This is a genomic window from Streptococcus equinus, assembly GCF_049393735.1.
Taxonomy (GTDB): Bacteria; Bacillota; Bacilli; order Lactobacillales; family Streptococcaceae; genus Streptococcus; species Streptococcus equinus_G.
Genome location: NZ_CP185946.1, coordinates 403,701 through 461,371 on the forward strand (window position 1 = coordinate 403,701; position 57,671 = coordinate 461,371).

The following is a 57,671-nucleotide window of genomic DNA, read 5'->3' on the forward strand; positions in this document are numbered from 1 at the left end:
AAATTTACTTGTAGAACTTGGTTTAGAAGAATTACCAGCTTACGTTGTTACTCCAAGTGAAAAACAACTTGGTGACCGCATGGCAGCATTTTTGAAAGAAAAACGCTTGGCATTTGAAGGCATTCAAACTTTCTCAACTCCACGTCGTTTGGCTGTACGTGTTCTTGGTCTTGCTGATGCTCAAACTGATTTGACAGAAGATTTCAAAGGTCCTTCTAAAAAAATCGCTTTGGACGCTGATGGTAACTTTACAAAAGCTGCTCAAGGTTTTGTTCGTGGTAAAGGTCTTACAACTGATGATATCGAATTCCGTGAAGTCAAAGGTGAAGAATATGTTTACGTTACAAAACATGAAGCAGGGAAAGCTGCTAAAGAAGTTCTTGTAGACATTCCAGAAATCTTGTCATCAATGACTTTCCCAGTAAACATGCACTGGGCAAACAACACATTTGAATATATCCGTCCAGTTCACACATTGACTGTCCTTCTTGACGATGAAGCTCTTGACCTTGATTTCTTAGACATTCACTCAGGTCGTGTGAGCCGTGGTCACCGTTTCCTTGGTCATGAAACAGAAATTGCTAGCGCTGATTCGTACGAAGAAGATTTGCGTAAAGTCTTTGTTATCGCAGATGCTAAAGAACGTCAAGACATGATTGTTAACCAAATCAAAGCTATCGAAAAAGCTGAAAACGTTCGTGTTGAAATCGATGACGAATTGCTTAACGAAGTTCTTAACTTGGTTGAATACCCAACTGCTTTCATGGGTAGCTTCGATACTAAATATCTTGAAGTTCCAGAAGAAGTACTTGTTACTTCAATGAAAAACCACCAACGTTACTTCGTTGTTCGTGACCTTGATGGCAACTTGATGCCAAACTTCATCTCAGTTCGTAACGGTAACGAAAAACACATCGAAAACGTAATCAAAGGTAATGAAAAAGTTCTTGTTGCTCGTTTGGAAGATGGAGAATTCTTCTGGCGTGAAGACCAAAAACTTAAAATTGCTGACCTTGTTGCTAAACTTGACAACGTTACATTCCACGAAAAAATTGGTTCACTTTCAGAACACATGAGCCGTAGCAAAGTGATTGCTGCTTACCTTGCTGAAAAAGCTGGTGCTTCTGATGAAGAAAGCAAAGCACTTGCACGCGCTGCTGAAATCTACAAATTTGACCTATTGACTGGTATGGTTGGTGAATTTGACGAATTGCAAGGTATTATGGGTGAAAAATATGCTCTTCTTGCTGGTGAAGATGCAGCGGTAGCTACAGCTATTCGTGAACACTATCTTCCAAATTCAGCTGATGGTGACCTTCCAGAAACTAAAGTTGGTGCACTTTTGGCACTTGCTGATAAATTGGATACAATCTTGTCATTCTTCTCAGTTGGTTTGATTCCATCAGGTTCAAACGACCCATACGCTCTTCGTCGTGCGACAGCTGGTGTGGTTCGTATCATGGATGCGTTTGGATTGAAAATTCCAATGGACGAATTGATTGATAACTTGTACGCTTTGTCATTTGACAGCTTGACTTATGAACACAAAGCAGAAGTTATGGACTTCATCCGTGCTCGTGTTGAAAAAATGATGAGCAAATCTGTTTCTAAAGACATTAAAGAAGCAGTCCTTGCTGGTTCAAACTTTGTTGTTGCTGAAATGCTTGAAGCTGCTGATGCTTTAGTTGAAGCAAGCAAAGCAGATGGTTACAAAGCAGCTGTTGAAAGTCTTTCACGTGTCTTCAACCTTGCTGAAAAAGCACAAGCAGGTGTAGCAGTTGATGCAAGCTTGTTTGAAAATGACGAAGAAAAAGCTTTAGCACAAGCTGCAGCAGATTTAAACTTGGCTGGTTCTGCTAGCGATAAATTGGCACAATTATTTGCCCTAAGTTCAGTTATTGACAAATTCTTTGACAATACAATGGTTATGGTAGATAATGAAGCTGTTAAAAACAATCGCTTAGCTATCCTTGCTGAATTGACAGCAAAAGCAAGCAGCGTTGCCGCATTTAACAAATTGAATACCAAATAAGCTTAAGAAATCTACTCTTTGAGTAGATTTCTGACTTATATCAGACTTTATGAGAAGTTTTGGTAAATTATAGAAAGGAATAACGTTTCAAATATTATTTGAACGTTTGGTGAGTCTTACTCATGAATGAAAAAAAGATTCAACGTATTAACGAACTTGCACGTAAGAAAAAAACAGTTGGCTTGACTGGTGCTGAAAAAGTTGAACAAGCAAAATTGCGTAAAGAGTATATCGAAGGGTATCGTCATTCACTTCTTCACCACATCGCAGGTATTAAAATTGTCGATGAAAAAGGAAATGATGTAACTCCTGAAAAACTCCGTCAATTGCAACGCGAACGTGGTTTGCATGGTCGCAGCCTTGACGATCCAAATTCATAAAAAACATAAAGCTCAGCTATAAATGCTGGGCTTTATTGTTTAGGAAAATGTTTACAAAAAACCAAATAACAATTTAATTTAAAAAGTCAAGTATTTTATGTTATAATAGAATCCGAACAATAATACTTTAAGTCCTTAAAAACAGAAAGGTTTCACTCATGACATTTGATGCTATTGATCAATTGGCAGTTAACACTGTCCGCACGCTCTCAATTGATGCCATTCAGGCAGCCAATTCTGGTCACCCAGGTCTTCCAATGGGAGCTGCACCTATGGCTTATGTTCTTTGGAATCATGTAATGAACGTTAATCCAAAAACAAGCCGCTCTTGGTCTAACCGAGATCGTTTCGTACTATCTGCAGGTCACGGTTCTGCACTTTTATATAGTCTTCTTCACCTATCAGGTTATGATGTGGCTATTGATGATTTGAAAAACTTCCGTCAATGGGGTTCAAAAACACCAGGTCACCCAGAAGTAAACCACACAGATGGTGTTGAAGCAACAACTGGACCTCTTGGTCAAGGTATTGCTAATGCTGTTGGTATGGCAATGGCAGAAGCTCACTTAGCTGCAAAATTCAACAAACCTGGTTTCGATATTGTTGACCACTACACATACGCTTTGCATGGTGATGGATGCTTGATGGAAGGTGTCAGCCAAGAAGCAGCTAGTCTTGCTGGTCACTTAAAACTTGGTAAATTGGTTCTTCTTTATGATTCAAATGACATCTCACTTGATGGTCCAACATCAAAAGCTTTCACAGAAGATATCAAAGGTAAATTTGAAGCTTACGGTTGGCAACATATTCTAGTTAAAGATGGTAACGACCTTGAAGCAATTGCTAAAGCTATCGAAGAAGCAAAAGCTGAAACAGAAAAACCATCTATCATTGAAGTTAAAACAATCATTGGTTTTGGTGCCGAAAAACAAGGTACATCAGCTGTTCACGGTGCACCTCTTGGTGTTGACGGAATTGCTTACGCTAAAAAATCTTATGGTTGGGGATATCCAGAATTCACAGTTCCAGAAGAAGTTGCAAAACGCTTCGAAGTTGGTATTAAATTCCGCGGTGAAGCTGCTCAAAACGCATGGGAAACTAAATTCCGTGAATACGAAGCTGCTTACCCAGAACTAGCTGCTGAATATAAAGCTGCATTTGCTAACAAACCAGTTGACGTAAAACTTGAAGACTTTGAAATCGGAACTAGCCTTGCTAGCCGTTCATCAAGCCAACAAGCTATCCAACAAATCTCAGCACAAGTTCCATCATTCTGGGGTGGTTCAGCTGACCTTTCTGCATCAAATAATACAATGGTCAAAGTAGAATCTGATTTCCAACCAGATAACTACCTTGGTCGTAACATCTGGTTTGGTGTACGTGAATTTGCTATGGCAGCTGCTATGAATGGTATTGCACTTCATGGTGGTACTCGTGTTTATGGTGGTACATTCTTCGTATTCTCTAACTACCTACTTCCAGCTGTTCGTATGGCTGCTCTTCAACAATTACCAACTGTTTATGTCATGACTCACGACTCAATCGCTGTTGGTGAAGATGGTCCAACTCACGAACCAGTTGAACAATTAGCTAGCGTTCGTTCTATGCCAAATCTTAACGTTATTCGTCCAGCTGATGGTAACGAAACAAACGCTGCATGGAAACGTGCTCTTGCTGAAACAAACCGTCCAACAATGCTTGTCTTGACTCGTCAAAATCTTCCTGTTCTTGAAGGAACAAAAGAATTGGCAGAAGATGGTGTAAATAAAGGTGCTTACATCCTTTCAGAAGCTAAAGGTGACCTTGACGGTATCCTTATCGCTACAGGTTCTGAAGTGAAATTGGCTCTTGATACTCAAGCTGCTTTGGAAGCTAAAGGTGTTCACGTTCGCGTGGTTTCAATGCCAGCACAAAACATCTTTGATGAACAAGATGCAGCTTATAAAGAAAGCATCCTTCCTGCTAACGTTACAAAACGTTTGGCAATTGAAGCTGGTTCAAGCTTTGGTTGGGGCAAATACGTTGGTCTCCAAGGTAAAACTCTTACAATCGATACTTGGGGAGCTTCTGCACCAGGCGCTAAAATCTTTGAAGAATATGGATTCACAGTTGACAATGCTGTTGAACTTTTTGAATCTTTGTAATCAATTATAAATAATCTTAAAAAGTCCTTGCTAAGCAAGGGCTTTTTAGTTATCAGTTGACAAAAATTGTGAGAAACGGTAAGATATTGTAAAAAAGTGCTTGTGTTAATTTAATAGTACAAATAATTTGGGAGAAGGTGAGATTTAGTGGAAGAGCGATGTAGCAAATTGTATGAGGCAATAAAAGTTGCTTATGAAGACATGAGTGTACGACAGAATGTTGAATTGTCGAGAATTTTATTGTCTGCTTCTAATGAAATCATTAAAAGTAATGATGCTGGATTGTCTGCCATGCATTTAGAGCATGAACTAAATCTTTTTTATGCTCACAATGATTTCCAATTGCCTCGAGGTGTTTTAAATTTAAAAGATTTGACTCACAAATGGGCAGCGGACTATTATGAAAAAAAGGAAGTTTCAAAGTGGATAAAGCCACTTTGAGGATATTTAGGGGGAAATAAGATGATTCGTTTTGAACATGTTTCAAAATTATATGGAGATAAGGAAGCACTTAGTGACCTTAATGTGACTATCGAAAACGGTGAGATTTTCGGTCTTATTGGTCACAATGGTGCTGGGAAAACAACGACTATTAGTATTTTAACCTCAATTATTGAGGCTACTTACGGTGAGGTTTTTGTAGATGATTTGGCTTTGTCAGAACATCGTGATGAGATTAAAAAACGTATTGGCTATGTTCCTGACTCACCAGATTTATTTTTGAATTTGACGGCGAGTGAGTACTGGCATTTCTTAGCAAAAATTTATGGTGTGGATGAAGCAAAAGTTGAAGAACGTATTGACCGTCTGTCACACTTATTTGATATTTCTGAGCATGTTGATGAATTGATTGAAAGTTTTTCACATGGTATGCGTCAAAAAGTGATTGTCATCGGAGCTTTGATCTCAAATCCAGATATTTGGATTTTGGATGAACCGTTGACAGGACTTGATCCACAAGCAGCTTTTGATTTAAAAGAGATGATGAAAGAGCATGCGCGTGGTGGCAATACAGTGCTTTTCTCAACACACGTTTTGGCAGTTGCTGAACAATTATGTGACCGCATTGGCATCTTGAAAGAAGGAAAATTGATTTTTGTTGGCTCACTAGAAGAGTTGAAAGCAAATCATCCTGATAAAGATTTAGAAACGATTTACCTTGAACTTGCAGGACGTAAGGCAGAAGAGGTGTGAGCGTATGAACTGGTCAATTATTTGGGAACTTGTTAAGATTAATATTCTTTATTCAAATCCACAAAATGTTACTGCAGTTAAACGAAAACAGGAGAAAAATCCTCAGAAGAAAATTTCGGCATATAAGAGTGTTATTCACCAGCAAATTTTTCTAGTTCTTTTGTTTGCTGTGATTTACATTTTTATGTTTGCTAGTCTGAATTTCAAATACTATCCTGGATATTTCACATTTTATACTGCTGTCTTCTTTATCATGGCTACACTGAATGCTTTTTCAGCTATATATAGCATTTTTTATGAAAGTGATGATGTGAAGCTTTATGCACATTTACCGATAAAATCTAGTGAACTTTATTTGGCAAAAGTGATTTCAAGTTTTGGGATGGGATTGACTTTTTTAACGCCACTTTTATCTTTATTTTTCATAGCTTATTGTCAATTGGGCGGACTCATAGTTGCAATTCCAATGACAGTAGTTGCATTTCTGGTTTTATTTGCAACGTCAACTGTCCTTGCACTTTATGCCAATAGTTGTCTTGGTGGGATTATTGTTCGAAGTCAGCATCGTAAGCTTATTTCTACTGTCTTGATGTCTTTTTCAACAATTGGTGCAGTAGCTGCTATTTTGTATATGAATGTCATCAACAGTAAAAATATTGGTGATGAGCAAGTGACGCTTGTTGATCGTCCGATTATTCCATACTTCAGAGGATTTTATGACATTGTCAACGCACCGTTTAGTTTGGCAACTATTCTAAATTTTTACTTGCCATTAGCTCTTCTTATTGGTTTGATTATTGGAATTGTAAAATGGGCGATGCCAAATTATTATCAAAATACGCTGTACGCAAGACCTAATAAACAAAAAGCTAAAAAGAAAGTTAAGACTCGTTCGAGAAAATCATCTTCTTTGAATAGCATGATGATTCGTCACCACGTGTCAACATTGCAAAATGCAACCTTGATCAGTCAGACTTATCTCATGTCGCTGATTTATGTGGTGATTTTCTTAACACCAGTGTTGGTAAATGGTATCAATCTTTCGAATGTATCAAGCGATTATTTCGGAATTACTATGCTTGTTGGGGTTATTTTGGGAAGTAACTGCGCTACCCCATCAACATTTCTTGGTGTGGGGATTTCACTTGAAAAAGAAAATTATGATTTTATAAAATCACTTCCTTATCCTTTCAAGAAGTTTTTAACTCAGAAATTTTTTGTTTTGGCAGCTCTACAAGCCTTTGTTCCTACGATGGTTTATCTGATTGTTGGCATCTTTCTTTTGAAACTTAAACCACTTTTGATACTTGGCTTTTTACTTGGTTTTCTTATGATGATTAGTATTCAAGGGCAGTTGATTTACTGGCGTGATTATAAAAATCTTAATTTGCTTTGGCAAGATGTGACACAACTCTTTAGTCGTAATTCTGGCCAATGGCTAACGTTTGGAATGATGATGGGCTCTTATATCATCGGCGGTGGGCTTGCTCTAAGCTTGGTCATTATTGGTAATGCTCTTCAACAAGTGCAATTGATTAATATGACTTTAACGCTTGTTCTTGTTTTGCTCACAGCAGCAATGCAAGTACTGATTAGCCTGAAGTTTTGGAAGAAACTTTCTCATTAATTTCTAAAATCTCCTGAAATTAAGACAAGGATTAAGCAGGGTTGAAAAACACATTTTTCTTGACTAAAAGCTGATAAAAAACAGTTCCTCGGACTGTTTTTTTAGTGTATAATAAGCGTATGAAACGTAATTTTGAATCAGTAAAACGTATAGTTATAAAAATCGGGACAAGTTCGCTTGTCATGCCAAATGGCAAAATTAATCTTGAAAAAATCGATCAACTAGCTTTTGTCATCTCTAGTTTGATGAACAAGGGGTTAGAAGTGGTTTTGGTATCATCTGGTGCCATGGGATTTGGTCTTAATGTCTTAAATATGGATAAACGTCCGACAGAAATTGCACGTCAACAAGCAGTTTCAAGTGTTGGGCAGGTTGCTATGATGAGTCTTTATTCACAAATCTTCTCACACTATCAGACAGAAGTTAGTCAGCTTTTGATTACACGCGATGTTATCGAATATCCTGAAAGCTTGACAAATTTCACTAACGCTTTTGAGACTCTTCTTTCAATGGGAATTGTGCCAATCGTTAATGAAAATGATGCTATCAGTGTTGATGAAATGGATCACACGACAAAATTCGGAGATAACGACCGTTTATCAGCTATTGTTGCTAAAGTGACTAAAGCAGATTTGTTAATCATGTTGTCAGATATTGATGGCCTTTATGATAAGAATCCAAATGTCTATGATGATGCTAAACTTCGTGAACATGTCAGCGAAATCACTGATGAAATCATCAAGTCAGCTGGTGGTGCAGGAAGTCGATTTGGTACAGGTGGCATGCTGAGCAAGATTAAGAGTGCCCAGATGGTTTTTGACAACAATAGTCAAATGATTTTGATGAACGGCGCTAACCCACGTGACATTTTACGTGCTTTAGAAGGTGCAAATATCGGAACGTGGTTTTCACAATCTAAATAATAAAGGAGGCTTGAGATGAGCTATATTGATGAACTAGGAAAAAATGCTAAAATTGCTAGTCAAAGTTTGGTAAAACTTGGAACGGCAGAAAAAAATGTAGTGCTAGGTCAAGTTGCGGAAGCGTTATTAGCAGAGACTGATTTTATCTTGCAAGAAAATGCGCGTGACGTAGAGAAAGCAAGAGAAAATGGCATTTCCCCCGTCATGGTTGACCGTTTGAAACTAGATGCTAAACGCATCGAAGGTATTGTTGAGGGAGTTCGTCAAGTAGCTGATTTACAAGATCCGATTGGTCAAGTCGTTCGTGGATACACTAATCTTGATGGTCTTAAAATTGTGCAAAAACGTGTGCCTCTTGGTGTGATTGCTATGATTTTTGAAAGTCGTCCAAATGTTTCGGTCGATGCTTTCAGCTTAGCTTTTAAAACAAGTAACGCCATTATTTTACGTGGTGGGCGCGATGCGATTCATTCAAATACAGCGCTTGTGACAGTTATTCGCAAAGCTCTTGCAAAAGCAGGTCTTGATGAAAATGTTGTTCAGCTTGTTGAGGATACAAGTCATGCGGTTGCTGAAGAATTGATGCAGGCTGTTGATTATGTTGATGTTCTTATCCCACGCGGAGGGGCTCGTCTTATTCAAACTGTCAAAGAAAAATCAAAAGTTCCTGTTATCGAGACTGGTGTTGGGAACGTCCACATTTATGTTGATGATTCGGCTGACCTAGATATGGCAACTAAGATTGTCATTAATGCCAAAACACAACGTCCAAGTGTTTGTAACGCAGCAGAGAGTTTGCTAGTTCATCAGTCAGTAGCTGAAGCCTTTTTGCCAAAATTAGATGAAGCTATTAATGCAGTTCATCCAGTTGAATTTCGAGCTGATGACAAAGCGCTAGCTATTTTCAAAAATGCTGTATCAGCAACAGCTGAAGATTATGCTACGGAATTTTTAGACTATGTCATGTCTGTTAAAGTTATTGATTCTCTTGATGAGGCCATTAGTTGGGTCAACAAATACACAACACATCACTCAGAAGCTATTATTACAAAAAATCTCGAACATGCTGAACGTTTCCAAGATGAGGTGGATGCAGCAGCGGTATATGTTAATGCTTCAACACGCTTTACCGATGGTTTCGTTTTCGGTTTAGGTGCAGAAATCGGTATTTCTACTCAGAAAATGCATGCGCGTGGACCAATGGGATTAGAAGCATTGACAAGTACGAAATTTTACATTAATGGTAAAGGACAAATCAGAGAGTAATATCTTCTAAATACAGTAAAAATCAAGTGCTATGCTAAGTAGGGCTTGGTTTTTCTTTTTATTCCCATCTTTTAAGGTAGAATCTTTCTATTTATGTTATAATGAAAGGTATGACAAAAGACTTTCATCATATAACAGTACTTCTACATGAGACCGTTGATATGCTTGATATTAAGCCAGATGGAATCTATGTAGATGCAACGCTTGGAGGAGCTGGACACAGTGAATATCTCCTTTCTAAGCTTGGGCCGAATGGTCACCTTTACGCTTTTGACCAAGACCAAACGGCTATTGATAATGCACAAATTAGATTAAAAGATTATATTGAAAAAGGACAAGTCACTTTTATCAAGGACAATTTCCGTAATCTTGCTTCAAATTTAGCTATGCATGGAGTGACTGAGATTGACGGTATTTTATACGACCTTGGGGTGTCTAGTCCGCAGTTAGATGAGCGCGAACGTGGATTTTCATATAAGAAAGACGCGCCGCTTGATATGCGTATGAATCGTGAGCAAGATTTGACAGCTTACGATGTGGTAAATACATACGACTACCATGATTTAGTGCGCATTTTTTACAAATACGGTGAGGACAAATTCTCTAAGCAAATTGCTCGAAAAATTGAGCAAGCTAGACAAGTTAAACCGATTGAAACAACAACTGAATTAGCAGAAATTATCAAATCAGCTAAGCCTGCTAAAGAACTTAAGAAGAAAGGACATCCTGCTAAGCAGATTTTCCAAGCTATTCGAATCGAAGTTAATGACGAGCTTGGGGCAGCTGATGAGTCTATCCAACAAGCTATTGATTTGTTAGCAGTAGATGGTCGCATTTCTGTGATTACTTTCCATTCTCTTGAGGATCGTTTGACAAAACAATTGTTCAAAGAAGCATCAACAGTTGAGGTTCCAAAAGGATTGCCATTTATTCCAGATGATATGCAACCAAAACTTGCTCTAGTCAACCGTAAACCAATTTTGCCAAGTCAAGAAGAATTAGAAGCCAATAATCGTTCACATTCTGCCAAGTTACGTGTGGCTAGAAAGGTTCGTAAGTAATGACTGAAAAACACCGTAATGAAGCCATTGCGAATGCTTTGAAACGTCGTATTCGAAAATTTTCGCGAGTTGAAAAAGCTTTTTATGGCTCAATTATCATAACGGCTATTACCATGGCTGTTAGTATTATTTATCTGCAAAGTCGAAATCTTCAAGTACAGCAGCAAATTACTGACTTAAACAGTCAAATTACTGAAGTGCAGACTGATTTTGATAATGCTAAGCAAGAGGTCAATGAACTTTCGAGTCGTGACCGAGTTGAGCAAATAGCACAGAATGCAGGCTTAACAAGCCAGCAAGATAATATTAAACAGGTGGAGTAGTCTATGAAAAATTTAATGAATCGTTTTTTAGACTATGTAGTAAAGGACAGACGCACACCCGATAAGAATCGCGAGCGTGTTGGTCAGAATCTTATGATTCTGGCAGTCTTCCTTTTCTTTGTGTTTATTATCAATTTTGCCATTATTGTTGGGACAGATACAAAATTTGGTCATAATTTATCAAGTGAAGCGTCTGATGTTTATCAGCAAACTGTGACTGTACAAGCAAAACGTGGAACGATTTATGACCGAAATGGAGTTGCTCTTGCTGAAGATTCAACAACATATAGTGTTTATGCGATTATTTCAAAATCATATGTTTCTTCAACAGGCGAAAAATTGTATGTCAAAAAATCTCAATACGATAAAGTTGCTGAGATTTTAAATGCTCAAATTGGCATTGATAAGGACCAAGTCTTAAAACAATTGAATCAAAGTGGGCTTTTCCAAGTCTCTTTCGGTACTGCTGGTTCAGGACTTTCATATAGTACAAAATCTTCTATCGAATCAGCTATGAAAGAAGCTGGAATCAAGGGAATTGGTTTTGAATCAACACCAGGACGTATGTATCCAAATGGTGTCTTTGCTTCTCAATTCTTAGGGCTTGCCCAATTAAAAGAAAATAAAGATGGTAAAACATCAAGTCTTGTCGGTACTTCTGGACTTGAAGCGTCATTAGATGACGTTCTTTCAGGAACTGACGGGAAAGTGACATACCAAAAAGATAAAAATGGTAATTTGCTTCTTGGTACTGAAACTACTGTCAAAAGAGCTGTTGACGGAAAAGATGTTTATACAACACTTTCTGAACCATTGCAATCTTACCTTGAGTCACAGATGGATATTTTCCAAAATGATGCCCAAGGTAAATACGCTAGCGCGACAGTTGTTAATGCTAAGACTGGTGAGATTTTAGCGACAACGCAACGTCCAACCTATAACGCTCAGACATTAGAAGGTTATAACGAAGATAATCTAAATACTTGGAATACACTTCTTTATCAAAGTTATTACGAACCAGGGTCAACTATGAAAGTAATGACACTTGCTTCAGCTATTGATGATGATGTCTTCACACCAAATGAAGTGATTTCTACCATTAATGGTATTACGGTCGCTGATACAACCATCAATGACTGGAACGTCAATGAAGGTAATACTTCTGTGCAGTATTTGACTTACGCACAAGGTTTTGCTTGGTCAAGTAACGTTGCTATGACAAGTCTTGAACAAAAAATGGGTAATGATAAATGGTTAAACTATTTGTCTAAATTTAAATTTGGTTACCCAACACGTTTTGGTATGGTTAATGAAGGTAGCGGTTTGTTGCCATCAGACAACGAAGTTACTATTGCCATGAGTTCATTTGGACAAGGTATTGGTGTGACACAGGTTCAAATGCTGCGCGCCTTTACAGCTATTTCTAATAAAGGGGTTATGCTTGAGCCGCAATTTATCAGCCAAATCTATGATCCAAATAACAATACAGCTCGTAAAGCTTCAGCAGAAATTGCTGGGAATCCTGTCTCAGAAGATGCTGCTGATCAAACCCTTGATTACATGGTAACGGTTGGTACAGATTCACAATATGGTACTTTGTATGATAGCACTGAAGGAGCACCAGTTATCCAAGTTGGTGGTTACTCAGTTGCCGTAAAATCTGGTACTGCCCAAATCGCTGCGTCTGCTGAAGAAGGTGGTGGATACTTGACAGGTGATAACGACTATATCAACTCAGTAGTTGCTATGGTGCCATCAGATGATCCTGACTTTATCATGTATGTCACTCTTCAACAACCAACGACAACTTTCAAACGTTCATTCTGGAAAGATGTTGTTAACCCAGTTCTTGAACGTGCTATGATGATTAAAGATACTTTGACAAGTACGGCTGTCACAGGTACTGATACTGAGACAAAATATCAATTGAAAGATTATATCGGAAAAGCACCTGGTGATACAGCCCAAGAGCTTCGTAATAATCTTGTTCAACCTGTAGTTGTTGGTTCAGGTAATAAAATTAAGAAAATGTCTAAAAAAGTTGGAAGTAATCTTGCTCAAAACGAACAAGTTCTTCTTTGGACAGGAAATCTAAAAACAATGCCTGATATGTACGGCTGGACAAAAGCAAATGTTAAACAATTTGCGAAGTGGACTGGTATTAAAGTGACTTTCAAAGGTTCAGGAAGTAAGGTCATCAAGCAAAGTGTCGATTCTGAAAAAGATATTGACCACGTTAAAAAAATTAAAATTACTCTAGGAGACTAAACTAAAATGTTTTTAAGTTTAATTGCAGGTATTGTTGCCTTTGTTTTGACAGTATTTGCTATGCCGCATTTTATTCGTATCTATCAATTGAAAAAAATTGGTGGACAACAAATGCATGAGGACGTCAAACAGCATTTAGCTAAAGCTGGTACACCAACAATGGGAGGAACAGTTTTCTTAACAGTTGCTCTTCTTGTTAGCCTATTTTGTAGTTTCTTTATTGAACGACAAGCAGGGACTTCAATGAGTGCTACAGTAGGAATTTTGTTAGTTGTTTTGATTTATGGAATCATCGGATTTCTTGATGATTTCTTGAAAATCTTTAAACAAGTTAATGAAGGTTTGACACCTTGGCAAAAAATGAGCCTACAAATCATTGCTGGTTTGATTTTCTACTTTGTTCATGTTCGTCCAAGTGGGACAGATGATTTGAATGTTTTTGGTATTGATATTCACCTTGGTGTGTTTTATGTTCTCTTTGTTCTGTTCTGGATTGTTGGTTTTTCAAATGCTGTTAACTTAACAGATGGTATTGATGGATTAGCTTCCATTTCAGTAGCAATTAGCTTGGCTGCTTACGGTGTGATTGCAATTGTCCAAAAACAATTTGATGTTCTTTTGATTATCGTTACTATGATTGGTGCTTTATTTGGTTTCTTTATTTTCAACCACAAGCCAGCTAAAGTTTTCATGGGTGATGTGGGCAGTTTATCACTAGGAGCCATGCTTGCAACAATCTCAATTGCTCTTCGCCAAGAATGGACACTTCTTATTATTGGTTTTGTTTATGTTTTTGAAACAGCTTCAGTAATGCTTCAAGTGTCATACTTTAAATATACGAAGAAAAAATATGGTGAAGGTCGTCGTATTTTCCGTATGACACCATTCCACCATCATCTAGAGCTTGGCGGCTTGTCAGGAAAATCAGAAAAATGGTCTGAATGGAAAGTTGATGCTTTCTTGTGGACTGTTGGAATTGTCGCAAGTGTTATCACTTTGATGATTTTATATGTCTTTTAAACTAATGAGAGTTGGAAAAATCCAGCTCTCTTTTTTTATTTAAAGCGCATAGTACTTTGCTTTAATTGCCCTTTTAATGATATAATAGGAGAGAATGAAAAAATTCGGCTAGTCGATTTAGACTAGAATGAAACGATAAGTTAATGAAGAGAATTTTCAAGTTATACTTGATGAGATAAGAAATTGAGGTAAAACATGTCTTTTAATGATTTTAATTTTAAGCCCTACATCCGTGAGGCACTCGCAGAGCTTAAATTCAAAAATCCGACAGAAGTACAACAAAAATTAATTCCAGTTGTGCGTTCAGGTCGTGATTTGGTTGGTGAATCAAAAACAGGTTCAGGGAAAACACACACTTTCTTGCTTCCTATTTTTGAAAAATTAGATGAGAATAGCGACAACGTTCAAGTTGTTATTACAGCACCAAGTCGTGAATTGGCAACACAAATTTATCAAGCAACAAAACAAATTGCTGAAAAATCTGAAACAGAAATTCGTGTAGCAAACTATGTTGGTGGTACTGACAAACTTCGTCAAATTGAAAAGCTAAAATCAGCTCAACCACACATTGTCATTGGTACACCTGGTCGTATCTATGATTTGGTAAAATCAGGCGACCTTGAAATCTACAAGGCTCATACTTTTGTTGTCGATGAAGCTGATATGACGCTTGATATGGGATTCCTTGATACGGTTGATAAAATTGCTGGTACATTGCCAAAAGATGTCCAAATTTTGGTCTTCTCAGCAACGATTCCACAAAAACTTCAACCATTCTTGAAAAAATATTTGACAAATCCAGTCATGGAAAAAATCAAGACAACGACTGTTATCGCTGATACAATCGACAACTGGTTGGTATCAACTAAAGGTCGTGATAAAAATGCCCAAATTCTGGAAATCACTAAGGCTATTAATCCATACCTTGCTATGATTTTTGTTAACACTAAGGAACGTGCTGATGAATTGCATAGCTACCTTGTTTCAAATGGTTTGAAAGTAGCTAAAATTCACGGTGGTATTCCACCACGCGAACGTAAACGTACAATGAACCAAATCAAAAAATTGTCTTACGAATATATCGTTGCAACTGATTTGGCAGCACGTGGGATTGATATTGAAGGGGTTAGTCACGTTATCAACGATGCTATTCCACAAGATTTGTCATTCTTTGTTCACCGTGTTGGGCGTACAGGTCGTAATGGATTAAATGGTATTGCCATCACACTTTACCAACCGAGTGATGATTCAGATATTCGTGAACTTGAAAAATTAGGTATTAAATTTGTACCGAAAATGCTTAAAAATGGTGAGTTCAAGGATACATACGATCGTGACCGTCGTGCTAACCGTGAAAAATCATATCAAAAACTTGATACAGAAATGATTGGTTTGGTTAAGAAGAAAAAGAAAAAAATCAAACCAGGATACAAGAAAAAAATTCAATGGAAAGTTGAAGAAAAACGCAAACGTGAACGCCGCGCAGCTAACCGTGCAAAAGGACGTGCCGAACGTAAAGCAAGAAAACAAACTTTCTAAAAAAATCCAAAAACTTGAGACATTGTCTCAGGTTTTTTTCATGTCAAGAATCCTGCTTATCACTTTGATAGTTTTTACCTATCAGCTCAATAAAAAATATGTATTAGGCAAGTTACACGAAGTTTGATAGACTGAGAAGTAATTATTAGAAAAGAGGACGATGTGATGAAATTGAAGAGATTATTGACAACTGTAGTTTTTGCCTCAGTAGCTTTTATTTTAGCTGCTTGCTCAAGTCAATCACAATCTGATGGAAAAACAGTGGTGAAAGTAGCAACAGATTCTGATACAGCACCATTTACGTTTAAGGAAAATGATAATTTTAAAGGATATGACATTGATGTTATCAATGCAATTTTTAAAGACTCAAAAGAGTATAAAGTAGAATTTGTGACAACAGCTTTTGACTCAATTTTGACTGGGGTTGATGCTGATCGTTATCAAATTGCGGCAAATGATTTTAACTACAATGAAGAGCGTGCTAAGAAGTACCTTTTTTCAGACCCGATTTCACATTCCAATTACGCCATTACAAGTGCTGAGGGAACAAGCTATGATAGCCTAGATGATCTATCTGGTAAAAAGACAGAAGTGATTTCTGGTTCAAACTACGCTCAAGTTTTGGAAAATTGGAATAAAGAAAATCCTGACAAAGAACCAATCAACATTAAATACGCGGCAAGCTCAACTGGATTGACAACTCGTATTCAACACATTGAAAATGGAACGATTGATTTTATTCTTTATGATGCCATTTCATCAAATTACCTTATTGAGGACCAAGGATTTAACTTGACCGTGACAAACGTCAAAGATTCAATTGGTGGAAAAAATGATGGCTTAGAATACCTCTTGTTTGCTAATACAGATGAAGGCAAAGACTTGCAAAAATTTGTCAACAAACGTATCAAAGAATTGAAAGCTGATGGTACTTTAACAGAATTGAGCCAAACATATTTTGGTGGTGACTTTGTTTCAGGTATTGAGTGATAGAGTTTTTTTGAATTTAAAAAGGAGCTTACATGTCTTTAAATACACTTGCGACTGGCTTATCTTGGTATGATAAGTTAGTTGAAAAAATTCCCGAAGGTCAGCTATTTAGTTGGCGAGCGGTTTTTGATGCTATACCTGATTTGATTGAACACTTGCCAACAACACTTGGCTTGACTATAGCAGGAGCTTTGTTTGGATTATTACTAGCTTTGTTATTTGCTATCGTGAAAATCAATCGAACAAAGGTTTTATATCCTATTCAAGCTGTCTTTGTCAGTTTCCTTCGTGGTACCCCAATCTTGGTTCAGCTCATGTTGACTTATTATGGAATTCCGCTTTTCTTGAAATTCCTTAAATTGAAATATGGCTTTGATTGGAATATTAATGCTATTCCAGCATCAGTCTTTGCAGTGACAGCATTTGCATTTAATGAAGCAGCCTATACGAGTGAGACTATTCGAGCAGCAATTCAAGCTGTGAATGTTGGAGAAATCGAAGCTGCTAAAAGTTTGGGTATGACTTCATTTCAAGTATATCGACGTGTCATCATTCCAAATGCAGCAGTGATTGCTACTCCGACATTGATTAATAGTTTGATTGGTTTGACTAAGGGGACATCACTTGCCTTTAATGCAGGGATTGTTGAAATGTTTGCGCAGGCGCAGATTTTAGGCGGTTCAGACTATCGTTATTTTGAGCGTTACATCTCTGTAGCAATCGTTTATTGGGTGATTAGCATTATCATTGAACAAATTGGACGCTTGATTGAAAATAAAATGTCAATTGATACACCGGAAGTAAGCCAAGAAATTGTAACGGGAGAAATTCGCTAATGATTAAAATTACAAATTTAACAAAAGCATTTTCAGGCCAGAAAGTTTTGGATGGCTTAAATGTTGATATCCAAAAAGGTGAAGTCCTTGCACTTGTCGGTGCTTCCGGAGCTGGAAAATCAACATTTTTGCGCAGCCTGAATTACTTGGAGAAAGCTGATTACGGAAGTATCTCGATTGATGATTTTAAAGTTGATTTTCAGAGTATTTCCAAGGAAGATATTTTGGCACTCCGTCGAAAATTAGCTATGGTTTTTCAGCAGTTTAATCTCTTTGAGCGCCGAACTGCCCTTGAAAATGTCAAAGAAGGGTTAAAAGTAGTTAAGAAGATTTCTGATGCTGAAGCAACTAAGATTGCTAAAGAAGAATTGGCAAAAGTTGGTTTGTCTGACCGCGAAAATCATTACCCAAAACATTTATCTGGGGGTCAAAAGCAACGTGTGGCGCTAGCGCGTGCGCTTGCTATGAAGCCTGATGTTCTCTTGCTTGATGAACCAACATCAGCACTTGATCCTGAGTTGGTTGGAGAGGTAGAAAAATCAATTGCCGATGCAGCTAAAGCAGGTCAAACGATGATTCTAGTCAGTCATGACATGAATTTTGTTTATCAAGTTGCTGACAAGGTTCTCTTTTTAGATAAAGGACGAATCCTAGAAGCAGGTAGTCCAGAGGAAATTTTTAAACACCCTAAAGAAGCAAGAACTAAAGAATTCTTTGCTAATTATTCAAAAACGTATATTTAAGTACACAGATTTGATATAATATAAGCTGAAAGTTTTTTCAGCTTTTTTAGAGTAAAAAATAATGCTTAGTACAGGGTGAGATATGTTTTTAGAAATTTTTGGTCTCTATATTGAGGGATTACTGTTATCAATCATCAGTGTTGTTTTAGCTGGTGTTATTTGGAATTTTTGGCGTGCTAATCGTAAATACGATAAAACTGTCAAGGAGCGCCAATCTTTTTTGTATGATGTTTTGATGATAGCTATTATGGTAATTCCGATTCTTTCATTTGCTTTTATGGCTGTTTTACTAATGTTCAAAGCATAATAATTGCGTTTTTGAGACTAGATTGATAGAATTGAAAAATAATCTATAAGACGAGGTAAAAGATACATGTACGATACATTAATTATTGGATCTGGTCCTGCCGGAATGACTGCAGGGCTTTATGCCGCGCGTGCCAATTTGAAAGTTGGTATTATCGAACAAGGTGCTCCAGGTGGGCAAATGAATAACACTTCAGAAATTGAAAACTACCCAGGATATGACCATATTTCTGGTCCTGAGTTATCAATGAAAATGCACGCACCACTTGAAAAATTTGGTGTTGAAAATATCTACGGTATCGTAAAAAGTATTGAGGATGCTGGCAAGATCAAACGTGTCATTACTGAAGATGCTACTTACGAAGCTAAGACAATCATCTTGGCTACTGGAGCTAAAAATCGTGCCCTCGGTGTAGCAGGTGAAGAAGAATTTACAAGCCGTGGTGTTTCATACTGTGCGGTGTGTGATGGTGCTTTCTTCCGTAATCAAGATTTGCTAGTTGTTGGTGGTGGTGACTCAGCAGTCGAAGAAGCTAGTTATTTGACACAATTTGCAAAATCAGTAACAATCATTCACCGTCGCGATGAATTACGCGCACAAAAAATCTTGCAAGACCGTGCTTTTGCTAATGAAAAAATCAAATTCATCTGGGATTCAGTGGTCAAAGAAATCAAAGGAAATGACATCAAAGTTTCTGGTGTGACTGTTGAAAATGTTAAAACTGGTGAAATCAGCGAACATGAGTTCGGAGGCATTTTCATCTATGTTGGAGTTGATCCTGTTTCTAAAATGGTTGAAAATCTAGGAATCACTGATGAAGCAGGTTGGGTTATTACTGATGACCATATGAAAACATCTATTCCTGGGATCTTTGCCGTTGGAGATGTTCGTAAGAAAGAACTTCGTCAAATCACAACAGCTGTAGGCGATGGTGCCATTGCTGGACAAGGTGTTTACCAATATATCGAAAATATGAAATAAAATAAGGTCCTGATATGATATCAGGACTTTTTATGTTTGGAAATTTTTTCTGAAAAAGAGCAACTTTTTTCAAGCCTTTGCGCAAAAACTCACAAAGTTTTAGCAAGCATTGTCTTTTTGTGCTATAATATGGGGGATAATTAATCTTTTGACAGATACTAGCAAGGGGCATTAAGCCTAGCTGATAAGACTAGTATTGAGTCAATATTCTTAAAAAGGGGATACCACATGTATCAAGATGATAGTTTAACTCTCCACACAGATTTGTATCAAATTAATATGATGCAAGTTTATTTTGATAAAGGCATTCACAACAAAAATGCCGTATTTGAAGTCTATTTCCGTAAAGAACCATTTGAAAATGGTTATGCTGTCTTTGCTGGTTTGCAACGTATGGTTGAGTACCTAAAAGACCTTCGCTTTACTGAAACAGATATTGCTTACTTGGAAGAATTAGGTTATCCAGCTGATTTTATTGCTTATTTGAAAGATTTCAAATTGGAATTGAGCATCCGTTCTGCTCAAGAAGGTGACTTGGTTTTTGCTAATGAACCAATCGTTCAAGTTGAAGGACCACTTGCTCAATGTCAATTGGTTGAAACAGCTTTGCTTAACATCGTAAACTTCCAAACATTGATTGCTACGAAAGCAGCTCGTATTCGTTCAGTCATTGACGACGAACCATTGCTTGAATTTGGTAGCCGTCGTGCCCAAGAAATGGATGCAGCAATTTGGGGTACACGTGCAGCAGTTATTGGTGGTGCCAATGCCACTTCAAATGTTCGCGCTGGTAAAATGTTTGATATTCCAGTATCAGGAACACATGCCCACGCTCTTGTTCAAGCCTATGGTGACGATTATGATGCATTTATGGCTTATGCAGGAACTCACAAAGACTGTGTCTTCTTAGTTGATACTTACGATACACTTCGTTTAGGCGTTCCTGCAGCCATTCGTGTTGCCAATGAACTTGGTGACAAGATTAACTTTCTAGGTGTTCGTATTGACTCAGGTGACATGGCTTACTTGTCTAAAAAAATCCGTGAACAATTGGATGCTGCTGGTTACCCAGATGCTAAAATCTACGCTTCAAACGATTTGGATGAAAATACTATTCTTAACCTTAAGATGCAAAAAGCTAAAATTGATGTTTGGGGTGTTGGTACAAAACTAATCACAGCTTACGATCAACCAGCTCTTGGTGCAGTTTACAAAATCGTCTCAATCGAAGACGAAAATGGTGTCATGCAAGATACTATCAAGTTGTCAAATAACGCTGAAAAAGTATCTACACCAGGTAAAAAACAAGTTTGGCGTATTACTAGTCGTGAACGCAACAAAACTGAAGGTGACTACATCACTTTCACAGATACTGATGTTAACGAACTTGATGAAGTTTACATGTTCCACCCAACATACACTTACATCAATAAAACAGTGAAAGATTTTGAAGCTGTTCCTCTTCTTGTTGATATCTTTGATAAAGGTGAATTGGTTTATAACTTACCAACACTTGCTGAAATTCAAGATTACGCTCGCAAAGAGTATGACAAACTTTGGGATGAGTACAAACGTCTTCTTAATCCTCAAGATTATCCAGTTGATTTGTCACAAGAAGTTTGGCAAAACAAAATGGATCTTATCGACCGTATTCGTAAAGAAGCACAGCAAAAAGGAGAAGTTAAGTAATGACTTTACAAGAAAAAATTATTGCAGAATTGGGTGTTAAACCAAGTATTGATCCTAAAGAAGAAATTCGTGTATCTGTTGATTTCTTAAAAGATTACATGAAAAAACATTCTTTCCTTAAAAGTTATGTTCTTGGTATTTCAGGTGGACAAGATTCAAGTTTAGCAGGTCGTTTGGCACAAATCGCTGTAGAAGAATTGCGTGCTGAAACAGGAGACGATAGCTACAAATTTATCGCTGTTCGCTTGCCATATGGCGTTCAAGCAGATGAAGATGATGCACAACGTGCTCTTCAATTCATCAAACCAGATGTTAGCATTGCTGTTAACATTAAAGAAGCAGTTGACGGACAAGTTCATGAACTTGAAAAAGCTGGAATTAAAGTTTCTGATTTTAACAAAGGAAACATTAAAGCTCGTCAACGTATGATTACACAATATGCAGTAGCAGGTGAAAATAGCGGTGCTGTTATTGGTACTGACCACGCTGCAGAAAATATCACTGGATTCTTTACAAAATTCGGTGATGGTGGTGCCGATGTTATTCCAATTTATCGTTTGAACAAACGCCAAGGAAAACAATTACTTGCTGAACTTGGTGCTGACCCAGCTATCTACGAAAAAATCCCTACTGCAGACTTGGAAGAAAACCGTCCAGGTATCGCAGATGAAGTGGCACTTGGTGTAACTTACAACGATATTGATGACTATCTTGAAGGTAAAAAAGTTTCACCAGAAGCACAAGCTAAAATTGAAAACTGGTGGAATAAAACAGGCCACAAACGTCACTTACCTATTTCAGTATTTGATGATTTCTGGAAGTAATATTTAAAAAGAGACCCGTTAGGGTCTTTTTTTGAACTAAAATCACTATCATCAAGTGTCAGATGATGTCAATTGATATTACTAGAAAGTGTCAGAAGAGTTTACGCACTTTTTGAAAATTTCAAAAAGTATTAAAAATTCTGATAAAACCCCTTGCAATCTCTTTTATAAGCGCTATAATGGATATTAGTTAAGTAGGCTTAAGTCAGAAAAAATAACATAATGTGAAGCCTACGGATGTTTAGGAGGAAATATGTCAGAATTATCATCAACATTTACTGATAAGCTATTTGCTGATTATGAAGCTAATAGCAAATTACGTGCTGTTGAAAATGCTGTAACTCACAATGGTTTGTTAAAATCTCTTGAAACTCGTCAAAGTGAAATGGATAATGACCATGCTTTTTCAATTGATTTAACAAAGGATAAAGTTGCTAACCAAAAAGCGTCAGGACGTTGCTGGATGTTTGCAGCTCTTAACACTTTCCGTCATAAAATGATTTCAGACCTTAACTTGGAAAACTTTGAGCTTTCTCAAGCACACACATTTTTCTGGGATAAATACGAAAAATCAAACTGGTTCTTAGAACAAGTGATTGCGACTGCTGACCAAGAACTTGGTAGCCGTAAAGTGAAATTCTTGCTTGATGTTCCACAACAAGACGGTGGTCAATGGGATATGGTTGTTGCACTTTTTGAAAAATATGGTGTTGTACCAAAAGCAGCTTACCCAGAATCAATTTCATCAAGCAATAGTCGTGAATTGAACCAATACCTTAACAAACTATTGCGTCAAGATGCTCAAATCTTGCGTGAAGCTATTGCAGCAGGTGCAGATGAAAAAGCGGTTCAAGCTAAAAAAGAAGAACTTCTTCAAGAAGTCTTCAATTTCTTAGCTATCAATCTAGGCTTGCCACCACGTACTTTTGATTTTGCTTACCGTGATAAAGATAACAATTTCTACTCAGATAAAAATATCACACCACAAGAATTCTTCAAAAAATATGTTGGCCTAGAACTTTCAGAATATGTTTCAGTTATCAATGCACCAACAGCTGACAAACCTTTTGGTAAATCATACACAGTTGAAATGCTTGGTAACGTTGTTGGTAGCCGTGACGTTCGTTACATTAACCTTGATATGGAACGCTTCAAAGAATTGGCTATCGCTCAAATGCAAGCTGGTGAAACTGTTTGGTTTGGTTCTGATGTTGGTCAAATTTCAGATCGTCAAAAAGGTATCATGGCAACAAATGTTTATGATTTTGATACTGCAATGGATATCAATTTCACACAAGATAAAGCTGGACGTCTTGATTACAGCGAAAGCTTGATGACACACGCTATGGTTCTTACAGGTGTTGACTTGGATGAAAACGGCAAATCTCTTAAATGGAAAGTCGAAAATTCATGGGGAGATAAAGTTGGTAATAAAGGTTACTTTGTTGCTTCTGATGCTTGGATGGATGAATTCACATACCAAATCGTGGTACGTAAAGAATTCTTGACAGCAGAAGAACGTGCAGCTTATGAAGCTGAACCAATCGTTCTTGCACCATGGGACCCAATGGGAGCACTTGCAAGTAAATAAGACAAAAAGTATCAGTAGTTTTAGCTATTGATACTTTTTTAGATATAAGAAAAACTCCTCTGAATAATCGGAGGAGTTTTTAATTTAAGTACTAGTTACTAGTTTCAGTGCTACTTGCATCAGCATTGCTTTCTGGGGTTGTTTCTGCTTCAGAAGTTTGGCTTTCTTCTGATGAAGAGCTTTCTTCACTAGATGATTGGCTAGATGAAGATTCTTCTGAAGAGCTTGAACCGTAGATGTTGCTGTAAACTGAAGTTGATGATGCTGAATAAGTGTATTTGCTTGAGCCACTTAGGTAAGCATAACCACCACTTGTGTAGACACCTTTTGGAACTTCAAAGTCTTCGCTACCACTACCATATTTTTCATTAAGGTAGCTTTGCATAGCTTTGTAGACATCAGCTGCAACATTCAAACCATTACCGTAGATTGGAGTCATGCGGTTTTTATAACCTGTCCAAACGGCCATTGAATATTGAGAAGTGTAACCAACAAACATTTCATCAGGTGCCATTGTACCAACAACGCTGTTGTAAATACCAGTTGATTCTTCGATTTCAGCGAGTTCATCGTCTGAGTAGTTTGAAGTACCAGTCTTACCAGCTTGATAAACACCTGAGATAGCAGCTTCAGTACCAGTACCGTAAGTTAGTACTGTTTTAAGCATTGATGTCATCAAGTATGCTGTTGTTTCTTTCATTGCACGGCTACCAGATGTATCAAATGTTTTGCTTGTACCGTCGTTGAATTCAACTTTGTTGACGTATTGAGGTTCGTAGTAAATTCCTCCGTTAGCAAATGCAGCATAAGCAGAAGCCATCTTTTCGCTGCTTGCTCCGTATTTCTCATCGGAATCACTTGTTGAACTTGAGATAGCATTTGAGTAGTAAAGTTGTGGGTAATAAATGCCAAGACCTTCCAAGAATGATTTAGCTTTATTTAATCCAACAGATTCGAGTGCCTTAACAGCAGGAACGTTACGTGATTGTTGGATGGCTGTTTGGATTGTCATATTACCATAGTATTGGCGGTCCCAGTTATAGATTTGAGTAGAAGTACCAGGCCAATAAGCTTTATTATCGCTAGTAATATCAGAAGTGCTTGTGTAAACACCATGTTCAATTGCTGGAGCATAATCAGTGATTGGTTTCATTGTAGAACCCCAGTCACGGTCAGTAAGGACGGCTTGGTTAGTACCAAGTGAAACGGTTGTATCTTGATTACGTGAACCAAGTTGGGCGATAACTTTACCTGTTTGAACATCAACGATTGTTGAGGCGACTTGTAAATCAGAGTCAGGATATGTTACGTAGTAGTCTGTGTTGTAGACATCCCATAGATATTTTTGAACATCTGTATCAACGTTTGTGTAAACTTTTAGACCAGCAGAGTAGATATCTTGACCTGTTTTATCACTAACTTCTTGAATGACTTCTTTGATGTAGTTATCAAGATAAGGTTCGTAGCTTGTAGACTCTGTAAGAGTTTGTAGACCATCTGTAACCGGTGTTGCAACTGCAGTGTCGTATTCTGATTTAGTGATGTTACCATCTTCGTACATTTCAGAAAGCACTGTGTCACGACGGTTTTGTGCAGCTTCTGGATTTGTGTAAGGGTCATATTGACTTGGAGCTTGAGGAATACCTGCAAGTAAAGCCAATTGAGCAATAGACAAATCTTTCAAATCTTTACCGTAGTATGACTTAGCTGCGGTTAACATACCGTAGTTACCGTTACCCATGTACACTTTATTGATGTAGAAAGTCAAAATTTCTTCCTTAGTGTACTTACGTTCCATTTGGAGTGCAAGCCAAGCTTCTTGAGCTTTACGTTTCAATGTTTGGTCTGATTCACTTGTTGAGAAGTAAGCTAATTTGATTAGCTGTTGGTCAAGTGTTGATCCACCTTGAGTGCTTGAGCTTGTAAAGTTATTTAGCGCAGCACCTAAAATACGGTAAACATCGATACCACGGTGTTTGAAGAAACGTTTATCTTCGATTGATGTAACGGCATTAACCAAATTTAGTGGAATGCTGTTTGCTGTGACACTTTCACGCTTTTCAGAACCCAAATCAGCGATTAATGAGCCATTAGTATCGTAAATCAAACTTGAGTTGGTAGATGATAGTTTGCTAGCTGTTAGCTTAGGAGTGCTGCTAACATAAAAAGCAAAAACTAACCCACCGATGACAAAACCAGCAACAACTAATGACATTATAGTGATTAAGGCGTATCTAAGTACCTTAATAGCTGTCTTGTTAGATGTGGTTTTATTTGATCGTCTGTGTTTTGTTGTTTTCTTTTTAATTGTGATCACCGCCTAAAATTTTTTGATCGATAATATCCAAATAAGGAACCTGAGGGAGTGAACTTGTCGTCACCATATATCCATTTTTTCTGATATAATCAAGTGGCATGGATTTGGTGCCGAGATTGATTTGGTAAAAGTTCACTAAAGCACTAGCAGGTAAGTAATAAGTTTCCTTAATTGTTGAAAAATGAAGTAATACAAAGCAAATCCCATCTTGCTTTAAGACATGTTCCATGTGCTCAATCTGGTGGGCATGAAAATTTTTAAGTGGCATGGATGTCTTTTGCCGAGTTTCTTTAGCTTCAAAGTCAATGTAGCGACCTTTATAAACGCCAGAATAATCGGTTGTTGATGCTTGACGAAAGTAAGCTTCTACAATTTTTGCGCGACTTCTTTTAGGATAATCAACTTTTACAATTTGAATTGGGGTTGGTTTTTTGTGAATAACAGCAATATCTCGAGATAAGTAGTAATTATTAGTTTCATTAATCGCTGCTTCAAAACTCATCCCACGGTTAGCAAAATTAATCGCTGATTTTTTAACCTTTTTAGAAGCTGGGGCTGCTTGTTTTCGAATAATATGATGTGGATAATTAACCATAAAACTCCTAACATTCATGCTTAAGTCAATATAAGCACTACTATTATAACATATTTTTAGAAAGGAAACAGAATATGACTGCAATTCTCGTTACAGGCTACAAGAGTTTTGAGCTTGGCATTTTTCAAGAAAAAGACGAGCGAGTTAAGGTTATCAAAAAAGCAATTAAGCATGATTTTATTCGATACTTTGATGAAGGTGTCGACTGGTTGATTTTTATGGGAAATCTTGGATTTGAATATTGGGCATTGCAGGTTGCAAAAGAGTTGCAAGAGGAGTATGATTTTAGTATTGCTACAATTTTTACATTTGAAAATCATGGGCATAACTGGAATGAAGCTAATCAGATGAAACTCAGCGAGTTTAAACAAGTTGATTTTGTGAAGTATTCTTATCCAGATTACGAAAATCCAAGTCAATTTAGAAATTACAACCAATTTCTGGTTGATAATACAGATGGTGCATATCTTTTTTATGATTCAGAAAATGAAACAAATTTAAAATATTTACTTCATGTGATGCAAGAAAAGTCAGATTATCCTATCCAATATCTGACTTTTGATCGCCTTAATGAATTTCTTGAAGATTGGTAATAAATTTTTAATATGAATTAAAAGTAAATGCTTGATTTTTCACTAAATTTTCTGTAACATATATCTTGATATGACGATTTTATATTCTAAGGTTAACTAGAATAGTTTTGTTTGGAGAGAGATAGAATGGCAAGTATTATTTATAGTCCAAAGGACATTTTTGAACAAGAGTTCAAAACTAGCATGCGTGGTTACGATAAAAAAGAAGTAGACGAGTTTCTTGATGATGTTATCAAAGATTATGAAAGTTATATTTCACAAGTTCAAGAACTACGTGCTGAAAATGAAAAATTGAAACAACAACTGGCTGCTAAACCTAAAGCGCCATCAGCTCCATTTGTCGCACCGCAAGCGGATCATGCGCGTGTGGCTCAAACGGCAACTAACTTTGATATTTTGAAACGTATCAGCCGTTTGGAAAAAGAAGTATTCGGTAAACAAATTACTGAATCATAATTACTATTTAAGTACTAACTTTGTATGTGTCTTATCTTCATTTGAAGGTAAGGATGATAAATTGCAATTTTTGGATAATCGCGTGGTACCTTACGTACCATGAGGAAAGTCCATGCTAGCACTGGCTGTGATGCCGGTAGTGTTTGTGCTAGGTGAATTAATAAGCCTAGGGACATCTTTTTGATGTTACGGCGAGTGAAAAAGCTAAGTCTTTTGATATGCTTGAATAGCTCTGAAAAGTGCCACAGTGACGTAGTTCTTGGGAAAACCCGAGAAGTGGAACGCGGTAAACCCCTCAAGCTAGCAACCCAAACTTTGGTAGGGGCACGGGATAGTAGGAAACGAACGATTTATCCTGACTGGAAACAGTAGACAGATGATTATCGAAGGAGATAAGACCTAGTTATCTCTGGAACAAAACATGGCTTATAGAAAATTGCATATAGGTATCTAGCTAGCTTAGGCTAGCTTTTATTTTTGCTGTATTTTAATACTAAATCATCAATTGTTTTGGTATTTTAAAATTAATTAAATTTTGCTAGCTTTAAGCTGGTAAAACGTGTTAAACTTATAGATAAGTATTTGATGAAATAGGAATGTGTGAATGAAAAAAACATTTAATTTAGTAGCGACAGCAGCCGCTGGACTTGAAGCGGTTGTTGGACGTGAAATCCGTGATTTAGGGATTGATTGTCAGGTTGAAAATGGTAAAGTACGTTTTCAAGGTGATGTTAGAACCATTGCTGTGACAAACCTTTGGTTGCGTGCCGCTGACCGTGTCAAAATTATTGTTGGAGAATTTCCAGCACGCACTTTTGAAGAACTTTTCCAAGGTGTTTATAAACTTGATTGGGAAAATTATTTGCCACTTGGAGCAAAATTTCCAATCTCAAAAGCAAAATGTGTCAAATCAAAATTGCATAATGAGCCAAGTGTTCAAGCAATTAGTAAAAAAGCAGTTGTTAAAAAACTTCAAAAGGTCTATCACCGTCCTGATGGTGTTCCATTGCAGGAAAATGGTGCTGAATTCAAAATTGAAGTCTCTATTTTAAAAGATAAAGCAACTGTCATGATTGATACAACAGGTGCTAGCCTTTTCAAACGCGGTTATCGTGTTGAAAAAGGTGGTGCTCCGATCAAAGAAAATATGGCAGCAGCTATTATTGAGTTGTCAAATTGGTATCCTGATAAACCGTTGATTGATCCAACTTGTGGCTCAGGAACATTCTGTATTGAAGCAGCTTTAATCGGGATGAATATTGCTCCAGGATTTAACCGTGATTTTGCTTTTGAAGAGTGGAATTGGGTGGATGCTGATTTGGTTCAACAAGTTCGTGATGAAGCTGAAGAAAAAGCTAATTATGACGTTGAACTTGATATTTCAGGATTTGATATTGATGGTCGCATGGTTGAAATTGCTAAGAAAAATGCTGAAGAAGCTGGGCTTTCTGATGTTGTCAAATTTAAACAAATGCGTCTTCAAGACTTGAAAACTGATAAAATCAACGGTGTTATCGTTTCTAACCCTCCTTATGGTGAACGATTGCTTGATGACAAAGCTGTCGACATCCTGTATAATGAGATGGGTCAGACATTTGCACCACTTAAAACGTGGAGTAAATTTATTCTGACTAGCGATGAACAGTTTGAACGAAAATACGGGTCACAAGCTGATAAAAAACGTAAATTGTACAATGGTACTTTGAGAGTTGATTTGTATCAATTTTACGGTGAACGTGTTAAACGCTCTGCTATCGCGCAAGCAAAAGAAAAGTAAGGAAATTTGCGCTTAACAGCTTAGTTAGGCAGTTGAGATTTTATTTAGAGAGGTGACCAAAACGTGTCAGAGAAAAAAGACATGCCGTCTTCACAAGAGCAAGACGGGCTTAACTTGCAAGATGTTAAAAATCTAACCATTGAAGAAGCTGTTCGAAAAGATTCTGAAAGGAAAGCTGGAATTACTGAGTCTGATGGCGTTTTAGATAAGTATATTAAACAGCACCGAGATGAAGTAACATCACAAAAATTTGAAACAAAGCTATCTGATTTTGAAAATTTAGATACAGAAGCTTTGGATAACTTTATTAAAAAACAACGTGAAGAACTTGTTAATAGTGGTATTGTCAGCAAAGAAGTGTTCGAAGAAGCTGAAAAAGCTCAAGCAGAACCAGTTGTTGAGGATGTAGAACCATCTGAAACATCAAGTGAAGTTGTTGAAGAAACTGTAGAACCTGCAAAAGAAGTTTCAGAACCTGAAGTTGTAGAAACAAAAGAAGCTTCTGTCGAAGAAACACCAACTGATGACAAAGAAGTTGTTGATGAGATTAAAGAAGTTGAAGCGAAAGAATCAAGCGCTGATGAACAAGTTTCTACCACAGTTGAGGAAGAAACCAAAACAGCTGATGAATCAATTGCGATTTCTTCTGATGATGACAAACCTTCATCTAAGAAAAAACGTGTGATTATTGGTGGTTTGGCTGCTTTGGTTGTAGCTATCTTTGGAGCTGGCTATGGATTACACTACGCCAAAGATTCAAGTACTACAGTTGCAAGTTCATCAACAACTTCAACTACGAAAAAAACTTCAGCAAGTTCAAGTGCTGCTAAGAAAGCAAAAGAAGCGAAAGAAGCTTTTGATGATGTTTACGCAGCGCTATTTACTGATGATACTAAAACGAAGTTGAAAAACAGTGAGTTTGATAAAATCTCAGTATTGAAAGAAAAATTAGATGCCTTGAAAGGAACTGATTTTTACGATGCTGCTAAAAAACAATACGACACTGTTGCAGCTCACATTACTGCTATCAAAGCAATCAACGCTTTATTTGATAAAGATATCATCGTAGATGGTAAAAAAGTTTCAGGAACTGTAAAAGCTGATGCTAACTTTGATAACTTGTCTAGTGATGTTTTAAATACTGGTGATGCTAAATTGGATAACTTACTTCAATCTGCTATCACTGAAGGTAAAAAACAATTAACATCTAAGACACAATCAAGTAGTCAAGAACAATCTGCAAGTTCTGCTAGCCAAACAGATAGCAGTGAGGCTTCTTCTACAGAATCAACTTCTAATACATCAAACCTTCAACGCGATAAAAGTCGTGTTCCATATAACGAATCTGCTATTGCTGATTCAGGAAATGCCGCTTGGACATTTGGTGATGGTGTACTTGAAAAAGTTGTTTCAACATCACAAGCACGTGGTTATTTCTCAGGTGATGATTATATTCTTGAAAAAGTTAACATCATCAATGGTAATGGCTACTACAACATGTTTAGAAAAGACGGAACATATCTATTTTCAATCAACTGTAAAACAGGTTACTTTGTAGGTAATGGTTCAGGTCATTCTGACGCATTGGATTATTAATGAAATGTTCAAAAAGCTCTCCTTTTGGAGGGCTTTTTTGATTTTTAAAGTGAAATTTTGAAAAATACTTGAAAGAGTTTCAAAAAATTGACAGTAAAATTTGAAAACGCTATAATTGGCGTAACTTAAAGATTAAGGGGTGATATTATGGTAAAAGTAGCCATTGTTACTGGTGCAGGTCAAGGGATTGGCTTTGCTATCGCAAAACGTCTTCACGAAGATGGTTTTAAAATTGGAATCTTAGATTATAATCAAGAAACAGCAGAAAAAGCTGTTCAGGAACTTTCTCCTCAAGATGCTTATGCTGTTGTAGCAGATGTTTCTAAGCGTGAAGAGGTTGCTAAAGCATTTGCTAAGGTTGTTGAACATTTTGGAGATTTATCGGTAGTTGTGAATAATGCAGGGGTCGCTCCGACAACACCTCTAGAAACAATCACAGAAGACATCTTCGAACGTACTTTTGCCATTAATGTCGGGGGTGCAATTTGGGGTGCTCAAGCGGCTTTGGCAGAATTCAAAAAATTAGGTCACGGTGGTAAAATTATTAATGCATCATCTCAAGCTGGTGTGGTAGGTAACCCTAATTTGACTGTTTATGGTGGCAGTAAATTTGCTATTCGCGGTATTACACAAACTTTGGCGCGTGATTTAGCAGATTATGGTATTACAGTAAATGCTTATGCGCCTGGTATTGTTAAGACGCCGATGATGTTTGATATTGCCCATGAAGTTGGTAGAAATGCAGGTAAGGACGATGAATGGGGAATGCAAACATTCGCTAAAGATATTACTCTTAAGCGGTTATCTGAACCAGAAGATGTGGCTAAAGCTGTCAGTTTTTTAGCGGGACCTGATTCTGATTATATTACCGGGCAAACTATTATTGTTGATGGTGGTATGCAATTTCATTAAAATTATTATAAAAGGCAGAGAGATTCTCTCTGCCTTTTATGAAACAAAAGCTAGCAAAGCTGACTTTTGTTTTTTAAACAATATGACGTTCAAATGGATCGTCTGAGATACCATCTTTAAGAATGAGTTTAGCCCATTCTTTAGCTGTAAATAAGCTGTGGTCTTTGTAGTTACCGCAAGATTCGATAGTTGTACCAGGAACGTCTTCCCATGATGTTACATTAGCAATTTCTTTCAAACTTGATTTGATGACTTTTGCGATTTCAGTTGTGCTGTGTTTGCCCCACATAATCATGTGGAAACCAGTACGGCAACCAAAAGGTGAGCAGTCAATCATTCCGTCAATGCGTTCACGGATAAGTTTGGCAAACAAATGTTCGATAGTGTGTAAGCCAGCAGTTGGAATAGCATTTTCGTTTGGTTGAACAAGACGGATATCATAGTTTGAAATAATATCCCCTGAAGGTCCAACTTCTTCAGAAATCAAACGAATATAAGGTGCTTTAACGAGAGTGTGATCGAGTTCAAAACTTTCAACAGTTACTTCTTTTTTAGACATAATAGCCTCCTTTGTATTGTTTTAATAATCATATCATAAATTTTAGTAAAACGCTTTACAATTTTAAATTGTGAAAAAATTTGTTTTATGGTAAACTTGAAAGTAGCTTTCTATAGATGAAATCTAAAATTTTTATTGAGGTAAAAACATGCCAAATATTATTATCTTGATTGTTTTTGCCCTCATTGGTTTGATAGTTGGTTATGCACTGATTTCGATTAGACTTAAGTCTGCGAAAGAAGCTGCAGAACTCACTCTTTTAAATGCAGAACAGGATGCTGTCAATCTACGTGGAAAAGCTGAGTTAGAAGCTGAACACATTAGAAAATCAGCTGAGCGAGAAACAAAAGCTCATCGCAAAGAATTACTGATCGAAGCAAAAGAAGAGGCTAGAAAATATCGAGAAGAGATTGAAAAAGAATTTAAATCTGAAAGACAAGAGTTGAAACAAATGGAAACTCGTTTAACAGAACGAGCGTCTTCTCTTGATCGCAAGGATGAAAATCTAACCAGCAAAGAAAAAGTGTTGGATAGTAAAGAACAAAGTCTAACCGATAAATCTAGACACATTAATGAGCGTGAAAAACAAATCGGAGAACTTGAAGAACAGAAAAAAGCGGAACTTGAACGTGTTGCATTGATGACGATTGCTGAAGCGCGTGAAATTATTTTAACAGAAACTGAAACTAATTTAACGCACGAAATTGCTACTCGTATTAAAGATGCTGAACGTGAGGTTCGTGATAAGTCTAACAAACTCGCCAAAAATATTCTCGCTCAAGCCATGCAACGAATGGCTGGTGAATACGTTACTGAACAAACTATTACAACCGTTCATTTACCAGATGATAGCATGAAAGGTCGTATCATTGGACGTGAAGGTCGTAATATTCGCACCCTTGAAAGCTTGACTGGTATTGATGTCATCATTGATGACACTCCAGAAGTGGTCGTTCTTTCAGGATTTGATCCAATTCGTCGTGAGATTGCTCGCATGACCTTGGAAGCTTTGATTCAAGATGGTCGTATCCATCCAGCGCGTATTGAAGAATTGGTTGAAAAGAACCGTTTGGAAATGGATAACCGCATTCGTGAATATGGTGAAGCTGCTGCTTTTGAAATCGGTGCAGTAAACTTGCATCCTGATTTGATTAAAATCATGGGACGTTTGCAATTTAGAACTTCATATGGTCAAAATGTTTTACGTCACTCTGTTGAAGTTGGTAAGATGGCAGGTATTCTCGCTAGTGAACTTGGCGAAAATGTGATGCTTGCTCGTCGTGCTGGTTTCTTGCATGACATGGGTAAAGCAATTGACCGCGAAGTTGAAGGTAGCCACGTTGAGATTGGTGCAGAGTTTGCTCGCAAATATAAAGAAAATCCAATCGTCGTTAATGCTATCGCTAGTCACCACGGTGATGTCGAACCAGAAAGTGTCATTGCTGTAATCGTTGCGGCTGCTGATGCTTTGAGTTCAGCTCGTCCAGGTGCTCGTAATGAGTCAATGGAAAACTACATCAAACGTCTTCGTGATTTGGAAGAAATTGCGACAAGCTTTGACGGCGTTCAAAATAGCTATGCTTTGCAAGCTGGTCGTGAAATTCGAATCATGGTACAACCAAATAAAATTTCCGATGATGAGGTAACAATCATTGCGCATAAAGTTCGTGAAAAGATTGAAAATAATCTTGATTACCCAGGTAATATTAAGGTTACAGTCATTCGTGAACTACGTGCGGTTGATTACGCAAAATAATGAAATAGACAAAAAGAGGTACGTTTTAAACGTACTTCTTTTTAATAGCAAGAGCTTGTAAATTTTCTTGAAAAATAGCCTTATCTTTGATATACTAGACTGTAGTCTAATTGATAAAAAGCAAGTCTTAACTTGTAGTCTATAATAAGGAGAGTGGCATGACCGAACGTGGTTTGTTAATTGTTTTCTCAGGACCTTCTGGGGTTGGTAAGGGAACAGTTCGCCAAGAAATTTTTTCAACACCTGATCATAAATTTGAGTATTCTGTTTCTATGACAACACGCCAAAAACGGCCTGGAGAAGTTGATGGCGTTGATTATTTCTTCCGAACTCGTGAAGAATTTGAAGAGCTTATTAAAAATGGTCAGATGTTGGAATACGCTGAATATGTAGGTAATTACTATGGCACACCACTGACTTACGTTAATGAAACTCTTGATAAAGGGATTGATGTTTTCCTTGAAATTGAGGTTCAAGGTGCCCTTCAAGTTAAGAAAAAAGTTCCAGATGGTGTATTCATTTTCTTGACTCCACCAGATTTGGATGAATTAAAAGATCGTTTGGTCGGTCGTGGTACTGATAGCGAAGAAGTTATTCGCCAACGTATTGAACGTGCCAAAGAAGAAATTGCTTTGATGCGTGAATATGATTATGCTGTAGTTAATGATGAAGTGCCTTTGGCAGCTGAACGTGTTAAACGCATTATTGAAGCAGAACACTTCCGTGTTGATCGTGTGATTGGTCGTTACAATGACATGATTAAAGACATTGATTAAAAGAGAGAAAAGAGAAAAAAGCTATGATGTTAAAACCTTCTATTGACACTTTGCTTGATAAAGTGCCTTCAAAATACTCACTTTGCATCCTTCAAGCTAAACGCGCTCATGAACTTGAAGCAGGTGCTAAACCAACTCAAGAATTCAAATCTGTAAAAGCTACTTTGCAAGCTCTTGAAGAAATCGAATCTGGTAACGTTGTTATCCATCCAGATCCAGAAGCTAAACGCGCAGCTGTCCTTGCTCGCATTGAAGCAGAACGTTTGGCTAAAGAAGAAGAAGAACGTAAAATCAAAGAACAAATCGCTAAAGAAAAAGAAGAAGGAGAAAAAATCTAAGGTATTTTATCTTAGATTTTTCTTGTAATAAATCATTGTGATAAAGTAAACAAGTGCTGCAACATTACTTATCATGATGATTATTCTTTTTTTCGGTAGAATAATGCAGATTTGTTGGCTCAAGAGTCATTAGAAAGGAGAGTTATGGTAAAAATTGCCCAAGTTATCGTTGATGTTCCCTTGATGCAGACGGATAAGCCTTTTTCATATCTTGTCCCAGACGATATGCAAGACCAAATTGTTTTAGGGTCTCGTGTGCATGTTCCTTTTGGACGTGGCAATCGTCTCTTGCAAGGGTTCGTTGTTGGCTTTGCTGAGAATATGGAAGGTCAAGCTAACCAACTCAAGGCTATTTGTGAAGTTTTGGATTTTGAACCTGTTTTGAACGAAGAGCAACTTGAGTTAGCTGAGCAAATGCGCCATACTGTCTTTTCATATAAAATTTCAATATTGAAATCAATGATTCCAAATCTCCTGAATTCTCAGTATGATAAAAAGCTGATTCCAAATGAAAATTTGTCACAAGAAGAGAGATTAGCTCTATTTGGCGAAAAAGAGAGTCGTCTTCATTCTACTTTGTCAGAAGATGAGGCTAAAAAAGTTGCACGGCTAGTTCAGGCTGGAAAGATAACTGTAGAATATTTGGCAAAAGACAAGAAGAATATTAAGACAGAAAAATACTATCAAGTTTTGCCTGATAAATTAGCAGCTGCCGACATTTCGGCTCGTGCTAAGAAACGTTTAGAGTTGCGAGAATATCTGCTTGAACATCCTAATGAAGGAAAATTATCAGATTTGCATCAGCTGTTTTCACGTGATGTTGTTAAATTTTTTGTCGAAAATCAGCTGATTAAAGTCCTTGAAAAAGAGAAAAAACGTTCAGATGCCTATTTTGATGTTGCAACGACTAAGTTTCTTGATTTAAATAATGAACAAGCTGCAGTTGTTGAGGAAGTCACAAGTCAAATTGGAAAAGAATCTAAACCTTTCTTGTTAGAAGGTGTGACTGGTTCAGGTAAAACTGAAGTTTATCTCCATATCATTGATAAGGTCTTAAAACTCGGTAAGACAGCTATTGTTTTGGTGCCAGAAATTTCTTTAACACCTCAGATGACGAATCGCTTTATTTCACGTTTTGGTAAGCAAGTGGCGATTATGCACTCGGCTTTATCTGATGGTGAAAAGTTTGATGAGTGGCGTAAAATCAAATCTGGTCAAGCTCGTGTGGTTGTTGGTGCTAGATCAGCTATATTTGTTCCAATGGAAAATATTGGAGCCATCATTATCGATGAGGAACACGAGGCAACTTATAAGCAAGAATCTAATCCGCGTTATCATGCGCGAGATGTAGCTCTTTTGCGAGCAAAATATCATAAAGCTGTGTTGTTGATGGGATCTGCAACGCCAAGTATTGAAAGCCGTGCTAGAGCTAGTCGTGGTGTTTATCAATTTTTACAATTGACTCATCGTGCTAACCCACTCGCTAAAATTCCTAAAGTAGACATTGTTGATTTTCGCGATTATGTCGGGCAACAAGAAGTCAGCAATTATACACCTTATCTCTTGGAAAAAATCGCTGATCGATTGGAAAAACGTGAGCAGGTCGTTCTCATGCTAAATCGCCGTGGGTATTCGAGCTTTGTCATGTGTCGTGACTGTGGCTATGTAGATGAGTGTCCAAATTGTGATATTTCATTAACTCTTCATATGGATACTAAGACCATGAATTGCCATTATTGTGGTTTTGAAAAAGCTATTCCTCATACATGTCCAAATTGTCATAGCCGCAGTATTCGTTACTATGGAACTGGGACTCAAAAAGCCTACGATGAATTAAAAGAGGTTTTTCCGCAAGCTCGTATTTTACGAATGGATGTTGATACAACGCGCAAAAAAGGTGCTCATCAGCAAATCTTGGATAAATTTGGAAATCATGAAGCAGATATTCTACTTGGAACTCAAATGATTGCAAAAGGACTTGATTTTCCAAATGTGACTTTAGTTGGGGTTTTAAATGCGGATACGTCTTTGAACTTGCCTGATTTTAGATCATCTGAGAGAACATTCCAATTGCTAACGCAGGTAGCAGGACGTGCAGGGCGTGCAGAAAAAGAAGGTGAAGTTCTCATTCAAACTTATAATCCTCAGCACTATGCCATTAAGTTGGCTCAAAAGCAGGATTATGAAGCATTTTATGCTTATGAAATGGGAATTCGCAAACAACTGTCTTATCCGCCATATTATTTTACGGTTGGTTTGACTTTATCGCACAAAGATGAGCAGACAGTTGTACGCAAGTCTTTTGAAATCTTGCAACTCTTGCGTCAGCATTTATCTGATAAAATCAAGATTTTGGGGCCAACCCCTAAGCCGATTGCAAGAACGCATAATCTCTATCATTATCAGATTATTATTAAATATCGCTTTGAAGATCATTTAGAAGAGGTCTTGAATTACATTTTGGACATGACGCAATTACCTGAAAATAAAGATTTGCGACTTGTGATTGACCATGAGCCACAGAATTTTATGTAGGCTTTTGCTATGCTATAATAAAGAAAAAGATAAGAAATAAATCCTTTGAGAGGAAGAAAAATGACAAAAATTATTTTTATGGGAACACCTGATTTTTCAGCGACTGTTCTAAAAGGCTTATTAAACGATGCCAATTATGAAGTTTTGGCTGTTGTTACTCAACCAGACCGCGCTGTTGGTCGTAAAAAAGAAATTAAAATGACACCTGTTAAGGAAGTCGCTTTAGCACATGACTTACCAGTTTATCAACCTGAAAAGATGTCTGGTTCAGAAGAAATGGCTGAGCTAATGACTTTGGGTGCAGATGGTATCGTAACAGCTGCTTTTGGTCAATTTTTACCAACAAAATTGCTTGACTCTGTTGATTTTGCTGTTAATGTTCACGCATCATTATTACCAAAATATCGTGGTGGCGCACCAATTCATTATGCTATTATCAATGGCGACAAAGAAGCAGGTGTAACTATTATGGAAATGGTTAAGAAAATGGATGCTGGTGATATGATTGCTAAAGCTTCAACACCAATTACTGATGATGATAACGTCGGTACAATGTTTGAAAAATTGGCAGTTATCGGACGTGATTTGCTTTTGAAAACTTTGCCTGATTACATTGCTGGAAATATCAAACCTGAACCACAAGATGAAGAAGCAGCAACTTTCTCACCAAATATTACACCAGAACAAGAACGTATTGATTGGAATAAATCAGCGCGTGATGTCTTTAACCACATCCGTGGCTTGTATCCATGGCCTGTTGCTCACACACTTCTTGATGGCAAACGTTTCAAAATCTATGAAGCTACTTTGGCTGAAGGTCAAGGAAAACCTGGTGAAATTATCGAAAAAGGTAAAAAATCACTTGTTGTGGCAACTGGTGATGGCGCAATCTCACTAAAAACTGTACAGCCAGCTGGAAAACCTCGTATGAGTGTCGTTGATTTTCTAAATGGTGTTGGACGTAAACTTGAAGTAGGTGACCTTATTGGCGAATGATTGGAAAAACCAAGCACGCGGATTAGCTTTACTTGTTCTTGAAAATGTTTTTGAAGAAGGAGCTTATTCGAATATCGCTCTTAATCAAGAGTTGAAACATACTAATTTATCCCAAAAAGACAAATCTTTAGTGACTGAAATTGTCTATGGAACAGTTGCACGTAAGATTACCTTGGAATGGTACTTAGCACATTATATCGAAGACCGAGATAAGTTAGATTCATGGGTATACTACCTTTTGATGTTGAGCCTTTATCAGCTGTTATACCTTGATAAAATGCCAGCGCACGCTGTTGTCAACGATGCAGTTAATATTGCAAAAAATCGTGGCAATAAAAAAGGTGCTGAAAAATTTGTTAATGCTGTTTTACGACGTTTGACAAAAGAAGAATTGCCTAACCCACAAGATATTAAACGCAAAAACAAACGTTACTCAGTCTTATATTCTGTACCAGTTTGGTTAGTTAAAAAAATAATCGAACAGTTTGGTGAAGAGCGAGCTGAAGCGATTATGCAAAGTCTGTTTGTTCGAAACAAGGCAAGTATCCGTGTGACAAATCCTGATAAGTTAGCTGAGATTGAGGCGTCAACTGGTGCTGAACCATCACTTTTATCTCCTGTTGGTTTGGTTAAAACATCAGGGCATTTTGCAGGGACGGATTATTTTGTTAACGGTGATATTACTATTCAAGATGAGTCTAGTCAGCTAGTGGCACCAACACTTGATATTAAAGGGGCAGAGAAGATTCTTGATGCATGTGCTGCTCCAGGTGGAAAGACTACTCATATGGCGTCATATCTTACTGATGGTCATATTACAGCGCTTGATTTGTATGATCACAAGTTAGCCTTAGTTATAGACAATGCTAAACGTTTGCACGTTGATGATAAAATCTCTACCCAAAGAATGGATGCTACGACTGTTCATGAACATTTTGCAGCAGATACGTTTGATAAAATTTTGGTAGATGCTCCTTGTTCAGGAATCGGCTTGATTCGTCGTAAACCAGACATCAAATACAATAAAGAAAACCAAGATTTCAACGCTTTACAAGAAATTCAATTGCAAATTCTTGATAGCGTTTGTCAAACATTGCGTAAAGGTGGTATAATAACTTATAGCACTTGTACGATTTTTGATGAGGAAAACTTCCAAGTCATTCATAAATTTTTAGAAACTCATCCAAATTTTGAACAAGTAAAACTGAGTCATACACAAGAAGATATTGTAAAAGATGGCTGTATTGCAATCACACCAGAGCAATATCAGACAGACGGGTTCTTTATTGGACAAGTTAAACGTATCTTGTAATCTCGAGGAGGAAACTGACACAGTCAGATATAAAACTATGAAAATTTCACTTGTAACTGATATCGGACAAAGACGTTCAAATAATCAGGATTTTATTAACAAATTTGATAATCAAAAAGGTATCACATTAGTTATTCTAGCAGATGGTATGGGAGGTCATCGTGCTGGTAATATTGCTAGTGAAATGACCGTTACTGATCTTGGACGTGAATGGATTGGTACTGATTTTACAGAACTAAGTCAAATTCGTGATTGGTTGATAACAGCTCTTGAAGCTGAAAACAAAAGAATTTACGAACTGGGTCAAACAGATGAGTACAAAGGTATGGGAACAACCGTTGAAGCTTTAGCGATTGTTGATAACAACGTTATCTTTGCGCACGTTGGTGATTCACGTATTGGATTGCTTCATAATGGCGAATACCAACTATTAACAAGTGACCACTCTCTTGTTAATGAATTGGTAAAAGCTGGTCAATTGACAGAAGAAGAAGCAGCAAACCACCCACAAAAAAACATCATTACGCAATCTATTGGGCAAGCTAATCCAGTTGAACCAGATCTAGGTGTTCAAGTCCTTGAAGATGATGATTATCTCATTATTAACAGTGATGGCTTGACAAATATGATTACAAATGATGAAATTGTTAACATTTTGACTCAGGATAAGAATCTTGATGATAAAAATAATGAATTGGTAACTCTTGCTAATGACCGAGGAGGTCTTGATAACATTACCATTGCTCTTATCCACGCCGAAAGTGAGGAAGCTTGATGATTCAGATTGGCAAATTATTTGCTGGTCGTTATCGAATCCTTAAATCAATCGGACGGGGTGGAATGGCAGATGTTTATCTTGCCAAAGATTTGATTCTTGATAATGAAGAAGTTGCAATCAAAGTTCTTCGTACAAATTATCAAACAGATCAGATTGCCGTAGCACGTTTCCAACGTGAAGCGCGTGCCATGGCAGAGTTGAACCATCCCAATATTGTTTCGATTCGAGATATTGGAGAAGAAGACGGACAGCAATTCTTAGTAATGGAATATGTTGATGGTTCTGACTTGAAAAAATACATTCAAGATCATGCGCCTCTATCTAATAACGAAGTTGTTAGAATTATGGAAGAAGTCTTGTCAGCAATGACTCTTGCCCATCAACAAGGAATTGTTCACCGTGACTTAAAACCACAAAATATTTTGTTGACCAAAGACGGAACTGTTAAAGTTACTGACTTTGGTATTGCTGTAGCTTTTGCAGAAACAAGCCTAACACAAACCAATTCAATGCTCGGTAGTGTGCATTATTTGTCACCTGAACAAGCGCGTGGTTCAAAAGCCACTGTTCAAAGTGATATCTACGCTATGGGGATTATGTTGTTTGAAATGTTAACTGGACACATTCCTTATGATGGTGACTCAGCTGTTACCATTGCACTTCAACATTTCCAAAAACCACTTCCATCAATCATTGATGAAAACAAAAACGTTCCTCAAGCATTAGAAAATGTTGTTATTAAAGCAACAGCTAAACGTTTAAGTGATCGTTATGCGTCAACATTTGAAATGAGTCGTGATTTGATGACGGCACTTTCATACAACCGTAGTCGTGAACGTAAACTCGTCTTTGAGGATACAGAAAATACTAAGACACTTCCAAAAGTGACTACTTCAACACCTGTTCCATCAACGACAGAACAATTGTTGAAGAAACAAAAAGCTGCAAAAGAAAATAAAGAAGTAGCTAATCAAAAAGCACCTAAAGCAAAGGCTAAAAAGAAAAAATCTCATCGTATGTTTGGTACTTTGATGAAAATCTTCTTTGCAGTCGTTGTTGTTGCAATTGCTATCTTTACTTATTTAACTTTAAGTACACCAGCTTCAGTCAATGTTCCAGATGTATCTGGTGCAACTCTAGCTGATGCTAAGACTAGCTTGATATCATCTGGTTTGAAAATTGGTGATATCCACGAAGTTTCTAGTGATACAGTCGCTGACGGTCATGTTGTTAAAACAGATCCGGTCGCTGGTTCATCTAAGAAAGAAGGCGCTAAAGTTGATATTTATGTATCAAAAGGAAGTTCTGAATTCAAGATGAAAGACTACACTGGTCAAAATTATCAAGATGTCATCAAGGAGCTTGAAAACAAACATGGTATTTCAAGTAAAATGATTGATATCGAGTGGGTAACTGATACTTCATATGATAGTGGTACTATTATCAGCCAGACTCCTGACGAAGGAACAAAAGTTGGTAGCAAAGATAAAATCACCTTTGAAGTAGCAGCAATCACAATGCCTAGTCTTATTGGTTATACTTACCAAGAAGCGATTGCTGAATTGAATTCTATGGGGGTATCAAGCTCACATATTACAGTTTATATGGCAGATGCAACTTCATCATCAGGATACTCTCGAGTGAACTCTGTATCAAGTTCTGCGGTCGTTGTTGCTCAAGATCCTTATTATGGTGGAGCAGTTGAAGGAGAGGTTAATCTTTACTTCTCTTCAGTAGCAGATGCTCAACCATCTGAAGAACCGTCACAATCAGCCCCAGAATCATCTGAAACAAGTGATACAAGTGAATCAAGTTCATCAAGTAGCAGCACTGAGGAAAGTTCAGAAGCATCTACTGAAATGCAACAATAGAATATGATAAAAGAAGTCTGAGATGATTTTCTCAGGCTTTTTATTTGTACAGAAAAATTGGAAAATGTGCTAACGATAACGTGGCAAAAGGCTGAAATTTTTAAGGCTTTTTGGTAAAATACAAAAAAAGAAAGGGTAAGATATGCGAAAAGTTCAATTTTTTGTCATTGTTGAAGCTATTTTATTAGTGATGGGCTTGATGACAATCATGGCTAATAATTTATCGAGTTTTATCTTAATTTTAGTCTTGATTCTTTTAGCGCTTCGTTTTTACAATCAGGATAAACGTAATAATCTTTTGTTAACTGTGGGATTAGTTCTTCTATTTTTGATTTTGATGCTAAACCCCTACATCATCATGGCAGTCATTTTAGGTGTTGTTTATGTTGTGATTAACCATTTTTCACAAGTTAAAAAGAAGAATCGTTTTGCTCTGGTGCGTTTTCGTGAAGAAGACCTAAAGGCAAAACCAATTCGAAACCAGTGGATTGGTGCCGACATGCACGATAGTGATTTTTACGCTTTTGATGATATTAATATCATTCGATTAACAGGAAGTGACGTCATTGATTTGAGCAATGTTATTGTAACAGGAAAAGATAATGTTGTTATTATCCGCAAAGTTTTTGGTCCAACAAAAATTTTAGTGCCAATTGATGTCGGGGTTAAGCTTGACGTCAGTGCTATTTATGGCAGTGTTCGATATTTTGATTTTGGTGAGTATGACTTGCGTAATGAATCATTGAAATTATGGCATGCTCAAGATGAAGAATACCTAAAAGGTGTTAAAGTCATTGTGAATACGATTGCTGGAGATGTAGAGGTGGTACGTAAATGAAAAAACATCATTTTTTACTCTTGATTCTTTATGCAAGTATCATTATCATTTCAATCGTTGTTGTTGTTTTAGATAGCTTAGAATTACATTTACAAAATCTTATCACTGATTTTTGGATGGGGGAACGTTTTGTCTTCTCAATTGTTTTCCTAATTCTAGCTGTTACGATTCTTTTGCTTTTATTGTGGGTGATTTTAGATGATAACAGCAAGCGCAGTATCAATCAAAATTTACGCCGTATTTTAAATAATCAGGAAGTATCTCTTGATGAAGATACAGAAATAAACACAAATTTGTCACGCTTATCTAAAAAAATGACTCACTTGACAACAAGTCTCCAAAATACTGAAAATAGTCGTATTCAAAATGGACAAGAAATTGTTGAGCAAGAACGTAAACGTATTGCGCGTGATTTACATGATACTGTCAGTCAAGAATTATTTGCATCTTCAATGATTCTTTCAGGTGTATCAGCTAATCTTGACCAAATTGAAAGAGAGCAGCTGGAATTCCAGTTGACTGCAGTTGAAAGTATGTTGCAAAATGCTCAAAAGGATTTACGAATTTTACTCTTGCATCTAAGACCTACAGAACTTGAAAATAAAACCCTTTCAGAAGGCTTTGATATCCTCTTGAAAGAATTAACAGATAAGAGTAGTATAGAAGTTGTTTATAAGAAAAATCTTGGAAAATTACCTAAAAAAATTGAAGATAATGTTTTCCGAATTGCACAAGAATTTATTAGCAATACACTTAAGCACGCAAAAGCGACTCGTCTGGAAGTGTATCTAAATCAAACTGAAACCGAATTGCAATTGAAAATGGTGGATAACGGTGTCGGATTTGATATGGATGAGCGTCATGATTTAAGTTACGGTATTACTAATATTGAAGATCGTGTAGATGATATGGCTGGTACAATAACATTTTTGAGCCAAAAAGGAAAAGGAGTATCAATGGATATTCGTTTGCCTTTGGTCAAGGGAGAAAAAAAGGAGAAAGAAGATGACCCAGAAAATTAGAGTTATCCTAGTTGATGATCATGAAATGGTACGTTTAGGGCTGAAAAGTTTCTTTAATTTGCAGCCAGACGTTGAAGTTGTCGGTGAGGCTGGGAATGGTATTGATGGGATAAAATTGGCATTAGAGTTAAAACCAGATGTTGTTGTCATGGATTTAGTAATGCCTGAGATGAGTGGTGTTGAAGCGACATTGAAACTCTTAAAAGAGTGGAAAGAAGCTAAAATTTTAGTTTTGACGTCATACCTTGATAATGAAAAAATTTATCCAGTTATTGAAGCCGGTGCTAAAGGTTATATGCTAAAAACATCCAGTGCAGCCGAGATTTTAAATGCTATTCATAAAGTTGCGCGTGGTGATTTGGCGATTGAGACAGAAGTTGATAAAAAAATTAAAGCGCACGATCAAAAGCCAGAATTACATGAGGATTTGACAGCGCGTGAACGAGATATTTTGAAACTTTTGGCAAAAGGTTATGATAATCAGACTATAGCTGACGAGTTATTTATTTCTCTAAAAACTGTGAAGACGCACGTTTCAAATATTCTAGCGAAGCTAGAAGTTGATGACCGCACACAAGCTGTTGTCTATGCCTTTAAGCATCATTTAGTTCCGCAAGATGAGGAATAATGATATAATAAAAACATAGCTTTTCTTTGATTTCAAAGTTAGAAAGGAAAATGGGATAAAAGTCTTTGGACTTTTGATGGAAATTGAGATGTATTGACCATTTCCTTTCCCATAATGATACAGATGGATGTAAAAACAAAATACAAAGCCAAGAAAACTAAAATTGTTTTCTTTGACATTGATGACACCTTGCGTGTTAAGCTGACAGGTTATATGCCAGAATCAATCAAGTATGTCTTTAAAAACTTGAAAGAAAAAGGCATTATGACAGGGATTGCTACTGGTCGTGCACTTTATGGTGTAGTACCTGAAATTCGTGATTTGCATCCTGATTTTTTTGTAACAATCAACGGAACCTATGTCGTTGATAATAAAGAATCAGAGATTTTTAGCGATCCATTGCCACGTGAACTTGTTGAAAAATATGTCAACTGGGCAAAATCAGAAGGAATTGAATATGGTTTTACTGGTAAAGACAAGCCAGTCGTGTCAAAACGTTGTGATTTGATTGATGACGCTATGAAACCTATTTACGGTATCTGTGATGTTGAACCAGATTTTTATTTGACAAATGATGTTTACCAAATGTGGACATTCGCAGAAAATAATGCTGATTTACAGTTGCCAGAAGAATTGGCAAATGAAATTCGTCTTGTGCCTTGGCACGAACATTCATCTGATGTTGTTAAAGTAAATATTTCTAAAGCGTCTGGTGTTGCCCATGTTTTAGAAAGCCAAAACTTAAAACCAATCAATGCCATGATGTTTGGTGATGGTCCAAATGATATGGAAATTTTTGATTATGTTGGCTTGAAGATTGCCATGGGTAATGCCGTACCTGAACTTAAAGAAAAAGCAGATTTTGTAACAAAAACAGTAGAAGAAGATGGCATTTTATATGCCTTGGAGGAACTAGGTTTGGTAGAAAAACAATTAAACTTCCCACAAGTTGATTTATCAACTGTCGAGGGTCCAGTTGCGACAATCAAAACAAATCACGGTGACATGAAAATTCAACTTTTCCCTGATCATGCACCAAAAACAGTAGCAAACTTCGTTGCTTTGTCAAAAGATGGTTACTATGACGGTATTATCTTCCACCGTATTATCCCTGAATTTATGATTCAAGGTGGCGACCCAACAGGTACTGGTATGGGTGGACAATCTATCTATGGTGATAGCTTTGAAGATGAATTCTCAGAAGAACTTTACAACGTTCGTGGCGCACTTTCAATGGCAAATGCTGGTCCAAATACTAACGGAAGTCAATTCTTCATCGTACAAAACAGCAAAATTCCATATGCTCAAAAAGAACTAGAACGAGGTGGATGGCCAAAACCAATTGCTGAATACTATGCAAACAACGGTGGTACACCTCACCTTGACCGTCGTCACACTGTCTTTGGTCAAATCATGGATGAAGAATCTTACAAAGTTCTTGACGAAATTGCAAACGTAGAAACTGGTGCGCAAGACCGTCCAGTTGAAGACGTAGTTATCGAAACAATTGAGGTAGTTGATTAATGAGAATTGGCGACAAAATCACTGGAACAATAACGGGTATAAAACCTTATGGTGCCTTTGTCGCATTGGATAATGGGACAACAGGTCTTATTCACATTTCAGAAATCAAAACAGGCTATATTGAAAACATTTATCAACTGTTAAAAGTTGGCGAAAAAGTCTTAGTTCAGGTGGTTGATTTTGATGAATTTACTCAAAAAGCAAGTCTTTCCCTTCGTACTCTCGAAGAGGAAAAGCATCACCTTCACAGACGTCATCGTTTTTCAAATAGCCACCTAAATATTGGCTTTCAACCTTTGGCAGATAATTTGCCAAAATGGACTAAAGAAAGTCTCGATTTATTGACTAAAGAATAAAAGCATCCTTAGGATGCTTTTTTATGATATAAGAAAAATGCTAGAATAATTTTCTAGCATTTTTGTATATTAGTCTTCAAAATCATAAAGTGATGTTGATAGATAACGTTCGCCATTATCTGGAAGAAGTGCCAAGACTTTTTTACCTTTACCAAGTTCTTTTGCTTTTTCAATAGCGGCAAAGATTGCAGCACCAGAAGAAATACCAGCAAGGAATCCTTCTTTTCCACCTAGATGACGGCTTGTCACAATAGCATCATCTGAAGCTACACGAATAATACCATCATATGATTTAGTATCAAGAGTATCTGGAATAAAACCAGCAGAAATTCCTTGAATTTTGTGCGGACCAGGTTTTTCACCAGAAAGAACAGCAGATTCATCAGCTTCTACAGCATATACTTTGATATCTGGATTAGCTTTTTTAAGAGCATGAGAAACTCCTGAAACTGTTCCACCAGTACCAACACCAGCTACGAAAGCATCAAGACCTTTTGGTCCAAAAGCATCAATAATTTCAGCACCAGTTGTAGCTTCATGAACAGCAGGATTTGATGGGTTAGCAAATTGAAGTGGAACCCATCCATTTTTTTCAGTAGCGATTTCTTTTGCTTTAGCGATAGCACCTTTCATGCCTTCGCTTCCTGGTGTTAAAACAAGTTCAGCTCCATAAGCTTGAATGATTTTACGGCGTTCAAGACTCATTGTTTCGGGCATTACGATAATAACTTTATAACCTTTTGCTGCACCAACCCAAGCAAGACCGATACCAGTGTTACCTGATGTAGGTTCAACGATTGTGTCACCAGGTTTGATAGTTCCATTTTTTTCAGCATCTTCAATCATACGAAGAGCAATACGGTCTTTAACAGAAGACCCTGGATTAAATGATTCAATTTTAACGTAAACATCAGCAGCGCCTTCAGGAACAATGTTATTCAGTTTTACAATAGGAGTATTTCCGATTAATTCAGTAATTGAGTTATAAATTTTTGCCATAAATCTTCTCCTTGAATAAAAGTTATAGGTCAAGTATATGCTCAAATTTATTGTTTGTAAAATATTTAATTCTTATCAAGGTGATAGGAAAAACTTATCACAAATCCAACTCTACAATTTTTGAACCAGCTTTTTCAAAAGTAACTTTACCCTGATAAAATTCAATAAGTCGATCAGTTACTTCTTGGATATTTTCAGGATCAAGGTAAATGTGAGTAGTGACATTTTCTAAAAACTCAGTATCAAATTCTTGAAGTTCTTCAGACTGTAAAAAATTTGAAAATGTTTGGTACTGCGGATAAGAAAGAGTGACTTTTATGCCTTCTTGCTCTTTAACTTCTACGATACCAATTTCCTTAAGGGCATTTGCAACACTACCAGCATAAGCACGAATCAAGCCTCCGGCGCCTAATTTGATACCACCAAAATAGCGCGTGACTACCGCAACAACATTTGTTAATCCTTGCTTTTCTAGAACTGTAAGCATTGGAACACCAGCTGTTCCGCTTGGCTCACCATCGTCACTAGAGCGCTTGATTTCAGAGTTCTCTCCGATAATCATTGCAGAACAAGAGTGGGTTGCTTTGTAATGTTCTTTTTTAATTTGAGCAATAAACTCTCTACCTTCTTCTTCAGTTTCAACACGTTTTAATTGGCAAATAAAGCGAGATTTTTTGATTTCTTCCTCGCAGATGCCATCTTTTTTTATTGTTTTATAGTTCATACCAAAATTTTACAAGATTTTTAGAGATTTAGCAAAATTTTCGAATAAATAGATATGGAAGATAAAAATGACTACTATGGAAGAATTTTTGTTGAGTCTCAATTGTCTGATGAGTTAAAAGAAGAGGCTGAAAAAATTCCTTCTATGGTAAAGAGAAAAGAAAATCATACGTGTAACCGTTGCGGGAGTCTTGTTTTATCAGAGAATATGCTACAAACTGGTCAGACTTACTGCAGAGAATGTCTAGTTTTTGGTCGTAATATCAGTGATTCTTATCTATACTATTTCCCGCAGAAAGCATTTCAAAAAAATAATTGTCTAAATTGGCAAGGACAATTAACTCCATATCAAAATGAAGTATCAGAAGGTATGTTGTCGGGAATCGCTGAAAAGAAAGACTTATTAGTCCATGCGGTGACCGGGGCTGGCAAGACAGAAATGATTTATCAATCAGTAGCAAAAACAATTGATGACGGTGGTTGTGTTTGTCTTGCTAGCCCACGAATTGATGTCTGTTTAGAACTTTATAAACGTTTGTCTCGTGATTTTTCGTGTCCGATTACTTTGTTACACGGAGACTCTGAGCCTTATAAACGAGCACCATTAATTATTGCTACTACTCATCAGCTTTTGAAATTCTATCGAGCATTTGACTTATTAATCATTGACGAAGTAGATGCCTTTCCATTTGTTGATAATAAAATGCTTTATCAAGCTGTGAATCAATCTTTGAACCCTGATGGCGTCAAAATATTTTTAACAGCTACATCGACAGATGAATTAGATAAAAAAGTTCGAAAAGGTGAATTAAAAAAATTGCACTTAGCCAGACGTTTCCATGCAAATCCATTAGTTGTCCCTAAAATGAGATGGCTTGGCGGGCTACTAAAGTTGATGAACAAAGGAAAAATACCCCAAAAGTTAGATTTACTTCTTAAAAGTCAAAGGAAAACAGGCTATCCCCTACTAATCTTTTTTCCAAATATTGAGCAAGGAAAAAGATTTTCAATGATTTTACAAGAAAAATTTCCTACTGAAAAGGTTGGTTTTGTGTCAAGTCAGACCGAAGATAGGCTTGAATTAGTTGAAAAATTTAGAAGGGGCGAAATAACAATCCTAGTTAGCACAACCATCTTAGAACGTGGAGTTACCTTCCCTTGTGTTGACGTATTTGTCGTATTAGCAAATCACAAACTATACACCAAGAGCGCTTTAGTGCAAATTTCTGGCCGTGTCGGAAGAGCTTCTGAACGACCTACAGGCGAATTATTATTCTTGCATGACGGTGTTACAAAATCCATGCAAAAAGCGATTAAAGAAATAAAAGAGATGAACAAGAAAGGAGGATTTTAATGGGAAAATGTTTGCTATGTGACCAATTATTTCTTGAAAAAGAAACTTTTTTGGGTATCATTTCTATTCAAAAAAGACAAAATAACGTTTGTCCTGATTGTCTTGGTGCATTTGAAAAAATAGGAGATAAGCACTGTCCAACTTGTTATCGAAATGGTTGTGAGACACAGTGTAAAGACTGTCAAAAATGGGAAAAGGAGGGGCACTCTGTCAAACATCAGGCAATTTTTACCTATAATGCTGCCATGAAAAATTATTTTTCAAAGTACAAATTTCAAGGAGACGTAGCGCTCGGGGCAATTTTTTCTAGAGATCTAAAGAAAAAAATAAAGCCCTACAAAAATTACAGTATTGTGCCAGTGCCTTTAAGTAAAGAGCGCATGGCGGAACGCAAATTTAATCAAGTTACTGCCTTATTGGACGCTTCTGGAGTAGCCTATGAAGAAATTTTATCAAAGAAAAATATCGCTAAACAATCAGATAAAAACAGAAAAGAAAGACTTGAAAGTCAGTGTCCTTTTCAAGTTATGCCCGATAGTAATATTTCCAAAAATATTTTAATTATTGACGATATTTATACGACTGGCGCTACTCTAAAAGGCATTTATCAGCTTCTTTATGAAAACGGTGCACAGAATGTAAAAAGTTTAACAATTGCACGGTAAATGCTTGCAAATTTTCATGAAAGCAGTATAATAAAAGAGTAAAGAAAGCGCTTTATAGCGAGAAAGAGGTGTTTTTATGATTAAATATAGTGTTCGTGGAGAAAACATCGAAGTAACAGATGCTATCCGTAGCTATGTCGAATCTAAACTCGGAAAAATTGAAAAATACTTCAACGCTGAACAAGAGTTAGACGCTCGTGTTAATCTTAAAGTTTATCGTGAAAAAACTGCTAAAGTTGAAGTAACTATTTTGGTTGACTCAATTACTCTAAGAGCAGAAGATGTGTCACAAGATATGTATGGATCAATCGATTTAGTAACAGATAAGATTGAACGTCAAATTCGTAAAAATAAAACGAAAATTGCTAGAAAACATCGCGAAAAATTACCAGCTAGCCATATTTTTACAAGTGAGTTTGAAGCTGAAGAAACTGAAGAAAGCCCAGCTGTGAATGTAGTCCGTACAAAACATGTTAGCCTAAAACCTATGGATCTTGATGAGGCGCTTCTTCAAATGGACCTTTTGGGGCATGACTTCTTCATTTACACTGACGCCGAAGATGGTGAAACCAACATCCTGTACCGTCGCGAAGACGGAGAATTAGGCCTGATAGAGGCGAAATAAAAGTAAAAAAATCCGCTAATTATAGCGGATTTTAATTTTTTATCAAAAAGGTATTGACAAAAGAGGATAGTAGATGATAAATTAATATAGCTGCAAAAATCTGAGAGCAATAACCTGAAGCTGAGGAAAAAAGTTTTAAAAAAGGTGTTGACAAAAAGAGATTGCAATGTTAAACTAATATAGCTGTTGTTTGAGAGAGAACGATGGCAATCAGATTTGAAACTTGTTTGAAAAAACTTTGAAAAAAAGTGTTGACAACGAGAGTTAAATTTGATAGAATATAGAAGTTGTCTCGAGTGAGACAAAGACCTTTGAAAACTGAACAATACGAACCAAACGTGCGGGTTACGAAAGTAACCTGTCAAAAAACGATAAATCTGTCAGTGACAGAATGAGAACAAGATTAAATGAGAGTTTGATCCTGGCTCAGGACGAACGCTGGCGGCGTGCCTAATACATGCAAGTAGAACGCTGAAGACTTTAGCTTGCTAAAGTTGGAAGAGTTGCGAACGGGTGAGTAACGCGTAGGTAACCTGCCTACTAGCGGGGGATAACTATTGGAAACGATAGCTAATACCGCATAACAGCATTTAACACATGTTAGATGCTTGAAAGGAGCAATTGCTTCACTAGTAGATGGACCTGCGTTGTATTAGCTAGTTGGTGAGGTAACGGCTCACCAAGGCGACGATACATAGCCGACCTGAGAGGGTGATCGGCCACACTGGGACTGAGACACGGCCCAGACTCCTACGGGAGGCAGCAGTAGGGAATCTTCGGCAATGGGGGCAACCCTGACCGAGCAACGCCGCGTGAGTGAAGAAGGTTTTCGGATCGTAAAGCTCTGTTGTAAGAGAAGAACGTGTGTGAGAGTGGAAAGTTCACACAGTGACGGTAACTTACCAGAAAGGGACGGCTAACTACGTGCCAGCAGCCGCGGTAATACGTAGGTCCCGAGCGTTGTCCGGATTTATTGGGCGTAAAGCGAGCGCAGGCGGTTTAATAAGTCTGAAGTTAAAGGCAGTGGCTTAACCATTGTTCGCTTTGGAAACTGTTAGACTTGAGTGCAGAAGGGGAGAGTGGAATTCCATGTGTAGCGGTGAAATGCGTAGATATATGGAGGAACACCGGTGGCGAAAGCGGCTCTCTGGTCTGTAACTGACGCTGAGGCTCGAAAGCGTGGGGAGCAAACAGGATTAGATACCCTGGTAGTCCACGCCGTAAACGATGAGTGCTAGGTGTTAGGCCCTTTCCGGGGCTTAGTGCCGCAGCTAACGCATTAAGCACTCCGCCTGGGGAGTACGACCGCAAGGTTGAAACTCAAAGGAATTGACGGGGGCCCGCACAAGCGGTGGAGCATGTGGTTTAATTCGAAGCAACGCGAAGAACCTTACCAGGTCTTGACATCCCGATGCTATTCCTAGAGATAGGAAGTTTCTTCGGAACATCGGTGACAGGTGGTGCATGGTTGTCGTCAGCTCGTGTCGTGAGATGTTGGGTTAAGTCCCGCAACGAGCGCAACCCCTATTGTTAGTTGCCATCATTAAGTTGGGCACTCTAGCGAGACTGCCGGTAATAAACCGGAGGAAGGTGGGGATGACGTCAAATCATCATGCCCCTTATGACCTGGGCTACACACGTGCTACAATGGTTGGTACAACGAGTCGCGAGTCGGTGACGGCAAGCAAATCTCTTAAAGCCAATCTCAGTTCGGATTGTAGGCTGCAACTCGCCTACATGAAGTCGGAATCGCTAGTAATCGCGGATCAGCACGCCGCGGTGAATACGTTCCCGGGCCTTGTACACACCGCCCGTCACACCACGAGAGTTTGTAACACCCGAAGTCGGTGAGGTAACCTTTTGGAGCCAGCCGCCTAAGGTGGGATAGATGATTGGGGTGAAGTCGTAACAAGGTAGCCGTATCGGAAGGTGCGGCTGGATCACCTCCTTTCTAAGGATAAACGGAAGCACGTTTGGAGTATTGTTTAGTTTTGAGAGGTCTTGTGGGGCCTTAGCTCAGCTGGGAGAGCGCCTGCTTTGCACGCAGGAGGTCAGCGGTTCGATCCCGCTAGGCTCCATTGAATCGAAAGATTCAAAGATTGTCCATTGAAAATTGAATATCTATATCAAATTCCACGATTCAAGAAATTGAATTGTAGATAGTAACAAGAAATAAACCGAAACGCTGTGATTTAATGAGTTTAAGGTCAACAGACCAAAATAAGGTTAAGTTAATAAGGGCGCACGGTGGATGCCTTGGCACTAGAAGCCGATGAAGGACGTGACTAACGACGAAATGCTTTGGGGAGTTGTAAGTAAACATTGATCCAGAGATGTCCGAATGGGGGAACCCGGCATGTAATGCATGTCACTCATTACTGTTAAGGTAATGTAGAGGAAGACGCAGTGAACTGAAACATCTAAGTAGCTGCAGGAAGAGAAAGCAAACGCGATTGCCTTAGTAGCGGCGAGCGAAAAGGTAAGAGGGCAAACCGATGTGTTTACACATCGGGGTTGTAGGACTGCGTTGTGGGACGACAAGATTATAGAAGAATTACCTGGGAAGGTAAGCCAAAGAGAGTAACAGCCTCGTATTCGAAATAGTCTTTAACCCTAGCAGTATCCTGAGTACGGCGAGACACGAGAAATCTCGTCGGAATCTGGGAGGACCATCTCCTAACCCTAAATACTCTCTAGTGACCGATAGTGAACCAGTACCGTGAGGGAAAGGTGAAAAGCACCCCGGGAGGGGAGTGAAATAGAACCTGAAACCGTGTGCCTACAACAAGTTCGAGCCCGTTAATGGGTGAGAGCGTGCCTTTTGTAGAATGAACCGGCGAGTTACGATATGATGCGAGGTTAAGTTGAAGAGACGGAGCCGTAGGGAAACCGAGTCTTAATAGGGCGACTTAGTATCATGTCGTAGACCCGAAACCATGTGACCTACCCATGAGCAGGGTGAAGGTGAGGTAAAACTCACTGGAGGCCCGAACCAGGGCACGTTGAAAAGTGCTTGGATGACTTGTGGGTAGCGGAGAAATTCCAAACGAACTTGGAGATAGCTGGTTCTCTCCGAAATAGCTTTAGGGCTAGCGTCGATGTTAAGTCTCTTGGAGGTAGAGCACTGTTTGATTGAGGGGTCCATCCCGGATTACCAATATCAGATAAACTCCGAATGCCAACGAGATATAATCGGCAGTCAGACTGCGAGTGCTAAGATCCGTAGTCGAAAGGGAAACAGCCCAGACCACCAGCTAAGGTCCCAAAATATATGTTAAGTGGAAAAGGATGTGGGGTTGCACAGACAACTAGGATGTTAGCTTAGAAGCAGCTATTCATTCAAAGAGTGCGTAATAGCTCACTAGTCGAGTGACCCTGCGCCGAAAATGTACCGGGGCTAAAACATATTACCGAAGCTGTGGATACCTTTTAGGTATGGTAGGAGAGCGTTCTATGTGTGATGAAGGTGTACCGTGAGGAGCGCTGGAACGCATAGAAGTGAGAATGCCGGTATGAGTAGCGAAAGACAGGTGAGAATCCTGTCCACCGTATGACTAAGGTTTCCAGGGGAAGGCTCGTCCTCCCTGGGTTAGTCGGGACCTAAGGAGAGACCGAAAGGTGTATCCGATGGACAACAGGTTGATATTCCTGTACTAGAGTATATAGTGATGGAGGGACGCAGTAGGCTAACTAAAGCGTGCGATTGGAAGTGCACGTCTAAGCAGTGAGGTGTGATATGAGTCAAATGCTTATATCTATAACATTGAGCTGTGATGGGGAGCGAAGTTAAGTAGCGAAGTTAGTGATGTCACACTGCCAAGAAAAGCTTCTAGCGTTAATTATACTCTACCCGTACCGCAAACCGACACAGGTAGTCGAGGCGAGTAGCCTCAGGTGAGCGAGAGAACTCTCGTTAAGGAACTCGGCAAAATGGCCCCGTAACTTCGGGAGAAGGGGCGCTGGCTTTAAGTCAGCCGCAGTGAATAGGCCCAAGCAACTGTTTATCAAAAACACAGCTCTCTGCTAAATCGTAAGATGATGTATAGGGGGTGACGCCTGCCCGGTGCTGGAAGGTTAAGAGGAGCGCTTAGCATTAGCGAAGGTGTGAATTGAAGCCCCAGTAAACGGCGGCCGTAACTATAACGGTCCTAAGGTAGCGAAATTCCTTGTCGGGTAAGTTCCGACCCGCACGAAAGGCGTAATGATTTGGGCACTGTCTCAACGAGAGACTCGGTGAAATTTTAGTACCTGTGAAGATGCAGGTTACCCGCGACAGGACGGAAAGACCCCATGGAGCTTTACTGCAGTTTGATATTGAGTATCTGTACCACATGTACAGGATAGGTAGGAGCCTATGAAATCGGGACGCTAGTTTCGGTGGAGGCGTTGTTGGGATACTACCCTTGTGTTATGGCTACTCTAACCCAGATAGGTTATCCCTATCGGAGACAGTGTCTGACGGGCAGTTTGACTGGGGCGGTCGCCTCCTAAAAGGTAACGGAGGCGCCCAAAGGTTCCCTCAGAATGGTTGGAAATCATTCGCAGAGTGTAAAGGTATAAGGGAGCTTGACTGCGAGAGCTACAACTCGAGCAGGGACGAAAGTCGGGCTTAGTGATCCGGTGGTTCCGCATGGAAGGGCCATCGCTCAACGGATAAAAGCTACCCTGGGGATAACAGGCTTATCTCCCCCAAGAGTTCACATCGACGGGGAGGTTTGGCACCTCGATGTCGGCTCGTCGCATCCTGGGGCTGTAGTCGGTCCCAAGGGTTGGGCTGTTCGCCCATTAAAGCGGCACGCGAGCTGGGTTCAGAACGTCGTGAGACAGTTCGGTCCCTATCCGTCGCGGGCGTAGGAAATTTGAGAGGATCTGCTCCTAGTACGAGAGGACCAGAGTGGACTTACCGCTGGTGTACCAGTTGTCTTGCCAAAGGCATCGCTGGGTAGCTATGTAGGGAAGGGATAAACGCTGAAAGCATCTAAGTGTGAAGCCCACCTCAAGATGAGATTTCCCATGATTTTATATCAGTAAGAGCCCTGAGAGATGATCAGGTAGATAGGTTAGAAGTGTAAGTGTGGTGACACATGTAGCGGACTAATACTAATAGCTCGAGGACTTATCCAAAAAAGAAACGAGTCAATATTGACAGCGAGTCGGTTTCTTGTTAGAATATATAGGTATTCAATTTTGATTGGATAATCAATCATAGTTAAGTGACGATAGCCTAGGAGATACACCTGTTCCCATGCCGAACACAGAAGTTAAGCCCTAGCACGCCTGATGTAGTTGGGGGTTGCCCCCTGTTAGATATGGTAGTCGCTTAGCAAAAGGGAGTTTAGCTCAGCTGGGAGAGCATCTGCCTTACAAGCAGAGGGTCAGCGGTTCGATCCCGTTAACTCCCATTTACAATGGTATATAAACCAAAAGGTCCCGTGGTGTAGCGGTTATCACGTCGCCCTGTCACGGCGAAGATCGCGGGTTCGATTCCCGTCGGGACCGTTTGACTCGTTAGCTCAGTTGGTAGAGCATCTGACTTTTAATCAGAGGGTCACTGGTTCGAGCCCAGTACGGGTCATATTAATATGCGGGTTTGGCGGAATTGGCAGACGCACCAGATTTAGGATCTGGCGCTTAACGGCGTGGGGGTTCAAGTCCCTTAACCCGCATTAAATAAGAAGTTGCCGGCTTAGCTCAGTTGGTAGAGCATCTGATTTGTAATCAGAGGGTCGCGTGTTCAAGTCATGTAGCCGGCATTACCTTTTGTTAATATTATTTTAGCTTAGGGCGCATAGCTCAGCTGGTTAGAGCGCACGCCTGATAAGCGTGAGGTCGGTGGTTCGAGTCCACTTGTGCCCATTATAAATATGGTCCGTTGGTCAAGGGGTTAAGACACCGCCTTTTCACGGCGGTAACACGGGTTCGAATCCCGTACGGACTATTGTTTTATCACAAAAAAGAAGGCGTTAGCCTTCTTTTTTTAATCTATTTCATGTGGTAGTAATAGTGTTTCTATTCCTGCTTGATCTATAATA

48 protein-coding genes, 8 tRNA genes, 3 rRNA genes and 1 other RNA gene (2 of these 60 cut by a window edge) are annotated in these 57,671 nt (G+C 38.2%); 54 read left to right on the forward strand and 6 right to left on the reverse strand.

What is annotated here, in order from left to right; all coding sequences use genetic code 11:
* From glyS to pepC, 21 genes are all read left to right on the forward strand, one after another.
* Nucleotides 1–2,032 carry the 3' portion of a glycine--tRNA ligase subunit beta gene (glyS, locus tag ACNTMY_RS02145; protein WP_423216478.1) on the forward strand. Its footprint begins 8 nt before the window's first position, so 2,032 of the gene's 2,040 nt are visible here — the last part of the coding sequence; its start codon lies off the left edge, out of view; the stop codon is at nt 2,030–2,032.
* Nucleotides 2,033–2,154: 122 nt separating this feature from the next.
* Complete coding sequence (locus tag ACNTMY_RS02150) at nt 2,155–2,412, forward strand: DUF896 family protein (protein ID WP_024344626.1); 258 nt, start codon at nt 2,155–2,157, stop codon at nt 2,410–2,412.
* A gap of 158 nt (nt 2,413–2,570) precedes the next feature.
* Complete coding sequence (gene tkt / locus ACNTMY_RS02155) at nt 2,571–4,556, forward strand: transketolase (protein WP_423216479.1); 1,986 nt, start codon at nt 2,571–2,573, stop codon at nt 4,554–4,556.
* 147 nt (nt 4,557–4,703) lie between these two features.
* Nucleotides 4,704–4,997: a bacteriocin immunity protein gene (locus ACNTMY_RS02160; protein ID WP_134775925.1), complete on the forward strand. Its 294-nt coding sequence runs from the start codon at nt 4,704–4,706 to the stop codon at nt 4,995–4,997.
* A gap of 21 nt (nt 4,998–5,018) precedes the next feature.
* Entirely contained in the window at nt 5,019–5,750 is a 732-nt protein-coding gene (locus ACNTMY_RS02165; protein WP_074534109.1) for an ABC transporter ATP-binding protein, read from the forward strand.
* 4 nt (nt 5,751–5,754) lie between these two features.
* The gene (locus ACNTMY_RS02170; RefSeq protein WP_423216480.1) at nt 5,755–7,377 is read left to right on the forward strand and encodes an ABC transporter permease; all 1,623 of its coding nucleotides are present in this window, start codon (nt 5,755–5,757) and stop codon (nt 7,375–7,377) included.
* 119 nt (nt 7,378–7,496) lie between these two features.
* The gene (gene proB, locus ACNTMY_RS02175) at nt 7,497–8,300 is read left to right on the forward strand and encodes a glutamate 5-kinase (RefSeq protein ID WP_003067391.1); all 804 of its coding nucleotides are present in this window, start codon (nt 7,497–7,499) and stop codon (nt 8,298–8,300) included.
* A gap of 15 nt (nt 8,301–8,315) precedes the next feature.
* The gene (locus ACNTMY_RS02180) at nt 8,316–9,566 is read left to right on the forward strand and encodes a glutamate-5-semialdehyde dehydrogenase (protein WP_423216481.1); all 1,251 of its coding nucleotides are present in this window, start codon (nt 8,316–8,318) and stop codon (nt 9,564–9,566) included.
* Between the two features lie 110 nt (nt 9,567–9,676).
* Nucleotides 9,677–10,627, forward strand: coding sequence for a 16S rRNA (cytosine(1402)-N(4))-methyltransferase RsmH (rsmH, locus tag ACNTMY_RS02185; protein ID WP_024344632.1), 951 nt, complete (start codon nt 9,677–9,679; stop codon nt 10,625–10,627).
* The gene (ftsL, locus tag ACNTMY_RS02190) at nt 10,627–10,950 is read left to right on the forward strand and encodes a cell division protein FtsL (protein WP_423216482.1); all 324 of its coding nucleotides are present in this window, start codon (nt 10,627–10,629) and stop codon (nt 10,948–10,950) included. The genes rsmH and ftsL overlap by 1 nt, the downstream gene beginning before the upstream one ends.
* 3 nt (nt 10,951–10,953) lie before the next feature.
* A complete protein-coding gene (gene pbp2X, locus ACNTMY_RS02195; protein WP_423216483.1) occupies nt 10,954–13,218 on the forward strand; it encodes a penicillin-binding protein PBP2X in 2,265 nt (754 codons plus the stop codon).
* 6 nt (nt 13,219–13,224) lie between these two features.
* Nucleotides 13,225–14,238, forward strand: coding sequence for a phospho-N-acetylmuramoyl-pentapeptide-transferase (mraY, locus tag ACNTMY_RS02200; RefSeq protein ID WP_423216484.1), 1,014 nt, complete (start codon nt 13,225–13,227; stop codon nt 14,236–14,238).
* A 195-nt stretch (nt 14,239–14,433) separates the two neighbouring features.
* Nucleotides 14,434–15,777 (forward strand): DEAD/DEAH box helicase, encoded by a 1,344-nt coding sequence (locus ACNTMY_RS02205; protein WP_423216485.1) that lies wholly within the window; start codon nt 14,434–14,436, stop codon nt 15,775–15,777.
* A 165-nt stretch (nt 15,778–15,942) separates the two neighbouring features.
* Complete coding sequence (locus ACNTMY_RS02210; RefSeq protein WP_423216486.1) at nt 15,943–16,767, forward strand: transporter substrate-binding domain-containing protein; 825 nt, start codon at nt 15,943–15,945, stop codon at nt 16,765–16,767.
* Between the two features lie 32 nt (nt 16,768–16,799).
* A complete protein-coding gene (locus ACNTMY_RS02215) occupies nt 16,800–17,603 on the forward strand; it encodes an amino acid ABC transporter permease (protein WP_423216487.1) in 804 nt (267 codons plus the stop codon).
* Nucleotides 17,603–18,346, forward strand: coding sequence for an amino acid ABC transporter ATP-binding protein (locus ACNTMY_RS02220; protein WP_423216488.1), 744 nt, complete (start codon nt 17,603–17,605; stop codon nt 18,344–18,346). Before ACNTMY_RS02215 ends, ACNTMY_RS02220 begins: the two co-directional genes overlap by 1 nt.
* Before the next feature lie 82 nt (nt 18,347–18,428).
* Complete coding sequence (locus tag ACNTMY_RS02225) at nt 18,429–18,653, forward strand: DUF4059 family protein (protein ID WP_423216489.1); 225 nt, start codon at nt 18,429–18,431, stop codon at nt 18,651–18,653.
* A 66-nt stretch (nt 18,654–18,719) separates the two neighbouring features.
* On the forward strand, nt 18,720–19,634 hold the full coding sequence (trxB, locus tag ACNTMY_RS02230) for a thioredoxin-disulfide reductase (RefSeq protein ID WP_423216490.1): 915 nt from the start codon (nt 18,720–18,722) through the stop codon (nt 19,632–19,634).
* A 228-nt stretch (nt 19,635–19,862) separates the two neighbouring features.
* A complete protein-coding gene (locus ACNTMY_RS02235) occupies nt 19,863–21,323 on the forward strand; it encodes a nicotinate phosphoribosyltransferase (RefSeq protein WP_024344638.1) in 1,461 nt (486 codons plus the stop codon).
* Nucleotides 21,323–22,147: an ammonia-dependent NAD(+) synthetase gene (nadE, locus tag ACNTMY_RS02240; RefSeq protein WP_423216491.1), complete on the forward strand. Its 825-nt coding sequence runs from the start codon at nt 21,323–21,325 to the stop codon at nt 22,145–22,147. The genes ACNTMY_RS02235 and nadE overlap by 1 nt, the downstream gene beginning before the upstream one ends.
* 253 nt (nt 22,148–22,400) lie before the next feature.
* Nucleotides 22,401–23,738: an aminopeptidase C gene (gene pepC / locus ACNTMY_RS02245; protein ID WP_423216492.1), complete on the forward strand. Its 1,338-nt coding sequence runs from the start codon at nt 22,401–22,403 to the stop codon at nt 23,736–23,738.
* A gap of 91 nt (nt 23,739–23,829) precedes the next feature.
* Here pepC and pbp1a read toward each other — a convergent pair whose 3' ends face one another.
* Both pbp1a and recU read right to left on the reverse strand, forming a co-directional pair.
* On the reverse strand, nt 23,830–26,055 hold the full coding sequence (gene pbp1a / locus ACNTMY_RS02250; RefSeq protein WP_423216493.1) for a penicillin-binding protein PBP1A: 2,226 nt from the start codon (nt 26,053–26,055) through the stop codon (nt 23,830–23,832).
* On the reverse strand, nt 26,042–26,650 hold the full coding sequence (recU, locus tag ACNTMY_RS02255; RefSeq protein ID WP_423216494.1) for a Holliday junction resolvase RecU: 609 nt from the start codon (nt 26,648–26,650) through the stop codon (nt 26,042–26,044). Before recU ends, pbp1a begins: the two co-directional genes overlap by 14 nt.
* Before the next feature lie 74 nt (nt 26,651–26,724).
* Between recU and ACNTMY_RS02260 the strand changes: the two genes are divergently transcribed.
* From ACNTMY_RS02260 to ACNTMY_RS02285, 6 genes are all read left to right on the forward strand, one after another.
* Nucleotides 26,725–27,243 (forward strand): DUF1273 domain-containing protein, encoded by a 519-nt coding sequence (locus ACNTMY_RS02260; RefSeq protein ID WP_423216495.1) that lies wholly within the window; start codon nt 26,725–26,727, stop codon nt 27,241–27,243.
* A gap of 126 nt (nt 27,244–27,369) precedes the next feature.
* Nucleotides 27,370–27,699 carry a cell division regulator GpsB gene (gpsB, locus tag ACNTMY_RS02265; RefSeq protein ID WP_021141777.1) on the forward strand — a complete coding sequence of 110 codons (330 nt, stop codon included), beginning with the start codon at nt 27,370–27,372 and terminating at the stop codon, nt 27,697–27,699.
* A 66-nt stretch (nt 27,700–27,765) separates the two neighbouring features.
* Nucleotides 27,766–28,133: RNase P RNA component class B (rnpB, locus tag ACNTMY_RS02270), an RNA gene on the forward strand.
* A gap of 170 nt (nt 28,134–28,303) precedes the next feature.
* Entirely contained in the window at nt 28,304–29,476 is a 1,173-nt protein-coding gene (locus ACNTMY_RS02275) for a THUMP domain-containing class I SAM-dependent RNA methyltransferase (RefSeq protein ID WP_027968116.1), read from the forward strand.
* Between the two features lie 63 nt (nt 29,477–29,539).
* Nucleotides 29,540–31,072 (forward strand): cell division site-positioning protein MapZ family protein, encoded by a 1,533-nt coding sequence (locus ACNTMY_RS02280; protein WP_423216496.1) that lies wholly within the window; start codon nt 29,540–29,542, stop codon nt 31,070–31,072.
* A 147-nt stretch (nt 31,073–31,219) separates the two neighbouring features.
* The gene (locus ACNTMY_RS02285; protein ID WP_074567267.1) at nt 31,220–31,984 is read left to right on the forward strand and encodes a (S)-acetoin forming diacetyl reductase; all 765 of its coding nucleotides are present in this window, start codon (nt 31,220–31,222) and stop codon (nt 31,982–31,984) included.
* Between the two features lie 73 nt (nt 31,985–32,057).
* On the opposite strand, the gene ACNTMY_RS02290 is transcribed toward ACNTMY_RS02285, so the two are convergent.
* The gene (locus ACNTMY_RS02290; protein ID WP_423216497.1) at nt 32,058–32,543 is read right to left on the reverse strand and encodes an S-ribosylhomocysteine lyase; all 486 of its coding nucleotides are present in this window, start codon (nt 32,541–32,543) and stop codon (nt 32,058–32,060) included.
* Between the two features lie 148 nt (nt 32,544–32,691).
* On the opposite strand from ACNTMY_RS02290, the gene ACNTMY_RS02295 reads away from it, so the two are divergent.
* The 13 genes from ACNTMY_RS02295 (at nt 32,692) to ACNTMY_RS02355 (ending at nt 47,273) form a co-directional block, all read left to right on the forward strand.
* Nucleotides 32,692–34,299: a ribonuclease Y gene (locus ACNTMY_RS02295; RefSeq protein ID WP_021141782.1), complete on the forward strand. Its 1,608-nt coding sequence runs from the start codon at nt 32,692–32,694 to the stop codon at nt 34,297–34,299.
* Between the two features lie 158 nt (nt 34,300–34,457).
* Complete coding sequence (gene gmk, locus ACNTMY_RS02300) at nt 34,458–35,075, forward strand: guanylate kinase (RefSeq protein ID WP_003063524.1); 618 nt, start codon at nt 34,458–34,460, stop codon at nt 35,073–35,075.
* 23 nt (nt 35,076–35,098) lie between these two features.
* Nucleotides 35,099–35,413 carry a DNA-directed RNA polymerase subunit omega gene (gene rpoZ / locus ACNTMY_RS02305; protein ID WP_003067343.1) on the forward strand — a complete coding sequence of 105 codons (315 nt, stop codon included), beginning with the start codon at nt 35,099–35,101 and terminating at the stop codon, nt 35,411–35,413.
* Nucleotides 35,414–35,557: 144 nt separating this feature from the next.
* Nucleotides 35,558–37,948: a primosomal protein N' gene (locus tag ACNTMY_RS02310; protein ID WP_423216498.1), complete on the forward strand. Its 2,391-nt coding sequence runs from the start codon at nt 35,558–35,560 to the stop codon at nt 37,946–37,948.
* A gap of 60 nt (nt 37,949–38,008) precedes the next feature.
* On the forward strand, nt 38,009–38,944 hold the full coding sequence (gene fmt, locus ACNTMY_RS02315; RefSeq protein ID WP_039691948.1) for a methionyl-tRNA formyltransferase: 936 nt from the start codon (nt 38,009–38,011) through the stop codon (nt 38,942–38,944).
* On the forward strand, nt 38,934–40,256 hold the full coding sequence (gene rsmB, locus ACNTMY_RS02320; RefSeq protein WP_423216499.1) for a 16S rRNA (cytosine(967)-C(5))-methyltransferase RsmB: 1,323 nt from the start codon (nt 38,934–38,936) through the stop codon (nt 40,254–40,256). The genes fmt and rsmB overlap by 11 nt, the downstream gene beginning before the upstream one ends.
* Nucleotides 40,257–40,293: 37 nt before the next feature.
* Entirely contained in the window at nt 40,294–41,031 is a 738-nt protein-coding gene (locus tag ACNTMY_RS02325; RefSeq protein WP_423216500.1) for a Stp1/IreP family PP2C-type Ser/Thr phosphatase, read from the forward strand.
* Nucleotides 41,031–42,905, forward strand: coding sequence for a Stk1 family PASTA domain-containing Ser/Thr kinase (gene pknB, locus ACNTMY_RS02330; protein ID WP_423216501.1), 1,875 nt, complete (start codon nt 41,031–41,033; stop codon nt 42,903–42,905). Before ACNTMY_RS02325 ends, pknB begins: the two co-directional genes overlap by 1 nt.
* A gap of 142 nt (nt 42,906–43,047) precedes the next feature.
* Nucleotides 43,048–43,743, forward strand: coding sequence for a cell wall-active antibiotics response protein LiaF (gene liaF / locus ACNTMY_RS02335; protein WP_423216502.1), 696 nt, complete (start codon nt 43,048–43,050; stop codon nt 43,741–43,743).
* On the forward strand, nt 43,740–44,765 hold the full coding sequence (locus ACNTMY_RS02340; RefSeq protein ID WP_021141792.1) for a sensor histidine kinase: 1,026 nt from the start codon (nt 43,740–43,742) through the stop codon (nt 44,763–44,765). Before liaF ends, ACNTMY_RS02340 begins: the two co-directional genes overlap by 4 nt.
* The gene (locus ACNTMY_RS02345; protein WP_024344653.1) at nt 44,749–45,393 is read left to right on the forward strand and encodes a response regulator transcription factor; all 645 of its coding nucleotides are present in this window, start codon (nt 44,749–44,751) and stop codon (nt 45,391–45,393) included. Before ACNTMY_RS02340 ends, ACNTMY_RS02345 begins: the two co-directional genes overlap by 17 nt.
* Nucleotides 45,394–45,516: 123 nt before the next feature.
* Nucleotides 45,517–46,917, forward strand: coding sequence for a bifunctional Cof-type HAD-IIB family hydrolase/peptidylprolyl isomerase (locus ACNTMY_RS02350; protein ID WP_029876003.1), 1,401 nt, complete (start codon nt 45,517–45,519; stop codon nt 46,915–46,917).
* Nucleotides 46,917–47,273, forward strand: coding sequence for a S1 RNA-binding domain-containing protein (locus ACNTMY_RS02355; protein ID WP_027968108.1), 357 nt, complete (start codon nt 46,917–46,919; stop codon nt 47,271–47,273). The genes ACNTMY_RS02350 and ACNTMY_RS02355 overlap by 1 nt, the downstream gene beginning before the upstream one ends.
* A 69-nt stretch (nt 47,274–47,342) precedes the next feature.
* On the opposite strand, the gene cysK is transcribed toward ACNTMY_RS02355, so the two are convergent.
* Together cysK and ACNTMY_RS02365 are read right to left on the reverse strand one after the other, a co-directional pair.
* Nucleotides 47,343–48,272, reverse strand: a complete 930-nt coding sequence (gene cysK, locus ACNTMY_RS02360) for a cysteine synthase A (protein WP_423216503.1) — start codon at nt 48,270–48,272, stop codon at nt 47,343–47,345.
* A 97-nt stretch (nt 48,273–48,369) separates the two neighbouring features.
* Entirely contained in the window at nt 48,370–48,996 is a 627-nt protein-coding gene (locus tag ACNTMY_RS02365; RefSeq protein WP_420543813.1) for a YigZ family protein, read from the reverse strand.
* 54 nt (nt 48,997–49,050) lie between these two features.
* Between ACNTMY_RS02365 and ACNTMY_RS02370 the strand changes: the two genes are divergently transcribed.
* The 14 genes from ACNTMY_RS02370 to ACNTMY_RS02435 all read left to right on the forward strand — a co-directional run bounded on the left by ACNTMY_RS02370 (nt 49,051) and on the right by ACNTMY_RS02435 (nt 57,577).
* Nucleotides 49,051–50,349, forward strand: coding sequence for a DEAD/DEAH box helicase (locus ACNTMY_RS02370; protein ID WP_423216504.1), 1,299 nt, complete (start codon nt 49,051–49,053; stop codon nt 50,347–50,349).
* Nucleotides 50,349–51,014, forward strand: a complete 666-nt coding sequence (locus ACNTMY_RS02375; RefSeq protein ID WP_423216505.1) for a ComF family protein — start codon at nt 50,349–50,351, stop codon at nt 51,012–51,014. The genes ACNTMY_RS02370 and ACNTMY_RS02375 overlap by 1 nt, the downstream gene beginning before the upstream one ends.
* A gap of 76 nt (nt 51,015–51,090) precedes the next feature.
* A complete protein-coding gene (gene hpf, locus ACNTMY_RS02380; RefSeq protein WP_024344660.1) occupies nt 51,091–51,639 on the forward strand; it encodes a ribosome hibernation-promoting factor, HPF/YfiA family in 549 nt (182 codons plus the stop codon).
* A 403-nt stretch (nt 51,640–52,042) separates the two neighbouring features.
* Nucleotides 52,043–53,590: ribosomal RNA gene (locus tag ACNTMY_RS02385) — 16S ribosomal RNA — on the forward strand.
* 54 nt (nt 53,591–53,644) lie between these two features.
* Nucleotides 53,645–53,717 (forward strand) — tRNA-Ala (locus tag ACNTMY_RS02390).
* A gap of 146 nt (nt 53,718–53,863) precedes the next feature.
* A 23S ribosomal RNA gene (locus ACNTMY_RS02395) occupies nt 53,864–56,763 on the forward strand.
* Nucleotides 56,764–56,848: 85 nt separating this feature from the next.
* Nucleotides 56,849–56,964 (forward strand): 5S ribosomal RNA (rrf, locus tag ACNTMY_RS02400).
* The 16S, 23S and 5S rRNA genes sit together here with 8 tRNA genes alongside, the layout of an rRNA operon.
* Nucleotides 56,965–56,968: 4 nt before the next feature.
* Nucleotides 56,969–57,041: transfer RNA gene (locus ACNTMY_RS02405), tRNA-Val, on the forward strand.
* Between the two features lie 24 nt (nt 57,042–57,065).
* Nucleotides 57,066–57,138, forward strand: a tRNA-Asp gene (locus tag ACNTMY_RS02410).
* 3 nt (nt 57,139–57,141) lie between these two features.
* Nucleotides 57,142–57,214, forward strand: a tRNA-Lys gene (locus tag ACNTMY_RS02415).
* 9 nt (nt 57,215–57,223) lie between these two features.
* A tRNA-Leu gene (locus ACNTMY_RS02420) sits at nt 57,224–57,305 on the forward strand.
* Between the two features lie 14 nt (nt 57,306–57,319).
* Nucleotides 57,320–57,392, forward strand: a tRNA-Thr gene (locus ACNTMY_RS02425).
* A gap of 29 nt (nt 57,393–57,421) precedes the next feature.
* A tRNA-Ile gene (locus ACNTMY_RS02430) sits at nt 57,422–57,495 on the forward strand.
* A 10-nt stretch (nt 57,496–57,505) separates the two neighbouring features.
* Nucleotides 57,506–57,577 (forward strand) — tRNA-Glu (locus ACNTMY_RS02435).
* 39 nt (nt 57,578–57,616) lie between these two features.
* Here ACNTMY_RS02435 and ACNTMY_RS02440 read toward each other — a convergent pair.
* Nucleotides 57,617–57,671, reverse strand: partial view of a DUF960 domain-containing protein gene (locus tag ACNTMY_RS02440; protein WP_423216506.1) — the end only. It continues 257 nt past the right edge of the window; only the last 55 of its 312 coding nucleotides appear in the window; the start codon falls outside the window, past its right edge; it ends in the stop codon at nt 57,617–57,619.

Bases quoted from the DNA above. Each gene is read 5' to 3' on its own strand.
- ACNTMY_RS02170 (WP_423216480.1), top strand. From the start codon at position 5,755: ATGAACTGGTCAATTATTTGGGAACTTGTTAAGATTAATATTCTTTAT.
- ACNTMY_RS02180 (WP_423216481.1), top strand. From the start codon at position 8,316: ATGAGCTATATTGATGAACTAGGAAAAAATGCTAAAATTGCTAGTCAA.
- ACNTMY_RS02150 (WP_024344626.1), top strand. From the start codon at position 2,155: ATGAATGAAAAAAAGATTCAACGTATTAACGAACTTGCACGTAAGAAA.
- ACNTMY_RS02210 (WP_423216486.1), top strand. From the start codon at position 15,943: ATGAAATTGAAGAGATTATTGACAACTGTAGTTTTTGCCTCAGTAGCT.
- ACNTMY_RS02375 (WP_423216505.1), top strand. From the start codon at position 50,349: ATGGGAAAATGTTTGCTATGTGACCAATTATTTCTTGAAAAAGAAACT.
- ACNTMY_RS02165 (WP_074534109.1), top strand. From the start codon at position 5,019: ATGATTCGTTTTGAACATGTTTCAAAATTATATGGAGATAAGGAAGCA.
- ACNTMY_RS02345 (WP_024344653.1), top strand. From the start codon at position 44,749: ATGACCCAGAAAATTAGAGTTATCCTAGTTGATGATCATGAAATGGTA.
- ACNTMY_RS02355 (WP_027968108.1), top strand. From the start codon at position 46,917: ATGAGAATTGGCGACAAAATCACTGGAACAATAACGGGTATAAAACCT.
- ACNTMY_RS02235 (WP_024344638.1), top strand. From the start codon at position 19,863: ATGTATCAAGATGATAGTTTAACTCTCCACACAGATTTGTATCAAATT.
- rpoZ (WP_003067343.1), top strand. From the start codon at position 35,099: ATGATGTTAAAACCTTCTATTGACACTTTGCTTGATAAAGTGCCTTCA.
- ftsL (WP_423216482.1), top strand. From the start codon at position 10,627: ATGACTGAAAAACACCGTAATGAAGCCATTGCGAATGCTTTGAAACGT.
- trxB (WP_423216490.1), top strand. From the start codon at position 18,720: ATGTACGATACATTAATTATTGGATCTGGTCCTGCCGGAATGACTGCA.
- ACNTMY_RS02370 (WP_423216504.1), top strand. From the start codon at position 49,051: ATGGAAGATAAAAATGACTACTATGGAAGAATTTTTGTTGAGTCTCAA.
- ACNTMY_RS02340 (WP_021141792.1), top strand. From the start codon at position 43,740: ATGAAAAAACATCATTTTTTACTCTTGATTCTTTATGCAAGTATCATT.
- recU (WP_423216494.1), bottom strand. From the start codon at position 26,650: ATGGTTAATTATCCACATCATATTATTCGAAAACAAGCAGCCCCAGCT.
- hpf (WP_024344660.1), top strand. From the start codon at position 51,091: ATGATTAAATATAGTGTTCGTGGAGAAAACATCGAAGTAACAGATGCT.
- ACNTMY_RS02290 (WP_423216497.1), bottom strand. From the start codon at position 32,543: ATGTCTAAAAAAGAAGTAACTGTTGAAAGTTTTGAACTCGATCACACT.
- ACNTMY_RS02260 (WP_423216495.1), top strand. From the start codon at position 26,725: ATGACTGCAATTCTCGTTACAGGCTACAAGAGTTTTGAGCTTGGCATT.
- ACNTMY_RS02295 (WP_021141782.1), top strand. From the start codon at position 32,692: ATGCCAAATATTATTATCTTGATTGTTTTTGCCCTCATTGGTTTGATA.
- proB (WP_003067391.1), top strand. From the start codon at position 7,497: ATGAAACGTAATTTTGAATCAGTAAAACGTATAGTTATAAAAATCGGG.
- pbp2X (WP_423216483.1), top strand. From the start codon at position 10,954: ATGAAAAATTTAATGAATCGTTTTTTAGACTATGTAGTAAAGGACAGA.
- pepC (WP_423216492.1), top strand. From the start codon at position 22,401: ATGTCAGAATTATCATCAACATTTACTGATAAGCTATTTGCTGATTAT.
- fmt (WP_039691948.1), top strand. From the start codon at position 38,009: ATGACAAAAATTATTTTTATGGGAACACCTGATTTTTCAGCGACTGTT.
- ACNTMY_RS02275 (WP_027968116.1), top strand. From the start codon at position 28,304: ATGAAAAAAACATTTAATTTAGTAGCGACAGCAGCCGCTGGACTTGAA.
- pknB (WP_423216501.1), top strand. From the start codon at position 41,031: ATGATTCAGATTGGCAAATTATTTGCTGGTCGTTATCGAATCCTTAAA.
- nadE (WP_423216491.1), top strand. From the start codon at position 21,323: ATGACTTTACAAGAAAAAATTATTGCAGAATTGGGTGTTAAACCAAGT.
- cysK (WP_423216503.1), bottom strand. From the start codon at position 48,272: ATGGCAAAAATTTATAACTCAATTACTGAATTAATCGGAAATACTCCT.
- rsmH (WP_024344632.1), top strand. From the start codon at position 9,677: ATGACAAAAGACTTTCATCATATAACAGTACTTCTACATGAGACCGTT.
- ACNTMY_RS02350 (WP_029876003.1), top strand. From the start codon at position 45,517: ATGGATGTAAAAACAAAATACAAAGCCAAGAAAACTAAAATTGTTTTC.
- tkt (WP_423216479.1), top strand. From the start codon at position 2,571: ATGACATTTGATGCTATTGATCAATTGGCAGTTAACACTGTCCGCACG.
- gmk (WP_003063524.1), top strand. From the start codon at position 34,458: ATGACCGAACGTGGTTTGTTAATTGTTTTCTCAGGACCTTCTGGGGTT.
- ACNTMY_RS02325 (WP_423216500.1), top strand. From the start codon at position 40,294: ATGAAAATTTCACTTGTAACTGATATCGGACAAAGACGTTCAAATAAT.
- ACNTMY_RS02225 (WP_423216489.1), top strand. From the start codon at position 18,429: ATGTTTTTAGAAATTTTTGGTCTCTATATTGAGGGATTACTGTTATCA.
- ACNTMY_RS02365 (WP_420543813.1), bottom strand. From the start codon at position 48,996: ATGAACTATAAAACAATAAAAAAAGATGGCATCTGCGAGGAAGAAATC.
- ACNTMY_RS02310 (WP_423216498.1), top strand. From the start codon at position 35,558: ATGGTAAAAATTGCCCAAGTTATCGTTGATGTTCCCTTGATGCAGACG.
- ACNTMY_RS02220 (WP_423216488.1), top strand. From the start codon at position 17,603: ATGATTAAAATTACAAATTTAACAAAAGCATTTTCAGGCCAGAAAGTT.
- gpsB (WP_021141777.1), top strand. From the start codon at position 27,370: ATGGCAAGTATTATTTATAGTCCAAAGGACATTTTTGAACAAGAGTTC.
- mraY (WP_423216484.1), top strand. From the start codon at position 13,225: ATGTTTTTAAGTTTAATTGCAGGTATTGTTGCCTTTGTTTTGACAGTA.
- ACNTMY_RS02205 (WP_423216485.1), top strand. From the start codon at position 14,434: ATGTCTTTTAATGATTTTAATTTTAAGCCCTACATCCGTGAGGCACTC.
- ACNTMY_RS02215 (WP_423216487.1), top strand. From the start codon at position 16,800: ATGTCTTTAAATACACTTGCGACTGGCTTATCTTGGTATGATAAGTTA.
- liaF (WP_423216502.1), top strand. From the start codon at position 43,048: ATGCGAAAAGTTCAATTTTTTGTCATTGTTGAAGCTATTTTATTAGTG.
- ACNTMY_RS02285 (WP_074567267.1), top strand. From the start codon at position 31,220: ATGGTAAAAGTAGCCATTGTTACTGGTGCAGGTCAAGGGATTGGCTTT.